General features: G+C 65.8%; 51 protein-coding genes. 31 read left to right on the top strand and 20 right to left on the bottom strand.

The genetic code is table 11. The features are described 5' to 3' along the window. The first annotated feature begins 27 nt into the window (after window positions 1-27). The 3 genes from DN388_RS14260 (at window position 28) to DN388_RS14250 (ending at window position 4059) form a co-directional block, all read left to right on the top strand. Complete coding sequence (locus DN388_RS14260) at window positions 28-1110, top strand: hypothetical protein (protein WP_255000559.1); 1083 nt, start codon at window positions 28-30, stop codon at window positions 1108-1110. Between the two features lie 48 nt (window positions 1111-1158). After that, a complete protein-coding gene (locus DN388_RS14255; RefSeq protein ID WP_043863615.1) occupies window positions 1159-1944 on the top strand; it encodes an ABC transporter substrate-binding protein in 786 nt (261 codons plus the stop codon). Window positions 1945-2166: 222 nt separating this feature from the next. Beyond that, window positions 2167-4059 (top strand): DEAD/DEAH box helicase, encoded by a 1893-nt coding sequence (locus tag DN388_RS14250; protein ID WP_255000557.1) that lies wholly within the window; start codon window positions 2167-2169, stop codon window positions 4057-4059. A gap of 65 nt (window positions 4060-4124) precedes the next feature. Here DN388_RS14250 and DN388_RS14245 read toward each other — a convergent pair whose 3' ends face one another. The 3 genes from DN388_RS14245 to DN388_RS14235 all read right to left on the bottom strand — a co-directional run bounded on the left by DN388_RS14245 (window position 4125) and on the right by DN388_RS14235 (window position 7299). Next, window positions 4125-4703 (bottom strand): YceI family protein, encoded by a 579-nt coding sequence (locus tag DN388_RS14245; protein WP_043863617.1) that lies wholly within the window; start codon window positions 4701-4703, stop codon window positions 4125-4127. Between the two features lie 32 nt (window positions 4704-4735). After that, complete coding sequence (locus DN388_RS14240) at window positions 4736-5287, bottom strand: cytochrome b (protein ID WP_043863618.1); 552 nt, start codon at window positions 5285-5287, stop codon at window positions 4736-4738. Window positions 5288-5532: 245 nt separating this feature from the next. After that, a complete protein-coding gene (locus DN388_RS14235; RefSeq protein WP_255000551.1) occupies window positions 5533-7299 on the bottom strand; it encodes a flavin monoamine oxidase family protein in 1767 nt (588 codons plus the stop codon). A 190-nt stretch (window positions 7300-7489) separates the two neighbouring features. On the opposite strand from DN388_RS14235, the gene DN388_RS14230 reads away from it, so the two are divergent. Further along, on the top strand, window positions 7490-8896 hold the full coding sequence (locus DN388_RS14230) for an adenosylmethionine--8-amino-7-oxononanoate transaminase (protein ID WP_058541630.1): 1407 nt from the start codon (window positions 7490-7492) through the stop codon (window positions 8894-8896). Window positions 8897-9003: 107 nt separating this feature from the next. Then, window positions 9004-9723 carry a 16S rRNA (uracil(1498)-N(3))-methyltransferase gene (locus DN388_RS14225; RefSeq protein WP_043859631.1) on the top strand — a complete coding sequence of 240 codons (720 nt, stop codon included), beginning with the start codon at window positions 9004-9006 and terminating at the stop codon, window positions 9721-9723. Window positions 9724-9792: 69 nt separating this feature from the next. On the opposite strand, the gene DN388_RS14220 is transcribed toward DN388_RS14225, so the two are convergent. The 7 genes from DN388_RS14220 to pilG form a co-directional block, all read right to left on the bottom strand. Then, window positions 9793-10410: a hemolysin III family protein gene (locus DN388_RS14220; protein ID WP_043862136.1), complete on the bottom strand. Its 618-nt coding sequence runs from the start codon at window positions 10408-10410 to the stop codon at window positions 9793-9795. A gap of 77 nt (window positions 10411-10487) precedes the next feature. After that, entirely contained in the window at window positions 10488-10952 is a 465-nt protein-coding gene (locus DN388_RS14215; protein WP_043862137.1) for a chemotaxis protein CheW, read from the bottom strand. Next, window positions 10945-16263 (bottom strand): Hpt domain-containing protein, encoded by a 5319-nt coding sequence (locus tag DN388_RS14210; protein WP_255000785.1) that lies wholly within the window; start codon window positions 16261-16263, stop codon window positions 10945-10947. The genes DN388_RS14215 and DN388_RS14210 overlap by 8 nt, the downstream gene beginning before the upstream one ends. 35 nt (window positions 16264-16298) lie before the next feature. Then, window positions 16299-18347, bottom strand: a complete 2049-nt coding sequence (locus DN388_RS14205; protein ID WP_255000546.1) for a methyl-accepting chemotaxis protein — start codon at window positions 18345-18347, stop codon at window positions 16299-16301. Between the two features lie 15 nt (window positions 18348-18362). Then, on the bottom strand, window positions 18363-18917 hold the full coding sequence (locus tag DN388_RS14200) for a chemotaxis protein CheW (protein ID WP_078479846.1): 555 nt from the start codon (window positions 18915-18917) through the stop codon (window positions 18363-18365). Continuing rightward, the gene (gene pilH / locus DN388_RS14195) at window positions 18914-19279 is read right to left on the bottom strand and encodes a twitching motility response regulator PilH (RefSeq protein ID WP_043862140.1); all 366 of its coding nucleotides are present in this window, start codon (window positions 19277-19279) and stop codon (window positions 18914-18916) included. Before pilH ends, DN388_RS14200 begins: the two co-directional genes overlap by 4 nt. A 48-nt stretch (window positions 19280-19327) precedes the next feature. After that, complete coding sequence (pilG, locus tag DN388_RS14190; RefSeq protein ID WP_043862141.1) at window positions 19328-19738, bottom strand: twitching motility response regulator PilG; 411 nt, start codon at window positions 19736-19738, stop codon at window positions 19328-19330. 210 nt (window positions 19739-19948) lie between these two features. Between pilG and gshB the strand changes: the two genes are divergently transcribed. The 14 genes from gshB (at window position 19949) to DN388_RS14120 (ending at window position 34484) form a co-directional block, all read left to right on the top strand. Beyond that, a complete protein-coding gene (gene gshB / locus DN388_RS14185) occupies window positions 19949-20902 on the top strand; it encodes a glutathione synthase (protein ID WP_043862142.1) in 954 nt (317 codons plus the stop codon). 99 nt (window positions 20903-21001) lie between these two features. Next, window positions 21002-21907: an energy transducer TonB gene (locus DN388_RS14180; protein WP_043862143.1), complete on the top strand. Its 906-nt coding sequence runs from the start codon at window positions 21002-21004 to the stop codon at window positions 21905-21907. Window positions 21908-22688: 781 nt separating this feature from the next. Continuing rightward, the gene (locus DN388_RS14175) at window positions 22689-23258 is read left to right on the top strand and encodes a YqgE/AlgH family protein (RefSeq protein WP_043862144.1); all 570 of its coding nucleotides are present in this window, start codon (window positions 22689-22691) and stop codon (window positions 23256-23258) included. Beyond that, window positions 23258-23692 carry a Holliday junction resolvase RuvX gene (gene ruvX, locus DN388_RS14170; protein WP_043862145.1) on the top strand — a complete coding sequence of 145 codons (435 nt, stop codon included), beginning with the start codon at window positions 23258-23260 and terminating at the stop codon, window positions 23690-23692. The genes DN388_RS14175 and ruvX overlap by 1 nt, the downstream gene beginning before the upstream one ends. Before the next feature lie 59 nt (window positions 23693-23751). After that, window positions 23752-24270 carry a bifunctional pyr operon transcriptional regulator/uracil phosphoribosyltransferase PyrR gene (gene pyrR, locus DN388_RS14165; RefSeq protein WP_054915766.1) on the top strand — a complete coding sequence of 173 codons (519 nt, stop codon included), beginning with the start codon at window positions 23752-23754 and terminating at the stop codon, window positions 24268-24270. 12 nt (window positions 24271-24282) lie between these two features. Beyond that, window positions 24283-25287: an aspartate carbamoyltransferase catalytic subunit gene (locus DN388_RS14160; RefSeq protein WP_043862147.1), complete on the top strand. Its 1005-nt coding sequence runs from the start codon at window positions 24283-24285 to the stop codon at window positions 25285-25287. Beyond that, entirely contained in the window at window positions 25284-26555 is a 1272-nt protein-coding gene (locus tag DN388_RS14155; RefSeq protein ID WP_255000536.1) for a dihydroorotase, read from the top strand. Before DN388_RS14160 ends, DN388_RS14155 begins: the two co-directional genes overlap by 4 nt. A gap of 143 nt (window positions 26556-26698) precedes the next feature. Next, window positions 26699-27229: an ATP-dependent protease subunit HslV gene (gene hslV / locus DN388_RS14150; RefSeq protein WP_028945572.1), complete on the top strand. Its 531-nt coding sequence runs from the start codon at window positions 26699-26701 to the stop codon at window positions 27227-27229. 77 nt (window positions 27230-27306) lie between these two features. Further along, window positions 27307-28644: an ATP-dependent protease ATPase subunit HslU gene (hslU, locus tag DN388_RS14145; RefSeq protein WP_054915767.1), complete on the top strand. Its 1338-nt coding sequence runs from the start codon at window positions 27307-27309 to the stop codon at window positions 28642-28644. Window positions 28645-28738: 94 nt separating this feature from the next. Further along, entirely contained in the window at window positions 28739-29116 is a 378-nt protein-coding gene (locus tag DN388_RS14140) for a gamma-butyrobetaine hydroxylase-like domain-containing protein (protein WP_043862150.1), read from the top strand. Between the two features lie 350 nt (window positions 29117-29466). Continuing rightward, a complete protein-coding gene (gene phaC, locus DN388_RS14135; RefSeq protein WP_043862151.1) occupies window positions 29467-31146 on the top strand; it encodes a class II poly(R)-hydroxyalkanoic acid synthase in 1680 nt (559 codons plus the stop codon). Between the two features lie 57 nt (window positions 31147-31203). After that, window positions 31204-32055 (top strand): poly(3-hydroxyalkanoate) depolymerase, encoded by an 852-nt coding sequence (gene phaZ, locus DN388_RS14130; protein ID WP_043862152.1) that lies wholly within the window; start codon window positions 31204-31206, stop codon window positions 32053-32055. Between the two features lie 118 nt (window positions 32056-32173). Then, entirely contained in the window at window positions 32174-33856 is a 1683-nt protein-coding gene (gene phaC, locus DN388_RS14125) for a class II poly(R)-hydroxyalkanoic acid synthase (protein WP_078479839.1), read from the top strand. A 13-nt stretch (window positions 33857-33869) separates the two neighbouring features. Further along, a complete protein-coding gene (locus DN388_RS14120; RefSeq protein ID WP_043862154.1) occupies window positions 33870-34484 on the top strand; it encodes a TetR/AcrR family transcriptional regulator in 615 nt (204 codons plus the stop codon). A gap of 147 nt (window positions 34485-34631) precedes the next feature. Here the strand turns inward: DN388_RS14120 and DN388_RS14115 are convergent, their stop codons facing one another. From DN388_RS14115 to DN388_RS14105, 3 genes are all read right to left on the bottom strand, one after another. After that, entirely contained in the window at window positions 34632-35417 is a 786-nt protein-coding gene (locus DN388_RS14115; RefSeq protein WP_210013900.1) for a phasin family protein, read from the bottom strand. Between the two features lie 10 nt (window positions 35418-35427). Then, entirely contained in the window at window positions 35428-35850 is a 423-nt protein-coding gene (locus tag DN388_RS14110) for a phasin family protein (RefSeq protein ID WP_043862156.1), read from the bottom strand. A 199-nt stretch (window positions 35851-36049) separates the two neighbouring features. After that, a complete protein-coding gene (locus DN388_RS14105; protein ID WP_043862157.1) occupies window positions 36050-36325 on the bottom strand; it encodes a polyhydroxyalkanoic acid system family protein in 276 nt (91 codons plus the stop codon). A gap of 125 nt (window positions 36326-36450) precedes the next feature. Between DN388_RS14105 and ubiE the strand changes: the two genes are divergently transcribed. From ubiE to DN388_RS14045, 12 genes are all read left to right on the top strand, one after another. Continuing rightward, the gene (ubiE, locus tag DN388_RS14100) at window positions 36451-37221 is read left to right on the top strand and encodes a bifunctional demethylmenaquinone methyltransferase/2-methoxy-6-polyprenyl-1,4-benzoquinol methylase UbiE (RefSeq protein ID WP_043862158.1); all 771 of its coding nucleotides are present in this window, start codon (window positions 36451-36453) and stop codon (window positions 37219-37221) included. Then, a complete protein-coding gene (locus DN388_RS14095; protein WP_043862159.1) occupies window positions 37221-37844 on the top strand; it encodes an SCP2 domain-containing protein in 624 nt (207 codons plus the stop codon). Before ubiE ends, DN388_RS14095 begins: the two co-directional genes overlap by 1 nt. Continuing rightward, window positions 37841-39445: a ubiquinone biosynthesis regulatory protein kinase UbiB gene (gene ubiB / locus DN388_RS14090; protein ID WP_255000517.1), complete on the top strand. Its 1605-nt coding sequence runs from the start codon at window positions 37841-37843 to the stop codon at window positions 39443-39445. The genes DN388_RS14095 and ubiB overlap by 4 nt, the downstream gene beginning before the upstream one ends. 72 nt (window positions 39446-39517) lie before the next feature. Beyond that, window positions 39518-39910: a phosphoribosyl-AMP cyclohydrolase gene (hisI, locus tag DN388_RS14085; RefSeq protein WP_043862161.1), complete on the top strand. Its 393-nt coding sequence runs from the start codon at window positions 39518-39520 to the stop codon at window positions 39908-39910. A gap of 1 nt (window position 39911) precedes the next feature. Continuing rightward, complete coding sequence (locus DN388_RS14080; RefSeq protein ID WP_043862162.1) at window positions 39912-40247, top strand: phosphoribosyl-ATP diphosphatase; 336 nt, start codon at window positions 39912-39914, stop codon at window positions 40245-40247. A 23-nt stretch (window positions 40248-40270) separates the two neighbouring features. Next, complete coding sequence (locus DN388_RS14075; protein WP_043862163.1) at window positions 40271-40540, top strand: twin-arginine translocase TatA/TatE family subunit; 270 nt, start codon at window positions 40271-40273, stop codon at window positions 40538-40540. A gap of 4 nt (window positions 40541-40544) precedes the next feature. Then, entirely contained in the window at window positions 40545-40955 is a 411-nt protein-coding gene (tatB, locus tag DN388_RS14070; protein ID WP_058541639.1) for a Sec-independent protein translocase protein TatB, read from the top strand. Next, a complete protein-coding gene (gene tatC / locus DN388_RS14065; RefSeq protein WP_043862165.1) occupies window positions 40952-41737 on the top strand; it encodes a twin-arginine translocase subunit TatC in 786 nt (261 codons plus the stop codon). Before tatB ends, tatC begins: the two co-directional genes overlap by 4 nt. Continuing rightward, window positions 41734-42441 (top strand): 16S rRNA (uracil(1498)-N(3))-methyltransferase, encoded by a 708-nt coding sequence (locus DN388_RS14060; RefSeq protein ID WP_043862166.1) that lies wholly within the window; start codon window positions 41734-41736, stop codon window positions 42439-42441. The genes tatC and DN388_RS14060 overlap by 4 nt, the downstream gene beginning before the upstream one ends. Window positions 42442-42580: 139 nt before the next feature. Continuing rightward, the gene (locus tag DN388_RS14055) at window positions 42581-44497 is read left to right on the top strand and encodes a methyl-accepting chemotaxis protein (protein WP_054915770.1); all 1917 of its coding nucleotides are present in this window, start codon (window positions 42581-42583) and stop codon (window positions 44495-44497) included. A 176-nt stretch (window positions 44498-44673) separates the two neighbouring features. Further along, complete coding sequence (locus DN388_RS14050) at window positions 44674-46590, top strand: methyl-accepting chemotaxis protein (protein WP_058541641.1); 1917 nt, start codon at window positions 44674-44676, stop codon at window positions 46588-46590. Window positions 46591-46729: 139 nt separating this feature from the next. Continuing rightward, the gene (locus DN388_RS14045) at window positions 46730-48661 is read left to right on the top strand and encodes a methyl-accepting chemotaxis protein (RefSeq protein ID WP_255000509.1); all 1932 of its coding nucleotides are present in this window, start codon (window positions 46730-46732) and stop codon (window positions 48659-48661) included. A gap of 85 nt (window positions 48662-48746) precedes the next feature. Here DN388_RS14045 and DN388_RS14040 read toward each other — a convergent pair whose 3' ends face one another. The 7 genes from DN388_RS14040 to pip form a co-directional block, all read right to left on the bottom strand. After that, window positions 48747-49481, bottom strand: a complete 735-nt coding sequence (locus tag DN388_RS14040) for an amino acid ABC transporter ATP-binding protein (protein WP_043862229.1) — start codon at window positions 49479-49481, stop codon at window positions 48747-48749. Beyond that, entirely contained in the window at window positions 49474-50436 is a 963-nt protein-coding gene (locus DN388_RS14035; RefSeq protein ID WP_255000508.1) for an amino acid ABC transporter permease, read from the bottom strand. Before DN388_RS14035 ends, DN388_RS14040 begins: the two co-directional genes overlap by 8 nt. A gap of 76 nt (window positions 50437-50512) precedes the next feature. Then, window positions 50513-51313, bottom strand: a complete 801-nt coding sequence (locus tag DN388_RS14030) for a transporter substrate-binding domain-containing protein (protein ID WP_043862230.1) — start codon at window positions 51311-51313, stop codon at window positions 50513-50515. Between the two features lie 175 nt (window positions 51314-51488). Then, window positions 51489-54062: a glucans biosynthesis glucosyltransferase MdoH gene (gene mdoH, locus DN388_RS14025; protein ID WP_043862171.1), complete on the bottom strand. Its 2574-nt coding sequence runs from the start codon at window positions 54060-54062 to the stop codon at window positions 51489-51491. Beyond that, the gene (locus DN388_RS14020) at window positions 54055-55770 is read right to left on the bottom strand and encodes a glucan biosynthesis protein G (RefSeq protein ID WP_080922881.1); all 1716 of its coding nucleotides are present in this window, start codon (window positions 55768-55770) and stop codon (window positions 54055-54057) included. Before DN388_RS14020 ends, mdoH begins: the two co-directional genes overlap by 8 nt. A 262-nt stretch (window positions 55771-56032) precedes the next feature. Beyond that, window positions 56033-56470, bottom strand: a complete 438-nt coding sequence (gene dtd, locus DN388_RS14015) for a D-aminoacyl-tRNA deacylase (protein WP_088514678.1) — start codon at window positions 56468-56470, stop codon at window positions 56033-56035. Next, window positions 56467-57438 (bottom strand): prolyl aminopeptidase, encoded by a 972-nt coding sequence (gene pip, locus DN388_RS14010; protein WP_058541644.1) that lies wholly within the window; start codon window positions 57436-57438, stop codon window positions 56467-56469. The genes dtd and pip overlap by 4 nt, the downstream gene beginning before the upstream one ends. Between the last annotated feature and the right edge of the window lie 30 nt (window positions 57439-57468).

Genomic DNA, 57468 nt, shown 5'->3' with positions numbered 1-57468 from the left:
CTTACAGATACGGATCTTCGCGTTTCTATGCCCCCCGCTTCCCCTTCCGCACGTCCCCAACTGATCTATCTTGTCTTCGGTGCCCAGACTTACCATCAGGAAGCGCAGTTCAGCATCTCCAGCGCCTTGGCCAACCTGCACAAGACGCCGGGGGAACACCTCGATATCCAGGTGTTCAGCGACGACCCGCACCCCTATCGCCACTTGCCGGTAACGGTGCATGCACTCGATGCCGACACCCGCAAGGCATGGAGCGAGCCGCACGGTTATCACTTTCGCACCAAGCACGTGCTGCTGCGCCAGGTGCTGCAGGACCACGAACACGCCCTGCTGATCGACACCGACACGTTTTTCCATCAGTCACCCATCGAGCTGTTCCGGCGCATGCAGCCCGGCACGCTGCTGTGCAATGCGGTCGGCGGCAAATACGGCGTAAATCAGCAATGCGCACTGTACCAAAACCTTGCAGGCCCACTGCAGGCACGCGGCCTGGCCAAAGACGGCATGCCATTGCTCAATTCGGGCGTCATCGGCCTGTACCGGCAGGACGCGGGCCTGCTCGACCAGTCCATCGCCTTGATGGACGAGTTCTATCCGCTGGCCCCGCGCGCCTATACCCTCGAAGAGTTCTGCCTGGCGGTCGCCGCCCATGACACCTTGAACGTGCAGGAATGCCCCGATCTGATCCACCACTACTGGAGCCGCAAGCAACTGTTCCGAGCCAAGATCCAGGCCTGGCTGAACAAGCACGGTAGCGACCCGCTCTCGACACAGGCCATGGCCGATATCGCCCAGGTCAACACACAGCTGCCACGCCCGCCGCTGCTGCAACGCCTGCACTGCAAGCTGCTGGGGCTGTTGCTGCCGGCAAGGCAACGTCAGTTCATGCGTGAACTGGCCTACGGCTGTCATCCCTATGCCAACGAATTCGATCGCGCCTGCGCCCAGGCCTGGTGGGAAAAAGCCCTGGAGAACGTCGAGAGGCGCCAGGGCAAGCCCGCCTGCGCCAACCAGCTCGGGCAGTGGTTCAGGCATCCAGGCATGCGCCTGGCCCTGGGTCGTCAGCTGCCGATCGTGAAAGCTCACCTGGAGCAGCGCCGCGAAGGCTGAAGCCTGGGCGCGCTGGCCATTCTCGAGCAGCCATCGTACTCTCCAGCCATGCCCGATCTTTACCGACTGTTCGCCGCCCTGTTTCTCGCCTGCCTGAGTACCCTGGCTCATGGCGAGAGGCTGCGCATCGTCACCGACCCCTGGCCGCCCTATGTGTACCAGGAAAACGGAGAGGCCAAGGGCATCGACTACGAGGTCACCGCCGAGGTGTTCAAGCGCCTGGGCATCGAGGTGCAATGGCAGTTCCTGCCATGGAAGCGCTGCCTGGCGATGGTCGAACAGGGGCTGGCCGACGGCGTGCTCGACATCTTCAAGACCGAGCAGCGCGACGCCCAGCTGTTCTACCCCAGCGAACCGCTGTCGCACGTGGAGTTCGTGCTGTTCCAGGCCAACGCCCGGCCCCACGCCATCAGGCACCTGGAAGACCTCAAGGGGCTGACCGTGGGCACCGCGCCCGGCTATACCTACGGCCCGGCGTTTGCCGATTCACCCGACTTCAAGCGCGAGCCGGCACCTACCCTGGAAGCCAACCTGGGCAAGCTGCAACTGGGGCGCATCGACCTGCTGGTCACCGATCGCCGGGTTGGCCGGCATGTGATCAAGAGCCTGGGCCTAGAGCAACAGGTCAGCGAACTGGGGCTGGTGATCGACCGCCAGCCCCAGTTCCTGGCAGTACGCCGCAATGCCGGCATGGACCTGCTGGCGCAACGCTTCGCCGCCGAGCTGCGCCGCTTCAAGCAGGAGCCGGCCTATGCCGAGCTGAACGCACGCTACGCAGGCGCCGAGGTGAATATTCCGCAAACCGTTGAGCAGCAGGAACGCAGCACGCACTGATTGCTCTGTTATACTCCGCCAACCCCGCCAGGCTTACGCCCGGACGCTCGGCCTTGCAAAAGGCATCCCGATCGGCAGGACAGCGCGCCCAGAGCCCGCCCGCCGCCCCCCGGATGCGCATTGAAGGCCCAGCAGGACCGGACGCGATAGCATCACCTGATGCCCGTCGCGCCAGGCACGAACTTCCCATAGGGCTTAGCCCCCACTAGAACAGGATTACTCATGTCCTTTGCTTCCCTCGGTCTCTCCGAGGCTCTAGTCCGCGCTATCGAGGCAGCGGGCTATACCCAGCCTACGCCGGTGCAACAGCGGGCCATTCCCGCCGTGTTGCAAGGTCGCGACCTGATGGTCGCGGCGCAGACAGGTACTGGTAAAACCGGTGGCTTTGCACTGCCGATTCTCGAACGCCTGTTTCCAGGTGGCCACCCCGACAAGTCCCAGCGCCATGGCCCACGCCAGCCGCGGGTACTGGTGCTGACCCCCACCCGCGAACTCGCCGCCCAGGTCCACGACAGCTTCAAGATCTACGCCCGCGACCTCAAGTTCGTCAGCGCCTGCATCTTCGGCGGTGTCGGCATGAACCCGCAGGTGCAGGCCATGTCCCGCGGCGTCGACGTGCTGGTGGCCTGCCCCGGCCGTCTGCTGGACCTCGCCGGCCAGGGCAGCGTCGACCTGAGCCACGTTGAGATCCTGGTGCTCGACGAAGCCGACCGCATGCTCGACATGGGCTTCATCCATGACGTGAAGAAGGTCCTCGCACGCTTGCCTGCCAAGCGCCAGAACCTGCTGTTCTCGGCGACCTTCTCCAAAGACATCACCAACCTGGCCGACAAGCTGCTGCACAACCCCGAGCGTATCGAGGTCACGCCGCCCAACACCACGGTCGAGCGTATCGAGCAGCGTGTGTACCGTCTGCTCGCCAGCCACAAGCGTGCCCTGCTGGCCCACCTGATCACCCAGGGTGCCTGGGAGCAGGTGCTGGTCTTCACACGTACCAAGCACGGCGCCAACCGCCTGGCCGAGTACCTCGAGAAGCACGGCCTGACTGCCGCGGCGATTCACGGCAACAAGAGCCAGAACGCGCGCACCAAGGCCCTGGCCGACTTCAAGGCCGGCACCGTGCGCATCATGGTCGCCACCGACATCGCCGCCCGCGGCCTGGACATCGACCAGTTGCCCCACGTGGTCAACTTCGAGCTGCCCAACGTCGAGGAAGACTACGTGCACCGTATCGGCCGTACCGGCCGTGCGGGCCGTTCCGGCGAGGCCATCTCGCTGGTGGCGCCGGACGAAGAGAAGCTGCTCAAGAGCATCGAGCGCGTCACCCGCCAGAAAATCCAGGACGGCGACCTGATGGGCTTCGATGCCTCGACGGTCGAAGCCGAAAAACCCGAAGCCCGTGAACGTCCGCAGATGAACCCGCGCGGTGGCCGTGGCCAGCGTGCCGACGGCAGCAATGCCGGCGGGCGCAAGGACAAGGGCAAGGACAAAGGCCAGGAAAAGGATAAGCCCGCAGGCGACAGAGCCACTGAGAAGGCCGCCGGCGGGCGCCAAGAGCGCAAGCCCCGTGACAACAGCAAAACCCGCCAGGCACCCTCGGGTCAGGCAGCAGTAGTTCCGAAAATCCCGGCCGACCGTGACCCTGAAGCCTTCCTGGACGACGAAGTGGACAACTTCGGCAACCGTGCCGACTACGTCAGCCCGTACCAGAACAAGGGCGGCCAGGGCCGCAACCGTCGCCCGGGCGCACCGGCAGCCGCCGGTACCGGCACCGGAGCACCCCGCGGTGGCCAGCCACGCAGCAACACCGGTGGTGGTGCACGTAGCGGTGGCGCCGGCAGCAATGGCGAGAAGCGCGGTGGTGCACGAAGCGGTGGCGGTGGTCGCGATGGCCAGGCGCGTCGCGACGGCAGCAACAACCGCAACCGCCGCCCGGCCCGTGACGATCAGTCGTCGCAGGAACCGGCAGTGCGCAACCCGCGTGACGGCCAGTCGCAGCCCAAGATCGTGCACAAGGAATCCAAGATCGACCGGTTCCCGACCGCCGAACAGCTCGAGCAACTGCCAAGCCGCCCACGTGGCGAGAAGCCTGCGCTGCTGACGCGCAACCGCTGATCCCGCCACTGCGCACACAAAAACGCCGCCCCTAGGGGCGGCGTTCTTGTTTACAGGCCAGGCAATTACTTCTGCTTGACGCCTTCCAGCGAGATGTCCAGCTGGGCGGTCTGTGCCACGTCGCCAGGCAGCTTGATGCCGAAGTCTTTCAGGTCCAGTGTGGTGGTAGCGTTGAAACCGGCGCGCTCGCCGCCCCATGGGTCCTTGCCTTCACCGTTGAAGGTGGCCTTGAAGGTCACTGGCTTGGTCACGCCGTGGAAGGTCAGGTCGCCGGTCACGTCGGCAGTCTTGTCGCCAGTGGGCTTGACGGCGGTGGAGACGAACTTGGCGTCGGCGAATTTCGAAACGTCCAGGAAGTCCTTGCTGGCGATGTGCTTGTCACGCTCGGCGTGGTTGGACCACAGGCTGGCGGTCTTCACGTCTACCGAGATCTTGCTGTCCTGCGGCTTGGCGGAATCCCAGCTGAAGGTACCGTCCCAGTCCTTGAAGGTGCCGTGGATGAAGCTGTAGCCCAGGTGGCTGACTTTCCAGTCGATGAAGGCGTGCTGGCCTTCCTTGTCGATCTTGTAGTCGGCAGCCATGGCCTGGCCAGCGGTGAACAGAGCGGTACCGAGCGCCAGAGCGGCAAAAGTCTTTTTCAACATTACTTCTATTCCTTTGGAGTTGAGGTTGAACATCAAGCTTTGCGGCCCAGCATGCGGGTGAGGGTCGCGTCACGGTCGATAAAGTGGTGCTTGAGGGCGGCCAGGCCATGCAGGCCGGCGAAGATCACCAACCCCCAGGCCAGGTAGAAGTGGATTTCCCCGGCGACATCCGCCTGGTTGGGCAGGTCGCTGACCAGTGCCGGCACCTCGAACAGGCCGAACACCGGGATGCCCACGCCGTCTGCGGTGGAGATCAGGTAGCCGGTGATCATCACCCCGAACAGGCCCACGTACAGCAGGCCGTGGCCGGCCTTGGCGGCGAAGCGGGTAAGCGGGCCGTGGTTGGCCGGGGCCGGTGGTGGCGGGCTGATGAAGCGCCACAGCACGCGACCGAGCATGATCGCCAGCAGGGTCAGGCCGATACTCTTGTGCAGGTCGGGTGCCGTTTTGCGCCACGCACTGTAGTAGTCCAGGCCGACCATCCAAAGCCCCAGGCCGAACAGGCCGAAGACCGCCAGGGCCACGCCCCAGTGCAGGACGATACTGACCACGCCATAGCGAGAAGGAGAATTGCGCAGTTGCATTGCCGTGTTTCCCTGTAAGAACTGTGCCCAAGACTAACCGGTTATCTATCGAATTAAAGCGGAAAATTTCGCTTTGAACGATCGAGAAACATGATCTTTAGTGTGAGACGAACAGGTTAAGGAAACATTAACTCGGCAGGAAGGAATTCTGGTGCTGCTGGACGCGCATCGCGGGTCAAGCCCGCTCGCACAGGGTCTTCGGCGATCCTGTGGGAGCGGGCTTGACCCGCGATGCGGTCACTGCATTACTGCGTCTTGGCTTGGGTAGCCGCCGCCGGCTTCTTCGCCACCGGCTTGGCCGCAGGCTTTTTGACCGGCTGGGCCTTGGCCGCAGGCTTCTTGGCTGGCGCGGCTTTCGCCGGGGCCTTCTTGGCAGCAGGCGCCGCCTTTGCCGGCGCCTGCCTGGCTACTGGCGCAGCCGCAGCGGGCGTTGGCGCCGGCGCAGGTGCAGCGGCTGGGGCTGGGGCTGGCGCAGGAGCTGGCGCCGCATCAACCGGCTTGGCCGGCGCTTTGTCTACCGGCTTGTCACCGCCACCGAACAACCGCGAGAAGAAGCCAGGCTTGCTGTCCTTGGCCGCCACCGCTGCCGCTGCGGCCCCGGCCGCCACCGGCGCCAGCTTGGCCGGGTCGAACGACTTGCCATTGGACATGTCCACCACCTGGCCCGCCGCGCGCTGGCCGCTGCGCAGAGCGCCTTCCAGGGTGCCGGGGTACAGCGCATCGGTGTGTTCGCCGGCAAACGCCACGCGCTGCACCGGACGCTCCCACAGGCGCCAGAACTTGCTGATCTGCCCCGGCCCGTAGGCGAGGTACGCACCGCCCGTGCCGGCATCGGTGCTGTAGCGACGCACTTCATAACCGGTGAACGCGCCACGCGCCTGCGGGTAGAACGCATGCAGGCGAATCAGCACCTGGTCGACCATCTGCTTGTCGCCGAACGCCTGCAGCAGGCGCGCGTTGTCACCGGACAGGTTGATCACCACGTTGGCGCCACCCTTGAGCGCCGGTTCGATCCACAGCATGCCCAGGCCGGTGTTGCTGTAGATTTCGCCCGACATGCGCGCACGGCTTTCCCAGACCGGGGTCTTGAACTTGAGCAGCAGCTGGTCGCGCCAGCCGTAGTTGGTGCCCTTGAGCGCCGCCAGGTGCTGGTTGTCCAGGCCCGGGGTCATCTGGATCTTGGCCAGGGCGCGCAACGGTACCGCCAGCACCACGTAGTCGGCGCTGTAGCCCACCGCGCCGACCTTGACCGTGACGCCGTCCTTGTCCTGGATGATCGCGCTGACCGGTGCGCTGGTCTTGATGGTCTTCAGTTGCTTGACGAAAGCCTGCGCCAGCACCGGGCTGCCGCCGGGCAGACGGGCGGCGCGCAGGTCGCGATCGCTCACATCGCGGTACACGCGGGTCTGCTGCGCGAAATACAGCAACGACAGGCGCGAAGGCTCGTCATAGCGGGTACGGATCTGCTGGTTGACCAACTGGCGCGCGGTCGGTGGCAGTTGCAGCTTGTCCAGCCAGCCGGAAACGTTGAGCTGGTCGAGGGCGAACAGGGTGCTGTTGGCCGCCGGGTTTTCAGGGTCGCTGATCGAGCGCGCCAGGTCGTCGAGGGTCTTCTCGTAGCGCTTGAGTGCCTCGGCGGTGGCCGGCTGCTTGGTGGCCAGGTCTGCGGCGCTGAAGTACTCGCCATCGATCAGGTAGCTCGGTACACGCACGAACTCCGGCGCCGGCAGGGTGGCCAGCTTGAAGGTGTCGAGGTAGCGGTTGAGGGTCGGCTGGGCCTTGCTGTTGCCGATCCACTCGCTGGTGGCCAGGCCCGAACGCCCGCCCATGCCCGGCTTGGCTTCCAGCAGGGTCACCTGCCAGCCCTTGTTTTGCAGTTCGTAGGCGGCGGTGAGGCCTGCCAGGCCGCCACCGACCACGATGGCCGTCGGCTGCTTGGCAGCCGCGAGGGCGCCCGCGCTGAACAGCCCTATCATTACCAGCGCGCAGGCGCGCAGCCAACCAGCAGACATTCGGCGAACTCCGGATCAAAGGCGGAAAATGCGGGGTGAACCCCCCGGGAAAAACGTCGGTGAAGGATACGTCAGGCCGCCCGGGCCTGCCACTAATGCCCGCACCGTTTGCGCCTTATGGGTTGTCCTGCCCCGTCGCTTTGCATAGGCTTGCGCGGTTACCCGAACCCGCGTCGCCAGGAGAGAGCCCATGGGCCTGAATCAACAGTGGATGGAACGTGACCTCAAGGTCCTGTGGCATCCCTGCACCCAGATGAAAGACCACGAGCACCTGCCGCTGATCCCGATCAAGCGTGGCGAAGGCGTATGGCTCGAAGACTTCGAAGGCAAGCGCTACCTCGACGCGGTGAGTTCCTGGTGGGTCAACGTGTTCGGCCACGCCAACCCGAAGATCAACCAGCGCATCAAGGACCAGGTCGACCAGCTCGAACACGTGATCCTCGCAGGCTTCAGCCACCAGCCGGTGATCGAGCTGTCCGAGCGCCTGGTCAAGCTCACCCCCGAGGGCCTGAACCGCTGCTTCTACGCCGACAATGGCTCATCGTGCATCGAAGTGGCGCTGAAGATGAGCTTCCATTACTGGCTCAACAAGGGCCAGCCGGACAAGAAGCGCTTCGTCACCCTCAGCAACAGCTACCACGGCGAGACCATCGCGGCGATGTCGGTGGGCGACGTGCCGCTGTTCACCGAGACCTACAAGGCGCTGCTGCTCGACACCCTCAAGGTGCCCAGCCCCGACTGCTACCTGCGCCCCGAGGGCGTGAGCTGGGAAGACCATTCGCGCACGATGTTCGCCGCCATGGAACAGACCCTGGCCGAGCACCATCAGAGCATCGCCGCAGTGATCGTCGAACCGCTGATCCAGGGCGCCGGCGGCATGCGCATGTACCACCCGGTGTACCTCAGGCTGCTGCGCGAGGCGTGCGACCGCTACGGCGTGCACCTGATCCACGACGAGATCGCCGTAGGCTTCGGGCGCACCGGCACGATGTTCGCCTGCGAGCAGGCCGGCATCCGCCCCGACTTCCTGTGCCTGTCCAAGGCCCTCACCGGCGGCTACCTGCCGCTGGCCGCGTGCCTGACCACCGACGAGGTGTACAGCGCGTTCTACGACGATTACCCGACCCTGCGCGCGTTCCTGCACTCGCACAGCTACACCGGCAACCCGCTGGCCTGTGCCGCGGCGCTGGCGACCCTGGACATCTTCGAGCAGGACAACGTGATCGAGGCCAACAAGGCCCTGGCCACACGCATGGCCACGGCCACCGCGCACCTGGTCGACCACCCGCATGTGGCCGAAGTGCGCCAGACCGGCATGGCCCTGGCCATCGAGATGGTGCAGGACAAGGCCAGCAAGACCGCCTACCCGTGGCAGGAGCGGCGCGGCCTGAAGGTGTTCGAGCATGCCCTGACCCGTGGTGCGCTGCTGCGCCCGCTGGGCAGCGTGGTGTACTTCCTGCCGCCGTACGTGATCACCCCCGAACAGATCGACTTCCTGGCCGAGGTGGCCAGCGAGGGCATCGATATCGCCACGCGCAGCAGCGTGAGCGTGGCGGTGCCGGCCGATTTCCATCCTGATTTCCGCGATCCGGGCTAAACAGCATCGCGGGTCCCAGCTCCAACAGGGATCACCTGTAACCCTGCAGGAGCAGGCTTTACCCGCGATGGCGCCCGAACTGCCTCCATCTTATTCAGAGCAGAACCATGAGACTGTCCCGCTTCTTCATCGACGCCCCCCTGAGCCTGGGCGAGCACGACCTGCCCGAGGCCCAGGCCCACTACATCGGCCGCGTGCTGCGCATGGCGCCGGGCGATGCGGTGCAACTGTTCGACGGCAGCGGCCAGGAATACCTGGGCGAACTGCTCGAGGTCGGCAAGAAGAGCGTGCGCGTCACGCTCGCCCAGGCCCTCCCCGGCCAGGCCGAATCCCCCCTGCACGTGCACCTGGGCCAGGGCCTGTCCCGTGGCGAGCGCATGGACTGGGCGATCCAGAAGGCCACCGAACTGGGTGCCAGCGTGATCACCCCGATCGTCAGCGAACGCTGCGAGGTGCGTCTGAAGGATGAACGTGCCGACAAGCGCCTGGCCCACTGGCGCCAGGTGGCGATCAGTGCCTGCGAACAATGCGGGCGCTCGACAGTGCCGACGATCCATTCACCGGTGCTGTTGGCAGACTGGCTCAAGGCGCGAGACGAGGCGCTGAAACTGGTGCTGCACCCGGTGGCCGAGCCCTTGACCAGCCATGCCAGGCCCGCGAGCCTGGCGTTTCTGATCGGGCCGGAGGGCGGCTTGTCGGAGGTAGAAGTGGAGCAGGCCAAGGCGGCAGGGTTCCATGCCGCGCGCCTGGGCCCGCGGGTGCTGCGTACCGAAACCGCGCCAGTGGTGGCGCTGGCAGTGGCGCAGCAGCTGTGGGGCGACTTCTAGATCGCGTCGCGGCGTTCGCCGGCAAGGCCGGCTCCTACTGCAGGAGCCGGCCTTGCCGGCGAAGGGGCCCTAAAGCACGTAGAAAAATATCGCGATAAAGTGCAGCAGGCTGCCGGCAATCACGAACAGGTGCCAGATGCCATGCCAATGGCGGAAGCGGCTGTCATAGGCAAAGAAGATGATGCCGATGGTGTACAGCGCGCCCCCCGCCGCCAGCCAGGCGAACCCCGCCGTGCCCAGGCTGGCCAGCAGCGGTTTGACCGCCACCAGCACGATCCAGCCCATCAGTGCGTAGATCACGATGGACAGCACGCGCGCCTCGGAGCGCGGCTTGATCTCCTGCAGCATGCCGATAACCGCCAGCCCCCACACCACCCCGAACAGGCTCCAGCCCCACGGACCGCGCAGGCTCACCAGGCAGAACGGGGTATAGCTGCCGGCAATCAGCAGGTAGATCGACAGGTGATCGAGCTTGCGCATGATCACCTTCGCCCGCCCGCGCACGCTGTGATAAAGGGTCGAAGTGCTGTACAGCAGCATCAGCGTGAAGCCGTAGATGGCCAGGCTGACGATCTTCCAGGGGTCGCCCTGCATCCCGGCCACCACCAGCAGCCAGATCGCGCCGATGCAGGCCAGAACCGCGCCCACCAGGTGGGTCCAGGCATTGAAACGTTCACCGTGGTACATGCATTGATGCCCTCCGTAGAATGATTCGCTCCTCTACCCTACACAAGCCCGGCATCAAGTGCATTACGCGGTTGGTACTAGGCCCCGGCCGTCTGCAACAGCTGTTCCAGCCCGGGCAGGTCCGGTACCCGCGCCACCTGCTCGCCCACCTGCACCGCCGCCAGCTCCAGCGGCGCCAGCGGCACATCGACGTAGTTGAGCTGGCTGTCGAGCTTGCACGTGCGCGGTATGCCCTGCACCAGCAGGGCGAAGAAACGCCGCGGCGTATCGCCCAGGGCATTGAGCACCACGATGCGCGCGCGCTCGCCAACCTGGGTCTGGCCACCGCAGGCCGCCTCGAAGCTCAGCAGCGGCAGGCGCTGGCTGCGCCAGTCGATCCAGCCCAGCAACCAGGCCGGCTGATGCGGCAAGGGCGTGCACGGCTGGTAGCCGATCAGCTCGGCCACCGCCACGTTGGGCAGCACCAGGCTGCGGTCGCTCAACGGCAGCAACAGCCCGGTGAGGGTGTTGCGCCGATTGTTGCGAGGGGTCTGTTCAAGCATGCGGGGTACTCCAGCGGGCGATGCTCTGCAGCAGCACCGACTCCTGGTAGGGCTTGCCCAGGTAGTCGTTGACGCCAATGGCCATGGCCCGGTCGCGGTGCTTCTGGCCGGTGCGCGAGGTGATCATGATGATCGGCAGGTCCTTCAGGTGCGGGTCCTGGCGCACCTGGGTGGCCACCTCGAAGCCGTCCATGCGTGGCATCTCGATGTCCAGCAGCAGGATGTCGGGACGGTGTTCGGCCAGTACACTCATGGCATCGACCCCATCCTTGGCCGTCAGCACGTTCATGCCATGGCGCTCCAGCAGGCGCCCGGTCACCTTGCGCACCGTGACCGAATCGTCCACCACCAGCACCAGCAACGGACGTGCGGCGGCATTGCCAGGGTGCTCCAGGCGCAGGCGTGCGGCGCCCTGGGCCACCTTGGACAACTGCAGGTGCAGCGCACGCAGTTGCGCCAGCAGGTCGAGAATCAGTACCACGCGGCCATCGCCCAGCAGGGTCGCCCCGGCCAGCCCGTGCACTGCGGCAAACTGCGGGCCAAGGCTCTTGACCACGATTTCACGGCTGGCCGCCAGGCTGTCCACCTGCACGGCGAACTGCTGGTCGTGGGCCTGCACCAACAGTACCGGCAGCGGCAGGCTCTGCCCCAGCAGGCGCGGCTGCACCTCGCCCTGCAGCAGTTCGCCGAGGTAGCGCAGTTCATAGCGGTGGCCGGCGTAGCGGTAGCACGGCGGGTCCAGCTGGTAGCAGGCCTCGAGCTCGGCCGGCGGTACACGGACCACGCCCTCGATGGTGTTCAGCGGCACCGCGTACTGTTCTTCGCCGTAGTTCACCATCAGTGCGCGATTGACCGACACGGTGAACGGCAGGCGAATCAGAAAACGCGCACCCTTGCCCGGCACCGAGTTGATCACCATCGAGCCGCCCAGTTGCTTGACCTCTTCGTGCACCACGTCCATGCCCAGGCCACGCCCGGAAATCTGGGTGATCTTCTCGGCAGTGGAGAACCCGGGCCGCAGGATGAACTGCATCACCTCGTGGTCGCTCAGTTCGGTGGCCGGGTCCAGCAGGCCGCGCTTGATCGCCTTTTGCCGCACCGCCTCCAGCGGCACGCCGGCGCCATCGTCGGTCATTTCGATGACGATATCGGCGCCTTCGTGCAGCAGGTTGAGGGCGATGGTGCCCTGCTCCGGCTTACCCGCCGCCAGGCGCGCCGCACGGTTTTCCATGCCGTGGTCGACGGCGTTGCGCAGCATGTGTTCCAGCGGCGCCACCATGCGTTCGAGCACGCTGCGGTCCAGCTCGCCCTCGGCATTGCCCACCACCAGCTCGACCTGCTTGCCCAGCTCGCTGGCAACCTGGCGCACCACCCGCTGCAGGCGCGGCACCAGGCGCTCGAACGGCACCATGCGGGTGCGCGTCAGGCCTTCCTGCAACTCGCTGTTCACCCGCGCCTGCTGTTGCAGCAGGCTGTAGGCGTCATGGGCACGCACGGCCAGGGTTTCCTTCAGGTCCAGCAGATCGGAGGCCGACTCGAACAGGGCCCTCGACAGCTGCTGCAACTGTGAATGACGGTCCATTTCCAACGGGTCGAAGTCGTCATAGCCCAGCGCCTCGCCTTCGCTCTGCTGGCGGCTGAGGATGCGCCCCTGGGTCTCGGTATCGAGCCGGCGCAGCTGGTCGCGCATGCGCTCGAGCGTGGTTTCCATCTCGCCCAGGGCCACCTGTGCATCGTTCACCTGCTGTTCGATGCGCCCGCGAATGATCGAGTTCTCGCCCGCCAGGTTGCCCAGGTCATCGAGCAGCTCGGCCGTCACCTTGACCATGTCGGCCGGGGCACGCTCCGGGCTCGGCGCCGCCACTTCCACCGGGGCAACCTCGGCGCCGGGCGTTGCGGCAGCGGTGTCGCTCAGGGCAGCACTGCTGAAATTGCGGATATAGTCGATCAGCGCCGTGGCAGCGTGCAGCGGCTGGTGCAGGCGCACCGCATCGAGCATGTGCGCCAGGCGGTCATGGCAGTTCTGCAGCAGGCTGAACAGCGCCGGGCTGGGTTGCAGCTGCCCGGCCGCCAGGTGTTCATAGAGGAATTCGAGTTCATGGGCCAGGTCGCCGATGGGCGCGATCTCGACCATGCGCGCACCGCCCTTGAGGGTGTGCAGGTCGCGCAGCAGGTTCTCCACCTCCACCCCGTTGCGCGGGTCGGCCTGCCAGCGCAGCAGCGCGGCACCGGCACTTTCGGCGATGTCGAAGCCTTCCTCGAGAAAGATCTCCAGCAGTTCCTTGTCGCCCTCGTGACGCTGGGGCTCCGCCGGCTTGCCTTGGGGCTCGGGCGCCGGTGCGGTGTGACGGAACTCGCGCAGGGCTGCCAGCTGTTCCACCACCAGCTCCGTTGCCTGTCCCTGCTGCACCTGCTCGAGCAGACGCCCGAGCAACGCATGGCTTTCACGCAGCAGGCCCGGCAACAGGTTGCCGGGCTGGTAACGGCGATCGACCAGGCCTTCGTAGAGCAACTCCAGCTCCTGGGCCAGCACCTCGACCGCCCCCACCTGCGCCAGCTGTGCGCCACCCTTGAGGGTCTGCAGGTCGCGCTGCAGCGACGACAGCGCCGAGCCGTTGTCGGGGTCGCCGGCCCAGCGCGCCAGGGCCTGGTCGGCCCCTTCGAGGATGTCGCGGGCCTCTTCCAGAAACAGCTCGACCACCTCGCTGTCGTGCGCCTGGCGTTGCAGCGCGCGGGTGGCATCGCCCAGTTCGGCGATCTGCCCGGGCTGCTCGCCCTGGCTGCGCACCAGGCCCATGGCATCCGGCGCCAGGCCTTGTTCGAGCAGCTCGCGCAATGCGTGCAGGCGTTGCGGTTGCGGGTCCACTTCCTGGCCGGCGGCAATCTGGTCGAGCATGTCGATCAGGGCTTCATGGGCCCGTTGCGCCTCGCCGAAGAAGCGCTCGCTGACCGCCAGGCTGCTCTCCTCCACCGCGCCGTACAGGTCCAGCAGCGCCTCGCACAGTTCGTCCACCTGCCACAGGTCGGCCAGGTGCGCGCTCTGCCCCAGGGTGGTCAGTTCATCCAGCAGCGCAGTCAGCTCCTGGCGCTCGCCGGGGTGCTCCTGCCAGCGTTGCAACAGGGTTTCGGCGTCCAGCAGGATGTCCATGCCCTGGGCCAGGAAGCTGGCGATCAGTTGCGGGTCGCGCTTGACCCGCAGGCCCTGGCTCGGCGCATCGCGCAGTGCCTGCAGGCGCGCAGCAACCACCTGGTCGATCTGTTCGATGAGGGTCCGGGCACCGCCGATGGGTGCCAGCGGGGTGCTGTCGAGCTGTGCCAGACCGCGGCGCAGAAGTGGTTCGGCCATCTGCAGCAGGTACAGCTCGTCAAGGTCCAGGCCCAGCTGGTGGGCCTTGAATTCGCGGGCCAGCAGGTCCAGTGCGCTGGCCAGCTCGGCGATCGGCACCACCCCGGCCATCGCGGCGCTGCCCTTGAGGGTATGCAGCGCCCGTTGCAGGCTGTCGCTGACCGGCACCGGCAACTGCGCCTCGGCGGCCTGCAGAAACTCGTCGACACTGGCCAGGTGGGTCTGCGCCTCGTTGCGGAAGATCTCCAGCAGGCGCGGGTCGAAGGCCGGCTCCGGGGCTGTGACGCCCAGCGGGTCGTTCATCGCCAGCGCATGCAGGCGCGTGGCCAGGCGCTCGACCTCGGCATGGGGCAGAGCCTGGGCCTGGGCGAATTCGTCCAGCAACGGCGTCAGCAGCGCAATGCTCTGCTCGAGCCCGGCCAGCACATCGCCGCTGGCTTCGACGCGGCCTTCGAGCATGCGGTTGAGCAGGTGCTCGGCGGCCCAGGCAAGCTCGGCCAGCACCTGGGCGCGCACCATGCGGCCGCTGCCCTTGAGGGTGTGGAAGGCGCGGCGCATTTCCACCAGCGCGTCACGTGCCGCCGGGTTGCCCCGCCATATCGCCCAGTGCTGTTGCAACTGCTGCAGCACCTCTTCGGCTTCCTCCAGGAACACCTCGCGCAGCTCGTCGTCCAGCGGTGCCTCGTGCATCTCGGGCGCAGGCGCGGGTGCCGACGGGGCCGGCGGCAGGCTCGGGAACCCCAGTGCGGCCAAGGCCAGCTGAGTGCGCTCGAGCCATTCGTCCAGGTCGGCCTGGGGGTCGATGGCGCGCCATTGCAGGTACAGCTCCAGGCTGCACAGGGCATCGGCCAGGTGATCCAGCGCGGCGTTGTCCGGCAGCCGCTCGGCGTACAGCAGGTAGGTCTCGACGTAATCATGGCAGCGCCGCACCAGCGCCGCCGCCCGGGGCAGCATGAGCATCGCCAGCGCCCCGCGGATCTGCGTGAACAGCCCCGGCAGCGGTTGCAGGCGCAGGCGATCCCAGCCGGCCTCCAGGCAATCGGCGATCAGGTCCTTGGCCTGCAGCAGCACGCCGTGGGCCTCGTCCAGCACCAGTCGGCGAATGTCGTCCAGGTCGGTGCCGGGTACGCTGGCCTGGCTGACCGACTCGATCGAGCCCACCATGCCGCCCAGGGTCGCCTCGACATACAGCAGCGCCCCGGCAACATCCATCAGCAGCGCATCCTCGGGCACCCGCTGGCCCTGGGCCAGGGCCTGAAGCACCGTCACCTGGTCGATGATCACCCGGCGCGGCTGGCCGAAGCCGAGCACCGCCAGGGTATCGGCGATCTGGCGCAACGGCGCCAGCAGCGGGGCCAGCGCCTCGACCTGCTGGCGGTCGCTGCGCACGAACAGGTCCAGTTGCTCCTTGATGCGCACCAGGTCTTCGCGCACTGCCAGCACCACCGAACGCATCGCATCGCGCCCCGGCACCGCCTCAAGCGGGTCCCGCAGCGCGCCGAGGCTCAGGCCTAGCCCCGCAGCAGGCTCGGCGACGGTCTGCTCGCCCGGCAGGCTGGCCTGGGCCAGCGCCGGCGCGCCACGCGCGGCGCGCAACGGGTTGAGCAGTGGCAGCACCAGCAACGGCAGCTCGTGCCGGGCGCCGCGCAGGCGTTGCAGGTACTGCGGCAACTGCTCCAGCGCCCTGAACAACGCGCCCAGCGCGTCACCGCGAGAGGCCACGCGGCCTTCGCCCAGGGCCTGGGCCAGCTGCTGCATTTCACGGGTCAGCAAGGCCGCGCCTTCCAGCTCGAGCATCTGCAGGCAGCCGCGCACCTGGCGCAGCGGCGCGTCGAAACGCTCCAGCACCTGGCTGTCGCCAGCGTCGCCGGCAAACTGCTCCAACGCCTGGCGGGCCTGGGCCAGGCAGTCGTCGATGGGGCCCTTGACCCAGGCCAGGGCCACCTTGTCGTGGCGCTCGGCGATACGCACTTTAGTAGCCATAAAGTCCCACGCGCCGGTCAGCGCGGCTCCGTGGTTGGCGGCAAGGTGAAGCCCGACACCGAACGGCGCATCTCGCTGGCCATGCGCGCCAGGTTGCCGATGCTCTCGGCGGTGGCGGTCGAGCCGGACGAGGTCTGCGAGGTGATCTGCTGGATCACCGCCATGGTGTGGGAGATCTGCCCGGCCGACGAGGTCTGCAACTGCGCGGCATCGGAAATGCTGTGGATCAGTTCGGCCAGGGTCTGCGACACCCCCTCGATTTCGGCCAGCGCCACCCCGGCATCCTGCGCCAGACGCGCCCCGCGCACCACTTCGGCGGTGGTCTGCTCCATGGAGATGACCGCCTCGTTGGTGTCGGCCTGGATCGCGCGCACCAGCGCCTCGATCTGACGCGTGGCCGAGGATGAGCGCTCGGCCAGGCGCTGCACCTCGTCGGCCACCACCGCAAAGCCGCGCCCGGCCTCGCCGGCCATCGACGCCTGGATCGCCGCGTTGAGGGCGAGGATGTTGGTCTGGTCGGCAATGTCGTCGATCAGGCTGACGATGTCGCCGATTTCCTGGGACGACTCGCCCAGGCGCTTGATGCGCTTGGCAGTGTCCTGGATCTGCTCGCGGATGTTGTCCATGCCGTTGATGGTGTTGTGCACCACCTCGTTGCCCTTGTTGGCAATGGCCACCGAGCGCTCGGCCACCTTGGCCGACTCGTAGGCGTGCCCCGACACCCGGTCGATGGACTCGGCCATGTCGCCCACCGCAATCGACGCATCGGTGATCTGCTGGGCCTGGTGCTCGGAGGCCTTGGCCAGCAGGTGTGCGGTGGTCTGGGTCTCCTGCACCGCGCTGGCGACTTCCTCGGCGCTGAGGTTGATGGTCGCCACCAGGTCGCGCAACTGGTCGATGGAATAGTTGATGGAGTCGGCGATGGCCCCGGTGAAGTCCTCGGTGACCGAAGCGGTGACGGTCAGGTTGCCGTCGGCCAGTTCCTGGATCTCGTTGAGCAGGCGCATGATCGCCTGCTGGTTGCGTTCGTTGGTTTCGGCGGTTTCGCTGAGCTGGCGATTGGTTTCGCGCACCATCACCAGCCCGATCAGGATGATCGAGGCCAGCGCCAGCAGGCCCAGCACGTAGCCGCCGACGGTATCCAGGGTGCGCCCGGAGGCCAGGTTCTCGAAGCCGTTGGCCAAGTGCGAGGCTTCGTCGAGCAATGTCTGCGACAGGCTGAAGATGCTGCCGGCCGCTTCGCGCACGCGAAACAGCTCGGGCGAGGTTTCAAGAATCTCGTCGACGGAGCCTGCGACAAACTGGAACAGCTCGGCGATCTCGGCCAGGCGCGCACGGGCATCCGGGTCCTGGACGCGGGTGACCTGGATCGACGGCGCGCCGCCGAGCATGCCGTCGAGCACCTGGCCGAAGCGGCTGGCATCGCGGCCGAAGGCATCGGCGGCCTGCACCGCGGTGTCGTCGCCGGCCAGCACGGTGTTGACCGAGCCCAGGATGCGCTCGGCCAGCAGCGACTGGCGCTGGGCCACCGCCACCTGGCTGGCGGGGGCGCCACTTTGCAGCAGGATCTCCACCACCTTTTCGTACTCGACCTGCAACTGCGGCACGGTCTCGGCCAGGGTCGCGGCCACCTGGTGCAGCGACAGCACGGTCTGCTCGCTGGCCAGGATCGCGTCGGTGCTCTTGCGCAGGCTCTCCCAGTCGCGTTGCACCGCATCCATCTCGCCGCGTACCGCCACCGGGGCCGACGGCAGGCCGGTGGCCGGGTCGCCTTTTTTCAGGTAACCCCAGCGCTGTTCGAAATCGTTGCGCGCATCGTTGAGCAGCTTGAACGCCACGGCCTTGCCGGCGGCGGCCTCGGTGGCGTTCTTGGCGATGCGCTGGGACAGCACGCGCAGCTCGCCGGCATGGCCGATGTACTGCTTGTCGTAGTTGGCCTGGGTATTGAGGTAGGCGAAGTTGGCGAACAGCAGAATGATCGACAGGATCAGCACGATGAACAGTGCGGCGATCTGCGCGCTGCTGCGCGAGCCTTGTACCGAGGGGCGGGTCTTGAACGTGGTCACAGGTCTGGCATCCCTTTACAACGCCACATCGAGAAAGCCTGGCGCCTGGGCCAGGGCGAAGGGGCTGAAAATGCCCCAGCAGTGCTCGCGCTGAAAGTGCCCCTGCACGAAGGGGGCGGCAGCCGGCAGCAGCGGCGCCGGCGGCGACAGCTCCAGGCCGTGCAGGGCAAAGTGCTGCAGGCCCACCACTTCGTCCACCAGCAGCCCGGCGAACAGCTCCTCGTGGTCCAGCACCAGCACCCGCCGCTGCTTGCGCACCACCGACAGGCCCAGGCCGAGAAAACCGCACAGGTCCATCACCGGCAACAGCCGCCCGCGCAGGTTGGCCACCCCCGCCACCCACGGCTTGACCCCGGGAATGCGGCTGAGCCGAGGTTCCTGCAGCACTTCGGCGACCTCGCCCATGGGCGCCACGAACCAGTGCTCGGCCATGCGAAAGCCGATGCCGCTCCAGGTCTGCAGGCGGGTTTCCTGCAATGGCAGGTCGGCCGCCAGCAGGCGACAGCGCCGGTCGATTTCGAGCAACAGCTCGAAGGCGGTCAGCGATTCGCCCATGCGCCGCGTGGTCAAGCCTTGAGAACTTTGTTCAGGACCTGGATCAGGGTGTCTTCGTCCACCGGCTTGGTCAGGTAGTCGCTGGCGCCCTGGCGCTGGCCCCAGACCTTGTCGGTTTCCTGGTCCTTGGTGGTGACGATGATCACCGGGATGCCCTTGGTGACGTCGTCCTTGCTCAACTGACGGGTCGCCTGGAAGCCGTTCATGCCGGGCATCACGATGTCCATCAGCACCGCGTCGGGCTTTTCCTGGCGGGCCAGGGCCACGCCATCGGCGCCGTTCTCGGCCTTGAGCACCTGGTGCCCGTGCTTTTCGAGCATTCCGGTCAGTTTGTACATTTCGGTCGGCGAATCGTCGACGATCAGAACTCGGGCCATGCTGTTCCCCAATAAAGGCATGACGCCGCGGCCAGGAGGGCGGCGGCGTCAGGGTGCGGGTTGTTCTTCTGCGGCGAAACCCGGCACATGGGCGCGGATCGCATCCAGCAGTTCTTCCTTGCTGAAAGGTTTGGTCAGAAATTGATCAGAGCCCACCTGGCGGCTGAGCGCCTTGTCGAACAGGCCGTCGCGCGACGACAGCATGATCACCGGGATGTCCTTGAACGCGCTGTTCTGCTTGATCAGCAGGCAGGTCTGGTAGCCATCGAGGCGCGGCATCAGCACATCGACGAAGATGATCCCCGGGGTGTGGTCGACGATCTTGCCCAGGGCGTCGAAACCGTCGACTGCGGTGACGACTTCGCAACCGGCTTCGCCCAGCAGCTTTTCGGCAGTGCTGCGAATCGTCTTGGAGTCATCGATCACCATCACCTTCAACGCCGTGTCGGGCTGTACCATAATTGCTCTACCATCGCCTGGAAGGGCCTTGCAGGCCACGTGCCAGGCCTTTTTAGCACACTCTGGGGGTGCATTCCATCGAGCCTCGCCGCGCCCAGCGCCGATGCCTGCCGGCTGACGTTTCCCCTTGACCGCCAGCCCGCCGGGCGCCACCCTGACGCACTTCAATTCGAGCCACTGCGGCAGCACGCCGCCGAGAGGAAATACCCCATGAGCGTTCGCCTCGGGATTGTCATGGACCCCATCGCGCAGATCTCCTACAAGAAGGACAGCTCGCTGGCCATGTTGCTGGCCGCCCAGGCCCGTGGCTGGTCGCTGTTCTACATGGAGCAGCACGACCTATACCAGAGCGAAGGCGTGGCCCGTGCCCGCATGCGCCCGCTCAAGGTGTTCGCCGACCCCGAGCACTGGTTCGAGCTGGAGGCCGAGACCGACGCCGCGCTGAGCGAGCTGGACGTGATCCTGATGCGCAAGGACCCGCCCTTCGACATGGAGTTCGTCTACAGCACCTACCTGCTGGAGCAGGCCGAGGCCGCCGGGGTGCTGGTGGTCAACCGTCCGCAGAGCCTGCGCGACTGCAACGAGAAGCTGTTCGCCACGCTGTTCCCGCAGTGCACGCCGCCAACCCTGGTGAGCCGGCGCCCGGACATCATCCGCGAATTCGCCGCCAAGCACGGCGACGTGATCCTCAAGCCGCTGGACGGCATGGGCGGCACCTCGATCTTCCGCCACCGCGTGGGCGACCCCAACCTGTCGGTGATCCTCGAGACCCTGACCGCCCTGGGCACCCAGCAGATCATGGCCCAGGCCTACCTGCCGGCGATCAAGGACGGCGACAAGCGCATCCTGATGATCGACGGCGAGCCGGTGCCGTACTGCCTGGCGCGCATCCCGGCCAGCGGCGAAACCCGCGGCAACCTGGCCGCCGGCGGTCGTGGCGAGGCCCGCGAGCTGACCGAGCGCGACCGTTGGATCGCCGCCCAGGTGGGCCCGACCCTGCGCGAGAAGGGCCTGTTGTTCGTCGGCCTGGACGTGATCGGCGAGCACCTGACCGAAATCAACGTGACCAGCCCCACCTGCATCCGCGAAATCGACAACGCCTACGGCACGCAGATCGGCGCGCAGTTGATGGACGCCATTGATCGCAAGCTCAAGGCACGCTGACCGCCGACAAGTGGCGGGCCCGCGTTGTGGGGTATCATGCCGGTCCATTCTCGACTGGCACCCCGCTGCGCCGGCCCTGCCCCGGCTGCTGGATAATCGATGACGCTTCCTGCCGACCTTCCTGCCGATTTTGCCCCGCCCCGTGTCCGCGCGGCGGACCGGCTGGGCTTTACCCTGTTCCTGGCGGCGCTGCTGCACCTGGCGCTGATCCTGGGCCTGGGGTTTACCTTCGCCAAGCCTGAAGAAATCCGCCGCACCATGGAAATCACCCTGGCCACCTTCAAGAGCGAGGCACCGCCGAAGAAGGCCGATTACCTGGCGCAGGACAACCAGCAGGGCAGCGGCACGCTGGACAAGAAGGCAGTGCCCAAGACCACCGAGATCGCCCCGTTCCAGGACAGCAAGATCAACAAGGTGACGCCGCCCCCGGCCGCGAAGCCCGAAGTGGCGCCCCAGCCGGCCCCGCCCAAGGCGGTGGTGGCCACCACCAGGCCCAAGCCGCAGAAGGTCGAGACCCGCCCCAAGGAGCAGCAGCCCAAGGTGCAACCCAAGGCGGCCACACCGACGTTCGACAGCGCCGACCTGTCCAGCCAGATCGCCAGCCTCGAGGCGGAGCTGGCCAACGAACAGCAGCTGTATGCCAAGCGCCCGCGCATCCACCGCCTGAGCGCGGCTTCGACCATGCGCGACAAGGGCGCCTGGTACAAGGATGAATGGCGCAAGAAGGTCGAGCGCATCGGCAACCTCAACTACCCGGACGAGGCCCGCCGCCAGCAGATCTACGGCAGTTTGCGCCTGTTGGTGTCGATCAACCATGACGGTTCGCTGTACGAGGTGCTGGTGCTCGAATCTTCCGGGCAGCCGCTGCTGGACCAGGCGGCGCAGCGCATCGTGAGGCTGGCGGCGCCGTTTGCGCCGTTTACCGGGGACCTGTCGGATATCGATCGGCTGGAAATTGTTCGAACGTGGCGCTTCGCCCGTGGGGATCGGTTGTCGAGCAACTGATCGCCGAAGGTGTACTCGCCTGACATCGTCAAGCGGCTCAAGTAACACCTGTAAGTACGAGTGTTCGTAATCAAAACTACCGAAGCTGGCCAACAAAAAATGTTGTCGCGAAATTGAAGCAGGACCAGCACTTACAATAACTGCGAGGCATGCCTCAACTGCTAGACAGTGAGAAGAGTTTCAACTCGCCATGTCAGATCATTAACCTTCGAGTGGGTTGTTGACGGCAGTAGACCAGTTCAGGTTGTTGCCTACTGTGCCATCGTCTTCAAGATGCCTAACCGTAAATTGGTAGCCATGGTGAGGGTTTGGGCCAGGTGGCTTGAAGGTAATTGTGAAACACCCATTCTCGTACGTCTTACCTTCGCCGCAGTATTCTCCGGTCCCACTGACACAGACCAGATAAGCGCGTTCGGGGTCACCGCGTCCTGTAAGCGTTACCTCACTAGTAAAGAAATTTCCGATTGCTTCGTTGATAGACATCCGAGTGATCATTGCACTTCTCCTTTAGATAAGCCAAATGCTCGGTTTACGGTGAGACTATGAGTTGATCCAAACCACCTGTCACCTGACACAGTTACCAGTTGTAGGTCGCCGCGAAAAAAATGTACCCGCTTCAAAAAGCAGCGCAGTGCCGCGACATCAGCAACCGCAGGGTCACCTAACTAGCGCCTCACACAGCAGCCCGTGCCGATTAGCACCGCCAAGAAACAGGCATAATCGGCCCGCAGGCTCGACACGCACCTTGTCAGCGTGGCCGCTCGCCGCCACACTAACCCCCATGAAAAACCTCAGCCCGAGTTACCTCAAGCATCAGTTCCTGATTGCCATGCCGCACATGGCCGACCCGAACTTTGCCCACACCCTGACCTACATCGTCGAGCACAATGCCAACGGTGCCATGGGGCTGGTGGTCAATCGCCCGCAGGAGCTGAACCTGGCCGATATCCTCGAGCAGCTGCGCCCGGACACCGAGCCGCCGGCACGCTGCATCCACGTGCCTATCCATATCGGCGGCCCGGTACAGACCGACCGCGGTTTTGTGCTGCACACCAACGACAAGACCTTCCAGGCCACCGTCCAGCTCGACGGGCTGGCCCTGTCGACCTCGCAGGACGTGCTGTTCGCCATCGCCGACGGCGTGGGCCCGGCGCAGAGCCTGATCACCCTGGGCTACGCCGGCTGGGAAGCCGGGCAGCTGGAAGCGGAACTGGCCGACAACGCCTGGCTCAACTGCCCGTTCGACCCCGAGATCATCTTCGGCATGGCCTGCGAGCAACGCCTCGAAGCCGCCGCAGCCAGCCTGGGCATCAACCTCAGCCTGCTCACCAGCCAGGCGGGGCACGCCTGATGGCGGCGCTCAAACTGCTGCTGGGCTTCGACTACGGCACCAAGCAGATCGGCGTCGCCGTCGGCCAGGTGATCACCGGCCAGGCCCGCGAGCTGTGCACCCTGAAGGCGCAGAACGGCGCACCCGACTGGGCCCAGGTGGAAAAACTGTTCAAGGAATGGCAACCCGACGCGGTAGTCGTCGGCCTGCCGCTGAACATGGACGGCACGCCCAGCGAAATGAGCGCGCGCGCCGAGAAATTCGCCCGACGCCTGAACGGCCGCTTCAACGTGCCGGCCTACACCCACGACGAGCGCCTGACCACCTTCGAGGCCAAGGGCGAACGCATGGCCCGTGGCGGCCAGCGTGGCAGCTACCGCGACAACCCGGTGGACGCGATTGCCGCCGCCCTGCTGCTGCAAGGCTGGCTCGACGCCCACGCCGAACAGGCCTGAACCCGACCATCGGTTACACGCCGGGCCAGCTCTCTGCCCCGGCCTCTTGAGGAGCAAGCATGAGCCTACCCAACCCCGCCGAACTGATCCGGCAGATGGCCGTTGACCTTCGCGCCCACCTGCAACGCCGCGCCATCGCCGAACCGCGCTTCATCGGCATCCGCACCGGCGGCGTATGGGTGGCCCAGGCGCTGCTGGCCGAGCTGGGCAGCGATTCGCCGCTGGGCACCCTCGACGTGTCGTTCTACCGCGACGACTTCAGCCAGAACGGCCTGCACCCGCAGGTGCGCCCGTCCGAGCTGCCGTTCGAGATCGAAGGCCAGCACCTGGTACTGGTGGACGACGTGCTGATGAGCGGGCGCACCATCCGCGCCGCCCTCAACGAACTGTTCGACTATGGCCGCCCGGCCAGCGTGACCCTGGTGTGTCTGCTGGACCTGGATGCCGGCGAACTGCCGATCCGGCCAAACGTGGTGGGCGCCACCCTGTCGCTGCAAGCCCATGAACGGGTAAAATTGTCCGGCCCCGCGCCGCTCGAACTCGAGCGCCAGGACCTCGCTTCCGCTTCCGCCCTTTAAGAGTCCCCCGCGATGACGCCAATCGACGCCAAGCGCCCGCTGCAGCTCAATGACCAGGGCCAGCTGCGCCACTTCCTCTCGCTCGACGGTTTGCCCCGCGAACTGCTGACCGAAATTCTCGACACGGCCGACTCGTTTCTCGAAGTCGGCGCGCGTGCGGTCAAGAAAGTCCCGCTGCTGCGCGGCAAGACCGTGTGCAACGTGTTCTTCGAGAACTCCACGCGTACCCGCACCACCTTCGAACTGGCCGCCCAGCGGCTGTCGGCCGACGTGATCACGCTGAACGTGTCGACCTCCTCCACCAGCAAGGGCGAGACCCTGTTCGACACCCTGCGCAACCTTGAAGCCATGGCCGCCGACATGTTCGTGGTGCGCCACGCCGACTCGGGCGCCGCGCACTTCATCGCCGAGCACGTGTGCCCGGAGGTGGCGATCATCAACGGTGGCGACGGGCGCCACGCGCACCCCACCCAGGGCATGCTCGACATGCTGACCATTCGTCGCCACAAGGGCGGCTTCGAGAACCTCTCGGTGGCCATCGTCGGCGACATCCTGCACTCGCGGGTGGCGCGCTCGAACATGCTCGCGCTGAAAACCCTGGGTTGCCCGGACATCCGCGTGATCGGCCCCAAGACCCTGCTGCCGATCGGCATCGAGCAGTACGGCGTGAAGGTCTACACCGACCTGGAGCAAGGCCTGAAGGACGTCGACGTGGTGATCATGCTGCGCCTGCAGCGTGAGCGCATGACCGGCGGCCTGCTGCCCAGCGAGGGCGAGTTCTACCGCCTGTTCGGCCTGACCACCGCACGCCTGGCCGGGGCCAAGCCCGATGCCATCGTGATGCACCCCGGCCCGATCAACCGTGGCGTGGAAATCGAGTCGGCCGTGGCCGACGGCGCCCACTCGGTGATCCTCAACCAGGTCACCTACGGCATCGCCGTGCGCATGGCGGTGTTGTCCATGGCCATGAGCGGGCAGACCGCGCAACGTCAATTCGAGCAGGAGAACGCCCAGTGAGCCTGAGTATCCTCGGCGCCCGTGTCATCGACCCAACCAGCGGCCTGGACCAGGTCGGCGACCTGCACATCGACGCCGGCAAGATCGTCGCCATCGGCGCTGCCCCGGCCGGCTTCAAGCCCGCCCGTACCCTGGACGCCACCGGCCTGGTGGCCGCGCCCGGCCTGGTCGACCTGAGCGTTGCCCTGCGCGAACCCGGCTACAGCCGCAAGGGCAGCATCGCCAGCGAAACCCGCGCCGCCGCCGCCGGTGGCGTGACCAGCCTGTGCTGCCCGCCGCAGACCCGGCCGGTGCTCGACACCTCGGCAGTCACCGAGCTGATCCTGGACCGCGCCCGTGAAGCCGGGCACAGCAAGGTGTACCCGATCGGCGCCTTGAGCAAGGGCCTGGAAGGCGAGCAACTGGCCGAGCTGATCGCCCTGCGCGATGCCGGCTGCGTGGCCTTCGGCAACGGCCTGAACAGCTTCACCAACACCCGCACCCTGGCCCGCGCGCTGGACTACGCGGCCACCTTCGACCTGACGGTGATCTTCCATTCCCAGGACCGCGACCTGGCCCAGGGCGGCCTCGCCCACGAGGGCGCGATGGCCAGTTTCCTCGGCCTGCCGGGCATTCCGGAAACCGCCGAGACCGTGGCCCTGGCCCGCGACCTGCTGCTGGTGGAACAGACCGGCGTGCGTGCGCACTTCAGCCAGCTGACCAGCGCCCGGGGCGCCAAGCTGATCGAACAGGCCCAGGCCCGCGGCCTGCCGGTGACGGCGGATGTGGCGCTATACCAGTTGATCCTCACCGACGAGGCGCTGCGCGACTTCTCCAGCCTGTACCACGTGCAACCGCCGCTGCGCACCCGCGCCGACCGCGACGGCCTGCGTGATGCGGTCAAGCGGGGCGTGATCCAGGCGATTTCCAGCCATCATCAGCCGCATGAGCGCGACGCCAAGCTGGCGCCGTTCGGTGCCACCGAACCAGGCATCAGCAGCGTCGAGTTGCTGCTGCCGCTGGCGATGACACTGGTCGAGGACGGCCTGCTCGACCTGGCGACCTTGTTGCTGCGTTTGTCTGCAGGCCCTGCGGCGGCCCTGCGCCTGCCGGCCGGGCAGTTGCAGGTGGGTGCGGCGGCAGACCTGGTGCTGTTCGACCCGCAGGCCTCGACCGTGGCTGGCGAACAATGGCGCTCCAAGGGTGAAAACTGCCCGTTCATCGGGCACTGCCTGCCGAGTGCGGTGCGTTACACCCTGGTTGACGGGCACATCAGCCACGAAGCCTGAGTCAAACCCTTCGCCGGCAAGGCCGGCTCCTACCGGTAGGAGCCGGCTTGCCGGCGAAGGGGCCGCAAAGGTTGAAATCTTTCCCCCCACCCCCATATGAGTCTGCATCAGGCATTTTCGCCTCGCTGCGTGGAGACTCTCCCTTGACCACCATCGTTTCAGTTCGTCGCCACGGCAAAGTCGTCATGGGCGGCGACGGCCAGGTTTCCCTCGGCAATACCGTGATGAAAGGCAACGCCAAGAAGGTTCGTCGCCTGTACCACGGCCAGGTCATCGCCGGCTTCGCCGGTGCCACCGCCGACGCCTTCACCCTGTTCGAGCGCTTCGAAGGCCAGCTCGAAAAACACCAGGGCCACCTCATTCGCGCCGCCGTCGAGCTGGCCAAGGAATGGCGTACCGACCGCTCGCTGAGCCGTCTGGAAGCCATGCTGGCCGTGGCCAACAAGGACGCCTCCTTGATCATCACCGGCAACGGTGACGTCGTCGAACCCGAAGACGGCCTGATCGCCATGGGTTCCGGCGGCGCCTACGCCCAGGCCGCCGCACGCGCCCTGCTGCAGAAAACCGACCTGTCGGCTCGCGAAATCGCCGAGACCGCACTGAACATCGCCGGCGACATCTGCGTGTTCACCAACCACAACCTGACCATCGAGGAGCAGGACCTGGCCGAGTAATTCAGCTGTTCTGGCGCCCGACCCCGACGGTCGGGCTTTTCCACGCTGAACACTTGCCCACAGGACCATCGACCATTATGTCCATGACCCCCCGCGAAATCGTCCACGAACTCAACCGCCACATCATCGGCCAGGACGATGCCAAGCGCGCCGTCGCCATCGCCCTGCGCAACCGCTGGCGCCGCATGCAGCTGCCCGAAGAGCTGCGCGTGGAAGTCACCCCCAAGAACATCCTGATGATCGGCCCCACCGGCGTGGGCAAGACCGAAATCGCCCGTCGCCTGGCCAAGCTGGCCAACGCGCCGTTCATCAAGGTCGAAGCCACCAAGTTCACCGAAGTGGGCTATGTGGGCCGTGACGTCGAGTCGATCATCCGCGACCTGGCCGACGCCGCGATCAAGCTGCTGCGCGAGCAGGAAATCGTGCGCGTGCGCCACCGTGCCGAAGACGCCGCCGAAGAGCGCATCCTCGATGCGCTGCTGCCTCCGGCCCGCACCGGCTTCAACGAGGACCCGGTCAACAGCAGCGATTCCAACACCCGCCAGCTGTTCCGCAAGCGCCTGCGTGAAGGCCAGCTGGACGACAAGGAAATCGAGATCGAGGTGGCCGAAGCGGTCGGCGTCGACATTTCCGCGCCGCCGGGCATGGAAGAAATGACCAACCAGCTGCAGAACCTGTTCGCCAACATGGGCAAGGGCAAGAAGAAGAGCCGCAAGCTCAAGGTCAAGGAAGCGCTCAAGCTGGTGCGCGACGAGGAAGCCGGGCGCCTGGTCAACGAGGAAGAACTCAAGGCCAAGGCCCTCGAGGCGGTCGAGCAGCACGGTATCGTGTTCATCGACGAGATCGACAAGGTGGCCAAGCGCGGCAACGTCGGTGGCGCCGATGTGTCCCGTGAAGGCGTGCAGCGCGACCTGCTGCCGCTGATCGAAGGTTGCACGGTCAATACCAAGCTGGGCATGGTCAAGACCGACCACATCCTGTTCATCGCCTCCGGTGCGTTCCACCTGAGCAAGCCGAGCGACCTGGTGCCCGAGCTGCAGGGTCGTCTGCCGATCCGTGTCGAACTCAAGGCCCTGAGCCCGGAAGACTTCGAGCGCATCCTCAGCGAACCGCATGCCTCGCTCACCGAGCAGTACCGCGAGCTGCTCAAGACCGAGGGGCTGAACATCGAGTTCGCTGCCGACGGCATCAAGCGCCTGGCCGAGATTGCCTGGCAGGTCAACGAGAAGACCGAGAACATCGGTGCCCGTCGCCTGCACACCCTGCTCGAGCGCCTGCTCGAAGAGGTGTCGTTCAGCGCCGGCGACCTGGCCAGCGCCCACAGCGAAGCGCCGATCCGCATCGACGCCGAGTACGTCAACAGCCACCTGGGCGAATTGGCACAGAACGAAGATCTGTCGCGCTACATTCTGTAGCTCAGCGGCAAGCGGCGAGCTGCAGGCCGGAGGTGCTGGACGCCTTCTCCTGCAGCTTGTAGCTTGCAGCTTGAAGCCCAAGAGCCTTATAGCCATGCCCCGTCTGCCTACCGCCATCAATCTGCACAAAGCCTCCAAGACCCTGAGCCTGACCTACGGGCCCGACGAGGTGTATCACCTGCCCGCCGAATTTCTGCGCGTGCACTCTCCTTCCGCCGAGGTCCAGGGCCACGGCAATCCGATCTTACAATTTGGCAAGCTCGGCGTCGGCCTGAGCCAGCTCGAGCCCGCCGGGCAGTACGCGCTCAAGCTCACCTTCGACGACGGCCACGACAGCGGCCTGTTCACCTGGGAATACCTCGAACAGCTGTGCCTGCGCCAGGACCAGCTGTGGGCCGAGTACCTCGACGAGCTGGCCAAGGCCGGTAAATCCCGCGACCCTTCCGAGTCGATCGTCAAGCTGATGCTCTAGCCCGGCACTCCGGCGTTTTAGAGCGCATTTTCTAATTCTATTTGCTTGAATGCCCGTGCGCCGGCCAGCGATTGGCCGGCTTGCGCATTCCATGAAAGTCGGGTAACCAATGGATATGGCAAGTACCCTGCATGGGCGGGTTGATGCAGGGTCTGGCCGGTATGCCGAGGTCGCGAGCGAAAGCAGGTTGTCTTCACACGCATAAACCCGCAGGGCTCATCACCGTCGCGCATCCGGTCGCAGGACCGCAGTTCGTTATCACTGGTCACCCGAGCAGTAGTACCGGGCATTCGTCTGTGCAACGCCCACAGCCCAGCCGGTACTCGTCTCAGGACAACGGAGCGTCGTAGATGAGTAACAAGAACAACGATGACCTGCAGCGCCAAGCCTCTGAAAACACCCTGGGCCTGAGCCCCATCATTGGCCTGCGCCGAAAGGATTTGCTGTCTTCAGCCCGGATGGTGCTGCGTCAGGCCATCAAGCAACCGCTGCACAGTGCCAAGCACGTCGCGCATTTCGGCCTGCAGCTCAAGGACGTGATCTTCGGCAAGTCCGGCCTGCAGCCGGAGGGCGACGACCGCCGCTTCAGCGACCCGGCCTGGAGCCAGAACCCGCTGTACCGCCGCTACCTGCAGACCTACCTGGCCTGGCGCAAGGAACTGCACGACTGGATCGGCAACAGCAACCTGTCGGAGCAGGACATCAGCCGCGCGCACTTCGTCATCAACCTGATGACCGAGGCCATGGCCCCCACCAACAGCGCGGCCAACCCGGCAGCGGTCAAGCGTTTCTTCGAAACCGGTGGCAAGAGCCTGCTCGACGGCCTGTCGCACCTGGCCAAGGACATGGTGCACAACGGCGGCATGCCCAGCCAGGTCAACATGGACGCCTTCGAGGTGGGCAAGAACCTGGCCACCACCGAGGGCGCCGTGGTATTTCGCAACGACGTGCTGGAGCTGATCCAGTACCGCCCGATCACCGAGCAGGTGCACGAAAAGCCGCTGCTGGTGGTACCGCCGCAGATCAACAAGTTCTACGTCTTCGACCTCAGCCCGGAAAAGAGCCTGGCGCGCTTCTGCCTGCGCTCCACGGTGCAGACCTTCATCGTGAGCTGGCGCAACCCCAACAAGTCCCAGCGCGAGTGGGGCCTGTCGACCTACATCGATGCGCTCAAGGAGGCCGTCGACGTGGTGCTGGCTATCACCGGCAGCAAGGACCTGAACATGCTCGGTGCCTGCTCCGGCGGCATCACCTGCACCGCGCTGGTGGGCCACTACGCGGCACTGGGCGAGAAGAAGGTCAATGCCCTGACCCTGCTGGTGAGCGTGCTCGACACCACCCTCGACACCCAGGTGGCGCTGTTCGTCGACGAGCAGACCCTGGAATCGGCCAAGCGCCATTCCTACCAGGCCGGTGTGCTAGAAGGCCGCGACATGGCCAAGGTGTTCGCCTGGATGCGCCCCAACGACCTGATCTGGAACTACTGGGTCAACAACTACCTGCTCGGCAACGAGCCGCCGGTGTTCGACATCCTGTTCTGGAACAACGACACCACGCGCCTGCCCGCCGCCTTCCACGGCGACCTGATCGAAATGTTCAAAAACAACCCGCTGGTGCGTCCCGGTGCACTGGAAGTGTGCGGCACGCCGATCGACCTGAGCCAGGTCACCACCGACATCTTCAGCGTGGCCGGCACCAACGATCACATCACCCCATGGAAGTCCTGCTACAAGTCGGCGCAGCTGTTCGGCGGCAAGGTCGAGTTCCTGCTGTCCAACAGCGGGCATATCCAGAGCATCCTCAACCCGCCGGGCAACCCCAAGTCGCGCTACATGACCAGCAGCGAGATGCCGGCCCAGGCCGACGACTGGCAGGAGAACTCCACCAAGCACACCGATTCCTGGTGGCTGTACTGGCAGGCGTGGCTGGCCGAGCGCTCCGGCGCACTCAAGCCGGCACCCGCCAAGCTGGGCAACAAGGCCTACCCGAGCGCCGAAGCGTCGCCCGGCACCTACGTCCACGAACGCTGAAAACACCCGGCGCCGCCGCAGGCAAGGCGGCGCTGCTACTCACGACAGGGCTCGCGCATGCCGCAACCGTACCTCTTCAGAACCGTCGAGCTCGATGGCCAGTCCATCCGCACGGCCGTTCGCCCCGGCAAGCCGCACCTCACGCCGCTGCTGATCTTCAACGGTATCGGCGCCAACCTGGAGCTGGTGTTCCCGTTCATCGATGCGCTGGACCCGGACCTTGAAGTGATCGCCTTCGACGTGCCCGGCGTGGGCGGTTCGTCGACACCACGCCGGCCCTACCGCTTCCCCGGGCTGGCCAAGCTGACGGCGCGCATGCTCGACTACCTCGACTACGGGCAGGTCAATGCCATCGGCGTATCGTGGGGCGGAGCGCTGGCCCAGCAGTTCGCCCACGATTACCCCGAGCGCTGCAAGAAGCTGGTGCTGGCGGCCACCGCCGCCGGTGCGGTGATGGTGCCGGGCAAGCCGCGGGTGCTGTGGCTGATGGCCAGTCCCAGGCGCTACATACAGCCGTCCCATGTGATCCGCATCGCCCCGGAAATCTACGGCGGGGCCTTTCGCCGCGACCCGAACCTGGCCGCGTCGCATGCGGCCAAGGTGCGTTCCTCGGGCAAGCTGGGCTATTACTGGCAGCTGTTCGCCGGCATGGGCTGGACCAGCATCCACTGGCTGCACAAGATCCAGCAGCCGACCCTGGTGCTGGCCGGCGACGACGACCCGCTGATCCCGCTGATCAATATGCGCCTGCTGGCCTGGCGAATTCCCAATGCCCAGCTACACATAATCGACGACGGTCACTTGTTCCTGATCACCCGGGCCGAAGCCGTTGCCCCGATCATCATGAAATTCCTGCAGCAGGAGCGCCAACGCGCCGTCATGCATCCACGGCCCGCCCCGAGCGCTTGAGCACCTCTATCGCTTGCACCCCCGGCAGGAGCGCCGGGGCATGTCAGCGCCAGTTCGGGTTGGTGTCGCTCTTGCATTGAAACATTGGTTGATGGCCTGACGACGGAGTGTTGCCTGGATGAAAGACAAGCCCGCGAAGCCCGGGGTACCGACCCCCGCTGCCTATCTCAACGTGCGCAGCGCCATCAGTGGCCTGCGCGGTCGCGACCTGCTGTCGACGGTGCACCAGCTGGGGCGCCACGGCCTGCGTCACCCGCTGCACACGGCGCGCCACCTGCTGGCGCTGGGTGGCCAGCTGGGGCGCGTGATGCTGGGCGATACCCCCTACCAGCCCTCGCCACGCGACACCCGCTTCAACGACCCGGCCTGGCAGCTCAACCCGCTGTACCGACGCGGCCTGCAGGCCTACCTGGCCTGGCAGCAGCAGACCTGCCAGTGGATCGACGAGAGCCAGCTGGACGACGATGACCGCGCCCGCGCGCACTTCGTGTTCTCGCTGCTCAACGATGCAATGTCGCCCAGCAACACCCTGCTCAACCCGGCGGCGGTCAAGGAGCTGCTGAACTCCGGCGGGCTGAGCCTGGTGCGCGGCTTGAACCACCTGCTCGACGACCTGCGCCACAACGACGGCCTGCCACGCCAGGTCAACCCGGACGCCTTCGAGGTGGGCAGGAACCTGGCCAGCACCGCCGGCGCGGTGGTGTTTCGCAACGAGCTGCTGGAGCTGATCCAGTACCGCCCGATGAGCGAAAAACAGTACGCCCGGCCCCTGCTGGTGGTGCCGCCGCAGATCAACAAGTTCTACATCTTCGACCTCAGCCCGACCAACAGCTTTGTGCAGTACGCCCTCAAGAACGGCCTGCAGACCTTCATGATCAGCTGGCGCAACCCCGACGCCCGGCATCGCGAATGGGGCCTGTCGAGCTACGTGGCGGCGGTCGAGGAAGCCATGAACGTGTGCCGCTCGATCACCGGCAGCCGCGACGTCAACCTGCTTGGCGCCTGTGCCGGCGGGTTGACCATCGCGGCCCTGCAGGGTCACCTGCAGGCCAAGCGCCAGATGCGCCGGGTGCACAGCGCCACCTACCTGGTCAGCCTGCTCGACAGCCAGTTCGACAGCCCCGCCAGCCTGTTCGCCGACGAGCAGACCCTGGAGGCGGCCAAGCGCCGCTCCTACCAGCAGGGCGTGCTGGAGGGCCGCGAGATGGCACGGGTGTTCGCCTGGATGCGCCCCAACGACCTGATCTGGAACTACTTCGTCAACAACTACCTGCTGGGCAAGGCGCCCCCGGCATTCGACATCCTGTACTGGAACAACGACAACAGCCGCCTGCCGGCCGCGCTGCACGGCGATCTGCTGGACTTCTTCAAATTCAACCCGCTGACGCACGCCGACGGCCTCGAGGTATGCGGCACGCCGATCGACCTGCACAAGGTCACGGTGGACAGCTTCCACGTGGCCGGCAGCAACGACCACATCACCCCGTGGGACGCGGTGTACCGCTCGGCCCTGCTGCTGGGCGGCGAGCGGCGCTTCGTGCTGGCCAACAGCGGGCATGTGCAGAGCATCCTCAACCCGCCGGGCCACCCCAAGGCGCATTTTGTCGAGAACCCCAGGCTGAGCAGCGACCCGCGGGCCTGGTACCACGATGCGCAGAAGGTCGAGGGCAGCTGGTGGCCGCAGTGGCTAGACTGGATACAGGCGCGCTCCGGTGCGCAGCGCGAAACCCGCCTGTCGCTGGGCAGCGCCAATTACCCTCCCATGGACCCCGCACCCGGCACCTACGTGCTGGTGCGCTGAGCAAGAAGAACGGATGAAGACCCGCGACCGTATCCTGGAGTGCGCCCTGCACCTGTTCAATCGTCAGGGCGAGCCGAATGTCTCGACGCTGGAAATCGCCAACGAGATGGGCATCAGCCCGGGCAACCTGTACTACCACTTCCACGGCAAGGAGCCGCTGGTGCTGGGCCTGTTCGAGCGTTTCGAGGAGGAGCTGACGCCCCTGCTCGACCCGCCCCTGGAGGTGCGCCTGGATGCCGAGGACTACTGGCTGTTCCTGCACCTGATCGTGGAGCGCATGGCGCAGTACCGCTTTCTGTTCCAGGACCTGTCCAACCTTACCGGGCGCCTGCCCAAGCTGGCGCGGGGCATGCGCACCCTGCTCAATGCGCTCAAGCGCACGCTGGCGGCATTGCTGGCGAGCCTCAAGGCGCATGGGCAGGTGACCAGCGATACCCGCGCACTGGGGCAACTGGTGGAGCAGATCAGCATGACCTTGCTGTTCTCGCTGGACTACCAGCGGATTCTGGCGCGCGAGGGCGAGGTCGGGATCGTGGTGTACCAGGTGATGATGCTGGTGGCGCCGCACCTGGAGGTGGAGTCACGCCTGGCGGCGGAGCAACTGGCCCTGAGGTACCTGGAGGGCTGAGGGTCCCATCGCGGAACAAGCCCGCGCCTGCAAGGAAGGCAGTGATCCCTGTGGGAGCGGGCTTGACCCGCGATGAGGCCAGCACAGGCACCCCACATAAAAACGCCCGGCACACAGGCCGGGCGTTTTCTGTACAGCTACCTCGAGTCAGGCCTGGCTGGCCGGGCTCGAAGGTGCTGGTGCTGCCGACGCGGCTGGCGCCGCAGTGGCCGCCGGGCTTGGCGCCGGTGCCGCACTGGCACTTGGCGCTGCCGGTTTGGCCGCTGCGGGCTTGGCTGCAGCAGGCTTGGCCGGGGCTTTCTTCACCGCTGGCTTTTTCGCTGCTGCCGGCTTGGCGGCAGGTTTTGCGGCAGGTTTGGCCGCCGCTTTCGCTGCAGGCTTGGCGGCTGCGGTTTTCGCCGCGGCCGGCTTGGCTGCTGGCTTGGCCGCTGCTGGTTTGGCCGCCGCAGTTTTGGCCACAGGCTTGGCCGCCGCTTTCGGTGCTGCCTTGGCCAGTGGCTTGGCCGGCGCCTTGGCCGAGACCGACTTGACCGAGGCACCGGTCAGTTTCTCGATCTGCTTGGTCAGGGTGTCGACCTGCTGGTGCAGTGCCTTGACCTCATTGCGGCTGGGCACGCCCAGACGCGAGATGGCACTGTTCAGGCGCTTGTCGAAAGCCTCTTCGAGTTCGCTCCACTTGCCCAGTGCGCGGTCTTTCACGTCGCCTACGCGCGAGGTCGCAGACTTGGCACTGGCCTTGGCCGAGTTGACGCTGCCCTTGGCCTGCTTTTCAGCTTTCTCACCGTCCTTGACCAGGGTTTCGAAAAGCTTGCTGCCGTCCTGATCGATCTTGGAGTAGATACCCAAACCAGCCAGCCAGATCTTGCGGGAATACTTTTCGATCCCCCCGACCCAGGAGCTGCTCTCTTTCTCAGTTGTCTTTTTGCCAGCCATCCCGCTCTCCTTATTGTTTGCGTGCGACACGATCGAGCAACAGCGTCAGCTCTTCGAGCTTGGCAGAAAGTGCCTCCACGTCATGTTTAGACGGAATGCCGATGCGATTCAAGGCGCTGGCGACCCGTGTGTCGAAAGCCTTTTCGATTTTATCCAGCTGAACTTCGACCTTGCCCTTCACGCTGCCCAGTTCCTGCCTGGCGGACTGGATCTCGCTGTTGGCGGCATCGAGTTCGTGGTCGAGGCGTTTCTTGCCTTTTTTCTCCACGGTTTCGCCGGCCTTGACCAGCTCCTTCAGGTACTCGGCACCCTCCTGCCCGACCCGGGTGTAGGCCCCCAGGCCTGCCAGCCAGATCTTGCGCGCGTAGCCGCGCACCTCGCCCAGGGCCTTGCCCGGGGCGTCGTCGATTTTCTTCAGGGTCACTTTGGCCATGCTCTGCACCTCACGCTTGAACGGAAATGGAGTTACGCCCGTGAAAGTTGGGCTTGGGCACAAAGGTAGGGGGAAAAATTAGAATCCTCACCCTAAGGGCAGGATTTGCTGTGCAGCGAAGGCCCCTGTCGCGGATCAAGCCCGCGCCCACAGGGCCTGCAGTGAACCTGCGGAAGCCGCTTGACCCGCGACAGCGGTTTCAGGCCAGGGCCTTGTCCAGGGCCCGCTCGATCTCGGCCTTGATCGTGCCGCCCATCATCGACAGCATCATCCCCAGCTTCAACTCCACCCGGATGCTGTCGTCGCCGATATCGATGCTGCCATTGGCACCGCTGCGCCTGACCTCGACCCGGTCACCGTTCCACTGTGCCTTGAGGTCGTACTCGCGGGTCAGCTTGTCCACCAGGGCTTCGGCCTTTTCCCGGGCCGCTGCGCGCCCCAGGCTGTGTTTGCGTTCGACGCTGATCTGGGTCATTCAATCAATCCTGGCTAGAAGGGCATACTCCCATTATGCCCCTGCCTCCGCCTGCGACACACCCCGCCAAGACAAATGCAGCCGCACGCCCTAGAATGGCCAGTAATTTTTTCCGGTGAAGCGATATGAACGACCAGCGCAAAGGCGAACACGCCGAACCCACCACCCACTTCGGCTACAAGGATGTCCCCGAAAGTCAGAAGGCCGAGAAAGTCGCCGAAGTCTTTCACTCGGTGGCCGCCAAGTACGACCTGATGAACGATGTGCTCTCCGGCGGCATGCACCGCCTGTGGAAGCGCTTCACCATCGAGCTGTCGGGCGTGCGCCCTGGCAACCGCGTGCTCGACATCGCCGGCGGCACCGGCGACCTGGCGCGCAAGTTCTCGCAGCTGGTCGGCCCCACCGGCCAGGTGGTACTGGCCGACATCAACGCCTCGATGCTCAAGGTCGGTCGTGACCGCCTGCTCGACAAGGGCGTGGCCGGCAACATCGAGTTCGTCCAGGCCGACGCCGAGAAGCTGCCCTTCCCCGACAACCATTTCGACTGCGTGACCATCGCCTTCGGCCTGCGCAACGTGACCCACAAGGACGACGCGATCCGCTCGATGCTGCGCGTGCTCAAGCCGGGCGGCCGCCTGCTGGTGCTGGAGTTCTCCAAGCCGACCAACAAGCTGATGTCCAAGGTCTACGATGCCTACTCGTTCGCCTTCATGCCGCTGGCCGGCAAGCTGATCACCAACGACGCGGACAGCTACCGCTACCTCGCCGAATCGATCCGCATGCACCCCGACCAGGAAACCCTCAAGGCCATGATGGTCGACGCCGGTTTCGACCGTGTCACCTACCACAACATGACCAGCGGTATCGTGGCCCTGCACCGCGGTATCAAACCCTGATGTTGCTGGCCGGGCTGCTCGCCAGCGTCGAACACGGTCTCAACCGTGTGTTGCGCATGGACAGCACTGCGCTGCCGCGCCTGGCTGCGCTCGAGGGCAAGATCATTGCCATCGACTGCCGCCAGCCGGCGCTGCAGCTGTACATCCTGCCCGGCGATGAAGGCCTGATGCTCGCCAGCCACTGGGAAACCGAGGCCGACTGCACCCTGCGTGCGCCGGCCAGCAGCCTGCTGCAACTGGCCCTGAGCCAGGACAAGCCGGCGGTGCTGCACAGCCCGCAGGTGGAACTCGAAGGCGACAGCGCGGTGCTGCTCGACCTGGTCGGCGTGCTGCAGGACCTGGAGCTGGACTGGGAGTACGAACTCTCGCGCTGGCTCGGCCCGGTCGCCACCCAGCTGATCGGCGGCCACCTGCGCAGCCGCGCGCGCTGGACCCGCCAGGGCCTGGCCAGCCTCAACCAGAACCTTGGCGAATACCTGGCCGAAGAGGCCCGCACCCTGGTCGGCCAGCGCGAAGCCGAAGCGCGCTTCGCCGAGCTCGATGCCCTGAAAATCGATGTAGAACGCCTCGAGGCACGCATTGCGCGCCTTGCCCGATCCCTTGAATCCAGCGATAACGCATGAAGCTGCTTGCCGTCCGCCGTCTGTTGCGCATCCAGCGCGTCGTGATCCGCTACCGTCTCGATGACCTGCTGTTCGACCTGCCCCTGCCCTGGTGGCTGATGACCCTGCGCTTCGCCATGCCCTGGCGCTGGCTGCCGCGCAAGCCGTCGCCCCTGAGCCGTGGCGCGCGCCTGCGCCTGGCGCTGCAGGACCTGGGCCCGATCTTCATCAAGTTCGGCCAGTTGCTCTCCACCCGCCGTGACCTGCTGCCCGCCGACATCGCCGACGAGCTGATGCTGTTGCAGGACCGCGTGCCGCCCTTCGACCCGCAAAAGGCCGTGGCGCTGATCGAATCGCAGCTCGGCGCCAAGGTGGGCGAGATCTTCAGCCGCTTCGACGTCGAACCGCTGGCCTCGGCCTCGGTGGCCCAGGTGCACGCGGCGCGCCTCAAGAGCGGCGAGGAGGTGGTGGTCAAGGTGGTGCGCCCAGGCCTCAAGCCGATCATCGCGCAGGACCTGGCCTGGCTGTTCCTGATCGCTCGCGGCGCCGAGCGGGTGTCGGCCGATGCCCGCCTGCTGCACCCGGTCGAGGTGGTCAACGATTACGAGAAGACCATCTACGACGAGCTCGACCTGCTGCGCGAGGCGGCCAATGCCAGCCAGCTGCGACGCAACTTCGAAGGCTCGGAGATGATGTACGTGCCCCAGGTGTACTGGGACCTGTGCCGGCCCAAGGTGCTGGTGATGGAGCGAATCTATGGCGTGCAGGTCACTGACCTTGCCACCCTGGCCGACCAGCGCACCGACATGAAGCTGCTGGCCGAGCGCGGCGTCGAGATCTTCTTCACCCAGGTGTTTCGCGACAGCTTCTTCCACGCCGACATGCACCCGGGCAACATCTTCGTCAGCACCGTCAAGCCGTGGAGCCCGCAGTACATCGCGATCGACTGCGGCATCGTGGGCAGCCTCACCCCCGAGGACCAGGACTACCTGGCACGCAACCTGTTCGCCTTCTTCAAGCGTGACTACCGCCGCGTGGCCCAGTTGCACATCGACTCGGGCTGGGTACCGGCGCAGACCAAGCTCAACGAATTCGAGGCGGCGATCCGCACCGTGTGCGAGCCGATCTTCGAAAAACCGTTAAAGGATATTTCCTTCGGCCAGGTGCTGATGCGCCTGTTCCAGACCGCGCGGCGCTTCAACATGGAAGTGCAGCCGCAACTGGTGCTGCTGCAGAAGACCTTGCTCAACATCGAGGGCCTGGGCCGTCAGCTGTACCCTGACCTGGACCTGTGGAGCACCGCCCAGCCGTTTCTGGAGCGCTGGATGCGCGAGCGGGTCAGCCCGAAAAACGTGCTGCAGAACCTGCACAGCCAGGTCGAGCAACTGCCGCACCTGGCCGGCATGACCCGCGACCTGCTAGAACGCATGTCGCAACCGCACCTGAACGACCCGCCGACACCCTGGCAGCAGCGCGATCGCTGGGCCCTGCGCCTGCTCGGTGCCGGCCTGCTGGCGGGCGGCGCAACCCTCGCCGCAGGCGCCGTGAGCCTCAGCGCCCCGGCAGCCTGGCCGGCCTGGCTGATGCTGGCCGGGGGCCTTTACCTGATCGTGCGCCGATAGCCAGCCTGCTGCGTGGCTGGCACACTAGCAGGTGGCATCGGTGCGGGACCGTGGCCTATTTTGGAGTCGAACATGAAAGACTGGCTGGACGAGATCAACTGGAACAGCGATGGCCTGGTACCGGCGATCGCCCAGGACCACAAGACCGGGCGCGTGCTGATGATGGCCTGGATGAACCGCGAGGCCCTGAGCCTGACTGCCGCCGAGCAGCGCGCCATCTACTGGTCGCGTTCGCGTGGCAAACTGTGGCGCAAGGGCGAAGAGTCCGGCCACGTGCAGAAGTTGCATGAAATGCGCCTGGACTGCGACGCCGACGTGATCATCCTGATGGTCGAGCAACTGGGCCACATCGCCTGCCATACCGGCCGTGAAAGCTGTTTCTACCGCGTGTACGAGAACGGCGCGTGGAAGACCGTCGACCCGGTACTCAAAGACCCGCATGCCATCTACAGCGCAGGACACTGACATGAGCGACACCCTGATCCGCCTGGCCGAAGTGCTCGAATCGCGCAAGGGCGCGGCCCCCGACACCTCGTACGTGGCCAGCCTGTACCACAAGGGCCTGAACAAGATCCTGGAAAAGGTCGGCGAGGAATCGGTCGAGACCATCATCGCCGCCAAGGACGCCGCCGTCAGTGGCGAATGCAGCGATGTCATCTACGAGACCGCCGACCTGTGGTTCCATAGCATGGTCATGCTCGCCGCCCTGGGCCAGCACCCGCAGGCCGTGCTGGACGAACTGGACCGCCGCTTCGGCCTGTCCGGGCACGACGAGAAGGCCGCCCGCCAACCGTCGGCCTAACGAATTCAATCGAGGATTGCACCATGGGTATTTTTGACTGGAAACACTGGATCGTCCTGCTGGTGGTGGTTGTACTGGTGTTCGGTACCAAGAAACTGAAAAACCTGGGCAGCGACCTGGGCGAATCGATCAAGGGCTTCAAGAAGGCCATGAACGAAGAGGAAGACAAGCCGGAGCAGCCCACCGTACAGCCTGCCCAGCCGACCCCGCCGCCCGCCGCTGCACCGCTGAACCAGCCACAGACCTTCGATGGCCAGGCGCACAAGGTCGAAGAGCCGACCAGGAAAGAGTGAACACATGTTCGGGATCAGCTTCAGTGAGTTGTTGCTTGTCGGCCTGGTGGCCCTGCTGGTGCTCGGCCCCGAGCGCCTGCCGGGCGCTGCACGTACCGCCGGGCTGTGGATCGGCCGACTGAAACGCAGCTTCAACGCGATCAAGAACGAGGTGGAGCGCGAGATCGGTGCCGACGATATCCGGCGCCAGCTGCACAACGAGCACATCCTCTCCATGGAGCAGGAAGCCCGGCGCATCCTCAACCCGCAATCGGTACAGCCCGATCCGGCGCACACCCCCGGCGCGGAGCCAGCCGCCACCGCCACCGAGGCTGCGCCGGCGCCTGCACCAGAACCTGTGACTGCACCGACACCTGCACCTGCCGTCGAAGCAGCACCGCCCACCGAACCGACACAGCCGCCGCGAGCCCCATGAGCGAAATCCCGGAAAACGACCAGCCGATGCCGCTGGTCTCGCACCTTACCGAGCTGCGCACGCGCCTGTTGCGCTGCGTCGCGGTCATCTTCGTGATCTTCGCCGGCCTGTTCGCCTTCGCCCAGCAGATCTACACCCTGGTTTCGGCACCGTTGCGCGCCCACCTGCCGGCCAACGCCACGATGATCGCCACCGACGTGGCCTCGCCGTTCCTCACGCCATTCAAGCTGACCATGATCGTCTCGCTGTTCCTGGCGATCCCGGTGATCCTGCACCAGATCTGGGGGTTCATCGCCCCCGGCCTGTACCGCCATGAAAAACGTATCGCAGTGCCGTTGCTGGTGTCGAGCATCTTCCTGTTCTATGCCGGCATGGCCTTCGCGTACTTCCTGGTATTCCCGCTGATCTTCGGTTTCTTCGCCAGCGCCACGCCCGAAGGCGTGTCGATGATGACCGACATCGCCAGCTACCTCGACTTCGTCATGACCCTGTTCTTCGCCTTCGGCGTGGCCTTCGAGATCCCGGTGGCGGTGATCCTGCTGGTGTGGATCGGCGTGGTCGACGTGAAGTACCTGAAGAAGATCCGCCCCTACGTCATCATCGGCTGCTTCGTGGTCGGCATGGTGCTGACCCCGCCGGACATCTTCTCGCAGACCCTGCTGGCCGTGCCGATGTGGTTGCTGTTCGAAGTCGGCGTGCTGTTCGGCGGGCTGATCCGCAAGCGCAGTGCCCCGGTGCAGGCCGACGAGCCTGACGACCAGCCGCCAGCCACCCAGCCGTGAACCTGCTGCTGCTCGAGGAGGCCGACTTCGTCGCGGCCGACCGTGTGGTGCTGGGCGACCGACGCTTTACCCACATGCAGGAGATCCACCGCGTGGCGGTGGGCGACACCCTGCGCGTGGGACGCCTGGGGGGGCTGATGGGGCAGGCCGTGGTGCTGCGCCTGGAGGGCCATGAAGCCGAACTGTCGGTCGAGTTCACCCAGCCGCCGCCGGCCAAGCTGCCGCTGACCCTGGTGCTGGCCCTGCCGCGCCCGAAGATGCTGCGCCGGGTGTTCCAGACCGTGGCCACCATGGGCGTGGGCAAGCTCATCCTGGTCAACAGCTACCGGGTCGAGAAGAGCTTCTGGCAAACCCCCTTCCTGGAGCCTGCGGCAATACGCGAGCAACTGGTGCTGGGCCTGGAGCAGGCGCGCGACACCGTGCTGCCCGAGGTGGTGATCGAGAAGCGCTTCAAGCCCTTCGTCGAAGATCGCCTGCCAGCGATTGCCGAGGGTACCCTGGGCCTGGTCGGCCACCCTGGCAACCACCCGCCCTGCCCGCGCGCATTGACCGAGCCAGTGACCCTGGCGATCGGCCCGGAAGGTGGCTGGATCCCGTATGAGGTCGAGCTGCTGGGCAAGGCCGGGCTGAACCCGGTACAGCTGGGCGAGCGCATCCTGCGCGTGGAGACGGCGGTCACCGCCCTGCTGGCGCGGTTGTTCTAGCACCGCGTCCGCTGCTGTGCGTAGGAGCCGGCCTTGCCGGCGACGCCTTTCATACACACCTTCAGTTTTGTGACCCCAGGCCGATGCATTGGCCACAGACCACGCATCCGCCCCCGCCTGACCGCAATGGAGTCACCCCATGTACCGTTGGTTCGCCCACCATCTGGGCAATTTTAGCGTCACGCTCAAACTCGGCATCGGCTTCGGCACCGTGTTGCTGCTGACCCTGCTGATCGCACTCACCGGCTGGCAGGGGCTCAACGGTGTCACCCAGCGCGGCGACACCCTGGGCGAGATTTCCCGGATTCACCAGATCACCCAGGACCTGCGCATCGCCCGCCAGACCTATGAGCACAAACGCGATGCCGCCAGCGCCGACGCGGTAGAGAACGCCCTGGTAGAGCTGGATCGCCAGCTCAAGAACGTGGAACAGCACATACCGCCCAGCGAAAACGGCGACCGCCTGCAACGCCAGAACGAGGCGGTTGCCCAGTACCAGCGCGCCTTTGCCGACCTCAAGCAGGCGGCCCAGGCCCGCGAGGCCAGCCGTGCGACCATGAGCAGCAGCGCGGAAAAGACCGCCGCATCGCTGGATCAGGTAGAGCGCGGGCTGCTGCAAGGCGGCGATATCCAGACCTTCAACAGCGCCGTGCAGGCCAAGGCGCTGATGCTGCAGGCCCGCTTCCACGTGCGTGGCTACATCTTCAGCGGGCAGGCCGAACTGCAGCAGACCGCCCTGCAGGCCATCGACCAGGCCCTGAGCGTCATCCGCAGCCTGCCGGCCAAGGTGCCGGCCGAGCATGCCGATGCCCTGGCCGCCGCCACCCAGGCGCTGGCCACCTACCGCAACGCGGTGGAGCAGTTCAGCCAGTCCCAGGCCGCCAATGACGCGGCCCTGCAGCACATGGCCGAACAGGGCACGCTGCTGATCGACCTGAGCCAGCAGATGAGCCGCAGCCTCACCCAGCTGCGCGACGACGAATCGCAGCACGCCCAATCGATGCTGGCCCTGGCCACGGCGCTGGCGCTGTTCTTCGGCATCCTCGCCTCGTGGGCCATCACCCGCCAGATCGTCGTGCCCCTGCGCCACACCCTCGGCGCCGTGGACCGCATCGCCAGCGGCGACCTGCGCCACGACCTGCGCGTGGAGCGCAGCGACGAACTCGGCCAGTTGCAGCACAGCATGCAGCGCATGACCGTGAACCTGCGCCAGCTGATCGGCGGTATCGGCGATGGTGTCACCCAGATCGCCAGCGCCGCCGAGCAGCTCTCGGCCGTCACCGAGCAGACCAGCGCCGGGGTCAACAATCAAAAGGTCGAGACCGACCAGGTGGCCACTGCCATGAACGAGATGGCCGCCACCGTGCAGGAAGTGGCGCGCAACGCCGAAGAGGCCTCGGAGGCGGCGCAGATGGCCGACCAGCAGGCCCGCGAAGGCGACCGCGTGGTGGGCGAGGCCATCGACCAGATCGAGCGCCTGGCCGCCGAGGTGGAACACTCCAGCGAAGCCATGGGTCAGCTCAAGGCCGAAAGCGCCAAGATCGGCAGCGTGCTCGACGTGATCAAGTCGGTGGCCCAGCAGACCAACCTGCTGGCCCTCAACGCCGCCATCGAGGCCGCTCGTGCCGGTGAGGCCGGGCGCGGTTTCGCGGTGGTTGCCGATGAAGTGCGCAGCCTGGCCCAGCGCACACAGCAATCGACCGAAGAGATCGAGGAGCTGATCGCCGGCCTGCAGAACGGCACCCAGCAGGTCGCCACGGTGATGGACAACAGCCGCAGCCTGACCGGCAGCAGCGTCGAGCTGACCCGCCGCGCCGGCACCTCGCTGGAAACCATTACCCGCACCGTGTCCTCGATCCAGGCCATGAACCAGCAGATCGCCGCCGCTGCCGAGCAGCAGAGCGCAGTGGCCGAAGAGATCAACCGCAGCGTGATGACGGTGCGCGATGTGTCCGACCAGACCAGCGCCGCCAGCGAAGAGACCGCCGCCTCCAGCGTCGAGCTGGCGCGCCTGGGCACCCACCTGCAGACCCTGGTCGCCCGCTTCAGCCTGTAACCCCCCGCCCTGCCGGCAGCGGCGTTGATCGCTGCCGGTGTCCGGCCCCCTGTGGCCGTCGAACAAATAGCGAAAAGTCCTACAGCGTTTGCAGGTCCAGACCTTGGCGCTCCAGCCGATGCGTTCGCATTGGCGCACCCACGGGTGCGTCTGAACCTCGTACCTGGAGAGCCACCATGCTTGTGACGATGAATCGGATGCTGGGCAACCTGAGCATTCAACTGAAACTGGCCCTGGGCTTTGCCCTGGTTCTGTTGCTGACGCTGGGTATCGCCCTGATCGGCTGGACCACCCTGGAAGACCTTGCCGACCGCAGCGACAAGCTCACCGACATCGGGGCGGTGAACAAGGAGATCCAGGATGTGCGCAACCAGCGGCTGGTCTACGAGCGCAACCTTGAGCCTGCCGTCGGCCAGCAGATGGACAAGGAGCTGGACGACGTGGCCGAGCGCCTGGCCTACCTGCAGCGGCGCCTCAACGTGCCGGCCAACCTTGCCCGGGTACAACGCCAGGAAAACACCCTCGACCAGTACCGGCGCACCTTCGCCGAGCTGCAGACCACGGTGCAGGCGCGCCAGCAGGCACGCGACGCCCTGGGCAGCAGCGCCGAACGCGCGGTGGCGCTGCTGGCGCCAGTCGGGCAGGCACTGCGCGAGCGTGCCGACTTCAGCGCCTACGCCAGCCTGGTGACGGTGGACCAGCAGATCCAGCAGGCCCGCTTTCACCTGCGCGGCTACACCTACAGCGGCCGCGCCGAATTCGAGGCACCGGCACTGGCCGCCATCGACCAGGCGGCCAGCCAGCTTGACGCACTGCCCGACAGGCTACCGAGCACCTATCGCGACACCTTGCGTGCAGCCGCGGGGGCACTGGCCGACTACCGCGCCGCCGTGCTCGACTTCAGCGCGGCGCGCAGCGCCAGCGACTCGGCCCTGCAGCACCTGGCACAGCTGGGCGACAGCCTGCTGGCGGTGAGCGACGAGCTGACCCAGTCGCAGACCGAGCTGGTCGACCAGCAGGCCCTGCAGGCACGCTACAACCTGGGCCTGGCGATCGCCATTGCGCTGCTGCTGGGCATCGCGGCCGCGTGGGTGATCACCCGCCAGATCACCACGCCCCTGCAGCAGACCCTGCGCCTGGTCGAACGGGTGGCCGGCGGCGACCTGAGCCAGACCCTGGTGGCCGAGCGACGCGACGAGCTGGGCGAGCTGCAGCGTGCGATGCAGCGCATGACCGTGAGCCTGCGCGAGCTGGTCGGTGGCATCGGCGAGGGCGTGACCCAGATCGCCAGCGCCGCCGAGCAGCTCTCGGCCGTGACCGAGCAGACCAGCAGCGGGGTCAGCACGCAGAAGGTCGAAACCGACCAGGTGGCCACTGCCATGCATGAAATGGCCGCTACCGTGCAGGATGTGGCGCGCAATGCCGAGCAGGCCAGCGAGGCCGCCACCCTGGCCGACCAGCAGGCCGGCGAAGGCGATCGGGTGGTCAGCGAGGCCATCGACGAGATCGAGCGCCTGGCGGCGGCGGTCGACCACTCCGGCGAAGCCATGGCCCAGCTCAAGGCCGAAAGCGACAAGATCGGCAGCGTGCTCGACGTGATCAAGTCGGTAGCCCAGCAGACCAACCTGCTGGCGCTCAACGCGGCCATCGAGGCCGCCCGCGCCGGCGAGGCCGGGCGCGGCTTCGCCGTGGTCGCCGACGAGGTACGCGGCCTGGCCCGACGCACCCAGCAATCCACCGAAGAGATCGAAGGCCTGATCGCCGGCCTGCACCGCGGCACCTCCGAGGTCGCCGGGATTCTGGACAACAGCCGCGAGCTGACCCTGAGCAGCGTCGAGCTGACCCGGCGCGCCGGCACCTCGCTGGCCACCATCAGCACCACGGTGTCGTCGATCCAGGCGATGAACCAGCAGATTGCGGCCGCGGCGGAACAGCAAAGTGCAGTGGCCGAGGAAATCAACCGCAGCGTGATCAACGTGCGCGACGTGTCCGACCAGACCAGCGCCGCCAGCGAAGAGACCGCGGCCTCCAGCATCGAGCTGGCACGCCTGGGGGTTCAATTGCAGGCGCTGGTCGGGCGCTTCCAGCTCTAGGTGGAATTTTCCGCCTGCAAGATGGGAATTTTCCTACAGCATTTGCAGGTCCAGCTTGGCCTCCAGTGGCCGATGAGCACAGGTAGCTGCGCCCGACCCTATCCAGGCGCTACATCCCTCATTTCACTGGAGAACCGTCATGTTCGCACCTTTGTACCGGATGCTTGGCAACCTGAGCGTCAGGCTCAAGCTGGCCCTGGGATTTGCCAGCGTCCTGCTGCTGACGCTGGCGACCACCCTGGGCGGCTGGCATGCACTGAACGAATCCATCGACAGCTCGCAGCGTCTCACCCAGATTGCCGCGATCAACGACCTGAGCAAGGACCTGCGTGCCGAGCGCATCACCTACCGGGTGCTGGCGGACGACGAGAGCAAGCGCAGGATCAGCGCGACCCTGACCGAACTGGAGCGCCTGCTGCAGAGCATGCTGGGGCAGTTCGACGATGCGGCCGACCGCCAGGTGATCACGGCCAATCAGCAGGTGGTCGGCCAGTTCGTGCGCGACTTCGACACCTTGCAGCAGGCCGTCGGCACGCGCCATACGCACGAAACCGCCCTGCGTGAACAGGAGCAGCGCCTGCTCGACGGCATCGACACGCTGGAGCAGAAGACCCTGCTGGGCGAGCGCCAGGGCAGCGAACGGCAGGCCTCGGAGCAGCGCCTGTTCGCAACGCTTGCACGACACATCGAGACCGCCGGCCAGCAAAGCCGCGCCCCGGCCTATACCTTCAGCCCGCTGAGTGCCTTCGAGCAGGTGGGTGCCAGCGCGCTCGGCGCCGCCCAGGCCAGCCTGGCCGATCTGAGGCGCAACCTGCCGCCCAGCGACCTGCAGGCCACTACCGCCGCGCTCGCCAGCTATGTGCAGTTGCTGGACCGCTACCGCCAGGCCGCCATCGCGGTAGAGCAGCTTCAGGGCGGGCTGGAGACCATGGGCAACCAGCTGCGCGATGCCAGTCGCGTTCTGACCCGGCACCAGATCCAGCTGCGCGACGAAGAAGCCCTCGAGGCACGCAGCATGCTCAGCGTCATCGCCTTGCTGGCGCTGGTACTCGGCAGCCTGGCCGCGTGGCTGATCACGCGCCAGATCACCGAACCGCTCAGACGCACCCTGCAAGCGGCGCAATGCATCGCCAAGGGCGACCTGCGCAGCGACCTGCGGGTATCACGCCAGGATGAGCTGGGGCAGTTGCAGAACAGCATGCAGCAGATGGCCCTGAGCCTGCGCGAGCTGATCGGTGGCATCGGCCAGGGCACCGGCCAGTTGACCGCTGCGGTGGGCGAGCTATCGAGTGTCGCCGAGCGCACCCAGCTGATGACCGGCAACCAGAAGGACGAGACCGACCAGGTGGCCACCGCGATGAACGAGATGGCCGCCACGGTACTGGAGGTGGCGCGCAACGCCGAGTTCGCCTCGGCGGCAGCCACTGCCGCAGACAGCCAGGCGCGCGAAGGCAACCAGGTGGTCAACGACGCCATCGGGCAGATCGAGCAATTGGCCAGGCAGGTGGAGGAGTCGATCCTGGCCATGCAGCAGCTGGCCCAGGAGAGCGAGCGTATCGGCAGCATCCTGGATGTGATCAAGTCGGTTTCGTCGCAGACCAACCTGCTGGCGCTCAATGCCGCCATCGAGGCTGCGCGGGCGGGCGAGGCCGGGCGTGGTTTTGCGGTGGTGGCCGATGAAGTGCGCGGCCTGGCCCAGCGTACCCAGCAGTCCACCGAGGAGATCGAGGAGCTGATCGGCAACCTGCACAGTGGTACGGCGCAGGTGGTGCACCTGCTCGACAGCAGCCGCGACCTGAGCCGCGACAGCGTCGAACTGAGCCGGCGGGCGGGCGCGGCGCTGGGGCAGATCACCGAGACAGTGTCGAGCATCCAGGGCATGAACCAGCAGATCGCCACGGCCAGTGAAGAGCAGAGCTCGGTGGCCGAGGAGATCAACCGCAATGTGATGACGGTGAGGGATATTGCCGATCAGACGACGACGGCGAGCCAGCAGACTGCGGCGTCGAGCGTGGAGCTGGCGCGACTGGGGGGGCAGTTGCAGACGTTGGTCGGGCGGTTCAGCCTGTAACGGCCTCTTCGCCAGCAAGGCTGGCTCCTGCAGGTGCGGCGAAACCCTGCAGGAGCCAGCCTTGGTGGCGAAGGCCACGCTGCGGTTACAGCACCTGGCGCAGGAACGCCTGGGCTCGTGGGTCCTTCGGCGCAGTGAAGAACGCCTCCGGTGGCGAATCTTCCAGCAACTTGCCGTGGTCGAAGAACAGCACGCGGTCCGCCACTTCCCGGGCAAAGCCCATTTCGTGGGTCACACAGACCATGGTCATGCCTTCCAGGGCCAGGGTCTTCATCACGTCCAGCACCTCGCCAACCATCTCCGGGTCCAGCGCCGAGGTCGGCTCGTCGAACAGCATCACCTTCGGCTCCATCGCCAGCGCACGGGCAATCGCCACGCGCTGTTGCTGGCCACCAGACAGGCGCGAGGGAAACTCGTTGGCCTTCTGCGCAATGCCCACCTTCTCCAGCAACGCACGCGCCTTGGCCTCACGCTCGGCCTTGCCACGCTTGCGCACCACCTTCTGCGCCAGGCACAGGTTCTCCAGCACGGTCATGTGCGGGAACAGGTTGAAGTGCTGGAACACCATGCCGACTTCACGCCGATAGGCATTCACGTCGGTCTTCGGGTCGGCCAGTTGCAGGCCGTCGATGGCCACGGTGCCCTCGTCGAAGGTTTCCAGGCCGTTGAGGCAGCGCAGGAAGGTCGACTTGCCCGAGCCCGACGGGCCCAGCACCACCAGCACTTCGCCCTTGGCCACATCGGTACTGACGTGATCCACCGCACGCACCACCTGCCCACGGGTGTCGAAGACTTTTACCAGGTCACGGACTTCAATCACTTTGCGCAAGCCTCCGCTCGAGCCGGCTGGCGAAATGCGACAGCGGCAGGTTGATCAGCAGGTACAGCCCGGCGACGCAGAACCAGATCTCGAACGTGGAGAACGAGGTGGTGATCGCCTCGCGGCCACTCTTGGTCAGTTCGGTGATGGCGATCACCGACACCAGCGAGGTGTCCTTGACCAGGCTGATGAACTGCCCGGCCAGCGGCGGCAGCACGCGCTTGAACGCCTGCGGCAATACCACGTGGCGCATCGACTGGCCGGCGCTCAGGCCCAGCGAACGGGCCGCCTCGCCCTGGCCGCGGGCAATCGACTGCACCCCGGCGCGCACGATCTCGGCGACGTAGGCGCCGGTGAACAGCGCCAGTGCCGCCACCCCGGCAAACTCGCGGGACAGGTTGAGCACGGTGCCGATGAAGAAGTAGAAGATGAAGATCTGCACCAGCAGCGGCGTGCCGCGCACCAGCTCGACATACACCGTCGACAGGTCGCGCAGGGTCGGGTTGCTGGACAGCCGGCACAGGCCGGCGAACAGGCCGATCACCAACCCCAGCACCCCCGCCGCCACCGAGATCCACAAGGTGGTGAACAGGCCCCAGGCCAGCGGCCCGGCGGCCCACTGGTGGGTCACACCGATCAGGTCGCCCTCGGCCACGTCGTCGCCACGGTCCATCTGCAGGCTGGCCTGCTCGACGTTCAGCACCTGTTCGGCGCCGCTCTCGTCACGCAAGGTGACGCGGGCCATGTCGCCCTTGCGCTCGATCGCCTCGATCACGCCGTTTTCGGCGGCGCGCTGGGCAACTTCGGCCTGATAGGCAAAGTACTGCGGCACACGGTTCCAGCGCCACTCGTAGGAGATCACCGAGGTTGCGTAATACAGGCTCAGCGCCAGGCCGATCAGGACCAGCGCCGTCAGCCCATGCCAGGGCCACTGGGATTTCTTGTGTTTGATCACGGGGGTACTTCCGTAAAAGCGAACGCGCAGGGCCAGCCTGCGCGTCGGGTTTCGAACCGGGCGTGGGGCCGCGGCCTTATTCCATGTCCTTCAGCCAGGCGGTGTCCTTGAACCACTTGTCGTGGATTCGATCGTAGGTGCCGTCGTGCTTGATCTGGTGCAGGAAGTTGTTGATGAAGTTCAGGCTGTCGTAGTCGCCCTTCTTCAGGCCGAAGGCCAGCGGTTCGAAGGTGAACGGCTCGTCGAGGAACAGCAGCTTGCCGGCGCCGGCCTTGTTCACTGCCACCACGTTGTACGGGGCGTCGTAGACGAAGGCGTCGGCCTTGCCGTTGACCACGTCCATCACCGCTTCCTGCTCGTTGTCGTAGCCGTGGTACTTGGCCTTGCCGATCAGCTTCTTGGCGACCATTTCACCGGTGGTGCCGAGCTTGGAGGTCAGGCGGTACTTCTCGTTGTTCAGGTCCTTGTAGGTCTTGATCTCGCCGGCCAGCTCCTTGCGGATCAGCAGGGTCTGACCGACCACGATGAAGGGTTCGCTGAAGTTGAGCTTGAGGTTGCGCTCCTGGGTCAGGGTCATGCCGCTGCCGATCATGTCGAACTTGTCGGTCATCAGGGCCGGGATGATGCCGTCGTAGGCCGTGGAGACGGTTTCCAGCTTGACGCCCATGGACTTGGCCATGGCCTTGAGGATATCGACTTCGAAGCCGATGATCTCGCCACGCTTGTTGGTCATCTGGAACGGCATGTAGGTAGGGTCCATGCCTACGCGCAAGGTGCCGCGCTTGACCGCGTCATCGATGGCGCCGGCTGCCTGTGCAGCGTTCACCGTCATCAGTGCCGCGACGCCGATCATCAGCATCGACAGATACTTTTTCATCATCACCAGATCCCCCAGCAGGAAAACTTCGAGTTTTATTATCGGGGGGGATGCTAACGCATGGGGGGCGTTGTTGGTATCAGAAAAAGGAGTGAAACATCGCCGGCAAAGCCGGCTCCTACAACGGCACGGATGACCTGTAGGAGCCAGCGTTGCTGGCGAAGGGGCCCGCAGATCAGGCCCCGGCGAGTGCGGCCTGCCCCTCGTGCTGCGGGTGCAGCGGCAACAGCGGCGAGTGCGGGTCGTTGGCAATCGACTCACGCCACACATCCAGCCAGGCGCGGTTGTCTTCGGCCCACACGCGGCTGTGCAGCCGTGCCAGGGCGACCGGGTCGCTGAGCAGCGCCAGGCGCGTGGCGCCATCCAGCGCGGCCGGGCCGACTTCCAGGGCCTTGGCGATGCGCTCGGCGCGGTTGCGCTCGACCACCTCCGCCACGCCATGGCGCGCGGTCGCCAGGGCACAGGCCAGGGCGTTCTGTTGCGGGTCGACCACGGCCCGCACAAACCCGTCCTTCAGCGCATGCCAGCGGTTTTCGTGGGTGTACTGGTCGGTGGCCAGCAGCTCCTGCGGCGTGGCGTATTCCTCAGGGATCAGGAACAGCTTCTCGTCCTTGGCGCGCAGGCCCAGGTTGGTGCGGCTGGAAATCACCGACACCGGGATCGACAGCATCAGCGAGCCCACGATCGGCACCAGCCACCACAGGAAGCTCGGGTTCAGCCACGCCACCAGCAACGCCCAGGCCACGCCCAGCAGGGTCTGCGGGCCATGCCGGCGCACCGCTTCGCTCCACGGGGTGGAGTCGTCGTCACGCTGTGGCGAGTTCCAGGTCGCGGCCCAGCCCAGGAACGCGGCCAGCACGAAGCGGGTGTGGAAGATCATGCGTACCGGCGCCAGCAGCATGGAGAACAGCATCTCCAGCAGCATCGACAGGGTGACCTTGATGCGCCCGCCGAACTCCTTGGCGCCCTTGGCCCAGATCAGGATGATGCTCAGCAGCTTGGGCAGGAACAGCAGCACGATGGTGGTGGAGAACAGCGCGATGGCTTTTTCCGGGTGCCACTGCGGCCACAGCGGGTAGAGCTGACGCGGTTCGAGGAAGTACTGCGGCTCCATCAGGGTGTTGGTCGCCAGCAGCGCGGTCGACAGCACCAGGAAGAAGAACCACAGCGGCGCCGACAGGTACGACATCACCCCGGTGAGGAACACCGCACGGTGCACCGGGTGCATGCCCTTGACCAGGAACAGGCGGAAGTTCATCAGGTTGCCGTGGCACCAGCGCCGATCGCGCTTGAGCTCGTCGAGCAGGTTGGGCGGCAACTCTTCATAGCTGCCCGGCAGGTCATAGGCGATCCACACGCCCCAGCCGGCACGGCGCATCAGTGCGGCTTCGACGAAGTCGTGGGACAGGATCGCACCAGCGAAGGCGCCCTTGCCCGGCAACGGCGCCAGGGCGCAGTGCTCGATGAAGGGTTTCATGCGGATGATCGCGTTGTGGCCCCAGTAGTGCGACTCGCCCAGCTGCCAGAAGTGCAGGCCGGCGGTGAACAGCGGGCCGTACACCCGGGTGGCGAACTGCTGCATGCGCGCATACAGGGTATCCATGCCCGACGCCTTGGGCGCGGTCTGGATGATCCCGGCGTCGGGGTTGGCTTCCATCAGCCGCACCAGGCTGGTGAGGCATTCGCCGCTCATCACGCTGTCGGCGTCGAGTACCACCATGTAGCGGTAGTCCGCGCCCCAGCGACGGCAGAAGTCGTCGAGGTTGCCGCTCTTGCGTTTGACCCGGCGACGACGGCGACGGTAGAAGATGCGCCCGAAGCCCTTGGCCTCACGGCATACGTCCAGCCAGGCCTGCTGTTCGGCCACGGCGATGTCGGTGTCGTTGGTGTCGCTGAGCACGAAGAAGTCGAAGCGGTCCAGGTTGCCCGTGGCCGCCACCGACTCGAAGGTCGCACGCAGGCCGGCGAACACCCGAGCCACGTCTTCGTTGCAGATCGGCATCACCAGTGCGGTGCGCGCCCCGGCCTCGATCGGTTCGTTGCCGGCGCTGCTGCCCGAAATCCGGTACTTGTCACGCCCGGTGAGCAGTTCCAGAAAGCCCATCAGCGCGGTCCAGAAACCGGCCGACACCCAGCAGAACAGAATGCCGAACAGGATCAGGATGCTGGTCTGCAGCGCATACGGCCACACCTGGGTGACGGTCTGCATGAACGACTGGTGCATGATTTCGTCGAGGTCGACGAACGACCAGCCCTGGTACGGCAGGATGCCCTTCATGTACCAGCCGGCGACCACGGTCTGGCCGAGCATCAACGCCAGCAGGATGTAGCGGCGCATCGAACCCACCCAGCGCCAGCGCGCCTTGGGCAGCTCGCGCTGTTCAGGCGCCGGCGCGTTGGTACGTCCGGTGACCCGGCGCCAGGCGCGCACCAGGATGTTGGTGCGCCATGGCTCGGGGATCACCCGGGTGCGGTGGATCGGCGGGGTGGCCTTCAGGCACACCCGGCCACTGGCGTCGAGGGCGAGCATCTCGGCCTCTTCCAGTTCCGCGGCGCTGTCCAGGGTCAGGCGGCTGCCCACCGAACCCTGTACCGAACCGTTTTCACCCACCGGCGGCTGCGCCGACAGGCGTCGGTGCAGCTCGCTGAACGAATTGCAGCTGGCCAGTTCGGCGCGCTGCTCGTCGCTCAGGGGCAGATGGGCCAGGTACTCGCCAAGCGATTCCGGCCTTTGTGAAGAGTTACTCATCGGCAGGCAACTGATAGCTCCAGGTCTCGGTCAACACCTGTTCGGTGGTGGCCGGTGCCCCGGTGGTGGTCGCCGCATCGGCGGCTGGCGGCTGGGCAGGTTTTTCCTGCTTGGCGTGCTTGGCAGCGGCCTTGTCCTGCTTGGCAGGCTTGGCCGGCTTGGGCTGTTCGACCGGTACGTCGCGCAGCAGCGCGGCGCGCATTTCGGTGGCCTTGCTCGGGTCTTTGACCTTCAGGCGCAGGGTCAGGCGCCAGCCCTTGATCTCAGGGTTGTAGCGCAGGTTGTTCTCGACCACTTCGGCGTTGTCGTCGGTGGTCACCTGGCTGCGCACGTTGGCATCTTCCGGCAGGGCGGCCAGCACCGGGCCCTCGAAGTCGACCAGGAAGGCGATGCTGCCATCGGGCTGGCGGATCAGGTTGGACTGCTTGACGTCACCGGTGGAGCGCAGGGTCTGCTTGACCCAGCCCAGGTTCGGCGAGTGGAACTCGGACTCGTCGATGGTCCAGTGCAGGCGGTAGTTGAACTCGGATGCCACACCGGGCTCAGGCAGTTTTTCCGGGCTCCAGAAGGCCACGATGTTGTCGTTGGTCTCGTCGGCAGTCGGGATCTCGACCAGGTCGACGGTGCCCTTGCCCCAGTCGCCGCTCGGCTCGATCCAGGCGCTCGGGCGCTTCTGGTAGTTGTCGTCGAGGTCTTCGAACTGGCTGAACTCGCGCTGGCGCTGCAGCAGGCCGAAACCACGCGGGTTCTCGACGCTGAAATTGCTCACGGCCAGGTGCTTGGGGTTGTTGAGCGGGCGCCACAGCCATTCGCCGTTGGCCGCATGGATCGACAGGCCTTCGGAGTCGTGCAGCGCAGGGCGGTAGTTGGGCACCTTGGACGGCTGGTTGCCGCCGAACAGGAACATGCTGGTCAGCGGGGCGATGCCCAGGCGGCTGACGTGGTCACGCAGGTACACCCTGGACTTGACGTCGACGATGGTGTCGGTGCCCGGGCGCAGGGTCAGCTTGTAGGCGCCGGTGGAGCGCGGCGAATCGAGCAGCGCGTAGATCACCAGGTGCTTGTCGGTCGGCTTGGGCTTCTCGACCCAGAACTCGGTGAAGCGCGGGAACTCCTCGCCCGACGGCAGCGCGGTGTCGATGGCCAGGCCACGGGCCGACAGGCCATACACATGGCCCTTGCCGACCACGCGGAAATAGCTGGCGCCAAGCAGGGTCATGATTTCATCCTGCTTGTCGGCCTTGTTGATCGGGTACAGCACGCGAAAGCCCGCGTAGCCGAGCTTGTCGGTGGCCTTGGGGTCGAACTGCACGTCGCCGAAGTCGAAGCGGCTCGGGTCGTACTTGATCTCCTGCACCTTGTTGGCGGTGACTTCGTTGATGCGCACCGGCGTGTCGAAGTGCATGCCCTGGTGGTAGAACGACAGCTTGAACGGGGTCTTGTCCTGGGCCCACTCGGCCTTGTCCTGCAGGAAGCGGATCTTCTGGTAGTCGCCGTACTTCATGTCACGGAACACGGCCGGCAGGTTGCTCTTGGGTGCTTCGTACTTCTGCCCGGCCAGGTCTTTGGCCTTGGCTGCCACGTCGTCGAGGTTGAACGCCCAGAGCTGGCCCGCGCTGAGCAGGCAGACCAGTGCAGAGGCTGCCACGAAGGCCTTGCGCAGCCGATTGGCGGAAGTTCTTGGTGCATTACAGGGACTTACAATCACGAGCAACCCTCGCCGAAAACAGATCAAAGAACCAACGGCCAGCGACGTATGCCGGGTTGGCGAGCACTGTTCGGACTCCGAAAGGGCACAATGATTCCCCAAACGGTTCCGGACGATGCTCAAGTCAGAGTAAAACGGGCCTGCGAACGCAGGCCCACATTTCGCGCGATTATCCAGCAGGCCGCGTTACAACGCATCAGGGCCAAGCAACTATTTATGCTGAAAAGCCGCTGTTTTCATGCAAGCAGCGGCCTTTTCACCTTCATATTTGTAGCATAAATGTCACAGGGCCATCATTGACCAGGTGAACCTGCATGTCCGCACCGAAACGCCCGCTCGCCACCGTGGGGTGCTTGAGCCTCGCCTGGGCCAGCAGGTAGTCGAACAGTTCGGCACCGAGTGCCGGTGGCGCGGCGGTGGAAAAGCTCGGGCGCAGGCCGCTCTGGGTGTCGGCAGCCAGGGTGAACTGCGATACCAGCAGCAGGCCGCCGTCGATGTCCTTGAGCGACAGGTTCATCTTGCCCTGGGGGTCGCTGAACACCCGGTAGTTGAGCAGCTTGTGCAGCAGCTTGTCGGCGTGGGCCGGGGTGTCGCCGGGCTCGACGGCGACCAGCACCAGCAGGCCCTGGTCGATGGACCCGACGATCTCGCCGTCGACCTCTACCCGCGCGCCACGCGCGCGTTGCAGCAGGCCCTTCACGCTTCTTCCAGCGGCAGGTCGAGCAGGCGCCGGGCCATCTGGTCGGCGGCGCGCACCAGCGCATCGGTGATGCCGGGCTCGGAGGCGGCGTGGCCGGCGTCGCGAATCACTTTCAGCTCGCTGTTGGGCCAGGCCTGGTGCAGCGCCCAGGCGTTGTCCAGCGGGCAGATCACGTCATAGCGACCGTGCACGATCACCGCCGGCAGGTGGGCGATACGCGGCATGTCGCGGATCAGCTGGTCGGGCTCCAGGAACGCGTTGTTCATGAAGTAGTGGCATTCGATGCGAGCAATCGACAGGGCGCGTTGCGGCTCGGAGAAGCGGTCGACCACCAGCGGGTTGGGACGCAGCGTCGCGGTGCGGCCCTCCCAGGTGGACCAGGCCTTGGCCGCATGCATCTGGGCGATCTGGTCGTTGCCGGTAAGGCGCTTGTGGAAGGCCTTGACCAGGTCGTCGCGCTCGTCGGCGGGGATCGGCGCGATGTAATCCTGCCAGTAGTCGGGGAACAGTCGGCTGGCACCCGCCTGGTAGAACCATTCGATTTCCTGCGGGCGGCACAGGAAGATGCCGCGCAGGATCAGCCCGTGCACGCGCTCGGGGTGGGTCTGGGCGTAGGCCAGGGCCAGGGTCGACCCCCAGGAACCGCCGAACAGCACCCATTTTTCGATGTTCAGGTGCTCGCGGATACGCTCGATGTCTTCGATCAGGGCCTGGGTGGTGTTGTTCTCCAGGCTCGCGTGCGGGGTGGAGCGACCGCAGCCGCGCTGGTCGAAGGTGACGATGCGGTACAGGTTGGGGTCGAAATAGCAGCGGCTTTGCGCATCGCAGCCGGCGCCCGGGCCGCCATGAATGAACAGCACGGGCAGACCTTCCGGGGAACCGCTTTCATCGACGTACAGTACATGCGGTGCTTCCACGGCCAGATCGTGCCGGGCGTAGGGTTTGATCTGCGGGTACAAGGTCTGCATTACGCACTCCGTGTGGGGAAATAGGCTGCC

Source organism: Pseudomonas sp. S12(2018), assembly GCF_024355235.1.
In the GTDB taxonomy this organism is placed as follows: Bacteria; Pseudomonadota; Gammaproteobacteria; order Pseudomonadales; family Pseudomonadaceae; genus Aquipseudomonas; species Aquipseudomonas palmensis.
This window is presented reverse-complemented; position numbering and strand designations above follow the sequence as displayed.

Excerpts from the sequence above, each read along its gene's own strand:
- DN388_RS14260 (WP_255000559.1), top strand. The coding sequence starts at position 28 with ATGCCCCCCGCTTCCCCTTCCGCACGTCCCCAACTGATCTATCTTGTC.
- DN388_RS14255 (WP_043863615.1), top strand. The coding sequence starts at position 1,159 with ATGCCCGATCTTTACCGACTGTTCGCCGCCCTGTTTCTCGCCTGCCTG.
- DN388_RS14250 (WP_255000557.1), top strand. The coding sequence starts at position 2,167 with ATGTCCTTTGCTTCCCTCGGTCTCTCCGAGGCTCTAGTCCGCGCTATC.
- DN388_RS14245 (WP_043863617.1), bottom strand. The coding sequence starts at position 4,703 with ATGTTGAAAAAGACTTTTGCCGCTCTGGCGCTCGGTACCGCTCTGTTC.
- DN388_RS14240 (WP_043863618.1), bottom strand. The coding sequence starts at position 5,287 with ATGCAACTGCGCAATTCTCCTTCTCGCTATGGCGTGGTCAGTATCGTC.
- DN388_RS14235 (WP_255000551.1), bottom strand. The coding sequence starts at position 7,299 with ATGTCTGCTGGTTGGCTGCGCGCCTGCGCGCTGGTAATGATAGGGCTG.
- DN388_RS14230 (WP_058541630.1), top strand. The coding sequence starts at position 7,490 with ATGGGCCTGAATCAACAGTGGATGGAACGTGACCTCAAGGTCCTGTGG.
- DN388_RS14225 (WP_043859631.1), top strand. The coding sequence starts at position 9,004 with ATGAGACTGTCCCGCTTCTTCATCGACGCCCCCCTGAGCCTGGGCGAG.
- DN388_RS14220 (WP_043862136.1), bottom strand. The coding sequence starts at position 10,410 with ATGTACCACGGTGAACGTTTCAATGCCTGGACCCACCTGGTGGGCGCG.
- DN388_RS14215 (WP_043862137.1), bottom strand. The coding sequence starts at position 10,952 with ATGCTTGAACAGACCCCTCGCAACAATCGGCGCAACACCCTCACCGGG.
- pilH (WP_043862140.1), bottom strand. The coding sequence starts at position 19,279 with ATGGCCCGAGTTCTGATCGTCGACGATTCGCCGACCGAAATGTACAAA.
- pilG (WP_043862141.1), bottom strand. The coding sequence starts at position 19,738 with ATGGTACAGCCCGACACGGCGTTGAAGGTGATGGTGATCGATGACTCC.
- gshB (WP_043862142.1), top strand. The coding sequence starts at position 19,949 with ATGAGCGTTCGCCTCGGGATTGTCATGGACCCCATCGCGCAGATCTCC.
- DN388_RS14180 (WP_043862143.1), top strand. The coding sequence starts at position 21,002 with ATGACGCTTCCTGCCGACCTTCCTGCCGATTTTGCCCCGCCCCGTGTC.
- DN388_RS14175 (WP_043862144.1), top strand. The coding sequence starts at position 22,689 with ATGAAAAACCTCAGCCCGAGTTACCTCAAGCATCAGTTCCTGATTGCC.
- ruvX (WP_043862145.1), top strand. The coding sequence starts at position 23,258 with ATGGCGGCGCTCAAACTGCTGCTGGGCTTCGACTACGGCACCAAGCAG.
- pyrR (WP_054915766.1), top strand. The coding sequence starts at position 23,752 with ATGAGCCTACCCAACCCCGCCGAACTGATCCGGCAGATGGCCGTTGAC.
- DN388_RS14160 (WP_043862147.1), top strand. The coding sequence starts at position 24,283 with ATGACGCCAATCGACGCCAAGCGCCCGCTGCAGCTCAATGACCAGGGC.
- hslU (WP_054915767.1), top strand. The coding sequence starts at position 27,307 with ATGTCCATGACCCCCCGCGAAATCGTCCACGAACTCAACCGCCACATC.
- DN388_RS14140 (WP_043862150.1), top strand. The coding sequence starts at position 28,739 with ATGCCCCGTCTGCCTACCGCCATCAATCTGCACAAAGCCTCCAAGACC.
- phaC (WP_043862151.1), top strand. The coding sequence starts at position 29,467 with ATGAGTAACAAGAACAACGATGACCTGCAGCGCCAAGCCTCTGAAAAC.
- phaZ (WP_043862152.1), top strand. The coding sequence starts at position 31,204 with ATGCCGCAACCGTACCTCTTCAGAACCGTCGAGCTCGATGGCCAGTCC.
- phaC (WP_078479839.1), top strand. The coding sequence starts at position 32,174 with ATGAAAGACAAGCCCGCGAAGCCCGGGGTACCGACCCCCGCTGCCTAT.
- DN388_RS14120 (WP_043862154.1), top strand. The coding sequence starts at position 33,870 with ATGAAGACCCGCGACCGTATCCTGGAGTGCGCCCTGCACCTGTTCAAT.
- DN388_RS14115 (WP_210013900.1), bottom strand. The coding sequence starts at position 35,417 with ATGGCTGGCAAAAAGACAACTGAGAAAGAGAGCAGCTCCTGGGTCGGG.
- DN388_RS14110 (WP_043862156.1), bottom strand. The coding sequence starts at position 35,850 with ATGGCCAAAGTGACCCTGAAGAAAATCGACGACGCCCCGGGCAAGGCC.
- DN388_RS14105 (WP_043862157.1), bottom strand. The coding sequence starts at position 36,325 with ATGACCCAGATCAGCGTCGAACGCAAACACAGCCTGGGGCGCGCAGCG.
- ubiE (WP_043862158.1), top strand. The coding sequence starts at position 36,451 with ATGAACGACCAGCGCAAAGGCGAACACGCCGAACCCACCACCCACTTC.
- DN388_RS14095 (WP_043862159.1), top strand. The coding sequence starts at position 37,221 with ATGTTGCTGGCCGGGCTGCTCGCCAGCGTCGAACACGGTCTCAACCGT.
- ubiB (WP_255000517.1), top strand. The coding sequence starts at position 37,841 with ATGAAGCTGCTTGCCGTCCGCCGTCTGTTGCGCATCCAGCGCGTCGTG.
- hisI (WP_043862161.1), top strand. The coding sequence starts at position 39,518 with ATGAAAGACTGGCTGGACGAGATCAACTGGAACAGCGATGGCCTGGTA.
- DN388_RS14080 (WP_043862162.1), top strand. The coding sequence starts at position 39,912 with ATGAGCGACACCCTGATCCGCCTGGCCGAAGTGCTCGAATCGCGCAAG.
- DN388_RS14075 (WP_043862163.1), top strand. The coding sequence starts at position 40,271 with ATGGGTATTTTTGACTGGAAACACTGGATCGTCCTGCTGGTGGTGGTT.
- tatB (WP_058541639.1), top strand. The coding sequence starts at position 40,545 with ATGTTCGGGATCAGCTTCAGTGAGTTGTTGCTTGTCGGCCTGGTGGCC.
- tatC (WP_043862165.1), top strand. The coding sequence starts at position 40,952 with ATGAGCGAAATCCCGGAAAACGACCAGCCGATGCCGCTGGTCTCGCAC.
- DN388_RS14055 (WP_054915770.1), top strand. The coding sequence starts at position 42,581 with ATGTACCGTTGGTTCGCCCACCATCTGGGCAATTTTAGCGTCACGCTC.
- DN388_RS14050 (WP_058541641.1), top strand. The coding sequence starts at position 44,674 with ATGCTTGTGACGATGAATCGGATGCTGGGCAACCTGAGCATTCAACTG.
- DN388_RS14045 (WP_255000509.1), top strand. The coding sequence starts at position 46,730 with ATGTTCGCACCTTTGTACCGGATGCTTGGCAACCTGAGCGTCAGGCTC.
- DN388_RS14030 (WP_043862230.1), bottom strand. The coding sequence starts at position 51,313 with ATGAAAAAGTATCTGTCGATGCTGATGATCGGCGTCGCGGCACTGATG.
- mdoH (WP_043862171.1), bottom strand. The coding sequence starts at position 54,062 with ATGAGTAACTCTTCACAAAGGCCGGAATCGCTTGGCGAGTACCTGGCC.
- pip (WP_058541644.1), bottom strand. The coding sequence starts at position 57,438 with ATGCAGACCTTGTACCCGCAGATCAAACCCTACGCCCGGCACGATCTG.